Genomic DNA, 57,105 nt, shown 5'->3' on the forward strand with positions numbered 1-57,105 from the left:
GGAGCGGCGGYACCCTCGGTGCGGCGCAGGCCGCGGCGCTGGTGGCTGGCTTCTCGGTCGATCAGGACAGCTGGAACTACAGCAGCAGCGAGAACCTGGACTTCCTGCGCGCCGGCGAAACCATCAGTTTCTCCTACACCGTGGTGGCCACCGATAACAGCGGCGCGGCCAACGCCACCTCGGCGCCGCAGACGGTGACGATCACCCTGACCGGCACCAACGACCRGCCGACGCTGACCATCGACGAYSCGACCGGGGCAATGAACGAAGGCAACGGCGCGGCCACGCTGAGCGACAGCGGGGCGCTGAGCTTCGCCGATCTGGACAGCCACGACGTCGTGACGGTCAGCCAGACCGCCAATAACGACCTCGTCTGGAGCGGCGGTACCCTCGGTGCGGCGCAGGCCGCGGCGCTGGTGGCCGGCTTCTCGGTCGATCAGGMCRGCTGGAACTACAGCAGCARCSAGAACCTGGACTTCCTGCGGGCCGGTGAAACCATCAGCTTCTCCTACACCGTGGTGGCCACCGACAACAGCGGCGCGGCCAACGCGGCCTCGGCGGCGCAGACGGTGACGATCACCCTGACCGGCACCAACGACCAGCCGACGCTGACCATCGACGAYSCGACCGGGGCAATGAACGAAGGCAACGGCGCGGCCACGCTGAGCGACAGCGGGGCGCTGAGCTTCGCCGATCTGGACAGCCACGACGTCGTGACGGTCAGCCAGASCGCCAAYCACGACCTCGTCTGGAGCGGCGGCACCCTCGGTGCGGCGCAGGCCGCGGCGCTGGTGGCTGGCTTCTCGGTCGATCAGGACAGCTGGAACTACAGCAGCAGCGAGAACCTGGACTTCCTGCGCGCCGGCGAAACCATCAGTTTCTCCTACACCGTGGTGGCCACCGACAACAGCGCCGCGGCCAACGCCACCTCGGCAGCGCAGACGGTGACGATCACCCTGACCGGCACCAACGATGATCCGGATATCCATCTGGTCACGAGCGACAGTGCGAGCGCGACGCTGACGGAGACTAATGCGGGGCTCACCGCTAGCGGTACGCTGAGCGTCAATGATGTCGATCTCTCAGATTCGATCAGCACGTCAATCACAGGAGTGGTTGCAACAGGCACTACTACAGGGCTTGGCCTGACGAACGCACAACTGCTGAACATGCTGAGTGCAACACCTACTTCCGGCCTGGCGGCTGACAGTGGCGACGCGCACAACCTGATCTGGAACTTCAATTCCGGCATACAGGCGTTCGACTATCTCAATGTCGGCCAGTCCCTGGTGCTGACTTACACGGTGCGCAGTGCAGACAATAATGCTGCGTCTGACACACAGACAGTGACAGTGACTATCAACGGCACGAACGAAATCCCGACGCTGCCAACGGTAACGGGCGCCAGCTATGGCACTAACGATGGCACGCTCAAGGCAGCTGAGACGGTGACACTGAACCTGACTTTCAGCGACGTCGTACTGGTCACAGGTTTGCCGACGCTCAACCTGAACACCGGCGGGACGGCAAGCTACACGAGCGGCTCGGGCACTAATACGCTGACGTTCACTTACACGGTAGGGGCCGGTCAAAATACAGCCGACCTTACCCTGGCTGCGTCCGCATTCACTCTTGGTGGTGCGACGATCAAAAATGCGACGGGGAACAATGCCATTCTTACAGGAGCCAATGGCGTCAATCCAACCGGCACATTGATAGTCGATACTGCTGCACCCATCGGGGCGGATGGGGAGGGGAACGGATACTACAATCGAGGTAGCAATATTTTCACAATAGGTGTGACTGACACTTCAGGTTCAGGTGTGGTGTCAGTGACCGTTCATGATAACCATCCCACTTCTCCTGTCGCAGACTTCTCTTTAGTGCTGGTTAATGGAACTGCAACCAATGGAAAATGGGCGATAGATGGCAATACCAATTCCGCTTTAGGAACCTCAGACAATATAGATGGACACAATGTCACAGTGACCATGACTGATCTGGCGGGTAACACAAGCACGAGATCAGAAGCTGCTCCAGCGGGGATCGCTGGAGAGGCTATCAACCTTGCACTGACTGATCCGCCGGTGGGCGCAAGTGACTTTATCGATGTGACGATAACAGGGATGCCGTCAGGCTGGACGCTGAACGCCGGAACCAACAACGGCGACGGTAACTGGACAGTGCATACCAACGATCCCGGTTCACTGACTGTGACAACTCCTACTGACTTCGCCGGTGCGCTGGTGCTCGGAGTCAGCATGACCTGGACCAACGCCGATGGCAGCATTGGTAATGCCTTCGTTTCCGACAACATAGAAGCCTACGCCCCAGGTTCACCGATCTTCGCCTTGTCCACCGACGACAATCTGACTGGCTCGTCCGGTGCCGACACCTTCGTGTTCGCCCAGCCGATCGGCAACAACGTTATTCACAGCTTCGATGCAGCGGCGGACACGATCGACTTGATCGGCTTCACGGGCGTCAACGGGTTTGCGGATGTGAGTATCGCCAACGACGCGAACGGCAATGCCGTGCTCAGTATCAGCGCCGACCAGACGATCACCATCAACGGTGTGGATGCTGCGGCGTTGAGCGGGGCCAACCTACTGTTCGATGTGGACCCGGTCACGACTAATACGGGCACCATCACCATTGCCGACGGCGCGATCATGCCGTTCGGTGGCAGCATCGACAACAGTGGCACCATAGCGCTCGGCTCCACCGGCAGCGGGACCGATCTTGAGATTCTGTTCCGTGGCGCGACGTTGACCGGAGGCGGGCAAGTGGTGCTGTCCGACAGCGCGCAGAACGTGATCTTTGGTGGCAGCGCGGACACGGTGCTTACCAATGCCGACAACACAATCTCGGGTGCCGGCCAGTTGGGAGCGGGGCAGATGATGCTGGTCAACTCGGGCCTGATCCTTGCCAGCGGCGTCAATGCGCTGGTGATCGATACCGGTAGTAGTGCCGTGACCAACTCTGGTGTGCTGCAAGCCAGCGGCAGCGGCGGATTGGTGATTGAAAGTGCACTCGTCAACAGCGGCAGCCTGTGGGCAAACGATGGCAATATCATCATCCACGGAGATGCCAGTGGCGCGGGAAGCGCGACTATCAGCGGTTCGGCGATGCTGGAATTCGGTGCTGCCTCCGATCAGCATGTGACGTTCGACAGCGGCGCGGCAGGCACGCTCAAGCTTGATGTGTCAGCGGCGTTCAGTGGCAGCGTCAGCGGTTTTGTCGCGGGTGACAGGCTGGACTTTGGCGATGTAGCGTTCGGCGCCAATACGCAGATCACCTATGCAGCGAATGACACAGGCACCGGCGGCATGCTGAGCGTGAGCGACGGTGCGCATGTGACGCAGGTCGCGCTGAATGGCCAATACGCGGCCGCAGGTTTGCAGGCGAACGCCGAGGGCAGCGGCAGTGAGCTGGCCTACGATGCAGCGGCGGCAAACCACACGATGCTGGGCGGCCAGGCCAACGACATTCTGGTCGGCGGTGCGGGCGACGATCTGTTCTTCGGCGGGCTGGGTAACGACACGCTCAACGGCGGCTTCGGCAACGATACCTTCGTGTTTGCTGCAGCAGGCTTCGGCAACGACTCGATCCAGGGCTTCGATATCAATCCGGCCGGAGGGCAGGACTTGCTCAATATCGCGGGGCTGGGGATCAGCAGCGAGACGTTCGCTGCCAACGTGAGCATTGCGGCTGACGGGGCGGACACGGTGATCGGGATCGGAGTGGACTCTATTCGCCTTGTCGGTGTTAGCAGCTCAGGTATCGATCAGACGGACTTTATCCTGTCGGCATGATGCTGTTGCTGCTGACCGCACGTTGCTACGCGGTTGCAGACCCCATCGCGGATAAATCCGCGATGGGGTCTGTGCGAGGTGTTTGTTCGTCACTCCACCCGGAGCGAGGGGGCGCCCCGGAGTCCATGCAGTCTCCTTTCTCGGGTGTTGCTCTAGCGGGGCGAGTGCGGGGTGGTGCTCGATGCTCCATCAGGAGCCTACCTGAACTGGTCAAAAAATCCCGGACACCAGTTACGGTGTTTATGCCGCATTCTGCTCCATAGCTATTGGCGACAGGTAGTCGTTGTAGCTGTGGAGCCTGGGCTCATTGCTGGCGTCTTTATTTAAATCGTTCGTCCATTCAAGAATCGTTTTTGTAGACAGCTACAAGGCACATTGCCATCATTGTGCTTCTTGTATCTGAACGGGATTTCCTCCATGCGTAAGCTACTTTTTCTGGTCATGCTGGCTGTTGTGGTAACAGGCTGCTCCAGCCGTAAAGACTTCTATGCAACCGGCGGGAGCCGAGCGGACGGCTCGATCGATATGGCTTATGATTTCAAACCCTTTGAGACACCGGTCGTTGACTATAAGCAAGCCGAGTCAATTGCAAACAGCAAATGTGCGGTTTGGGGTTACAACCGCGCCGAACTCTTCGGTGGGAAAACCCAGAACTGCCAGGTCCGCGATGGCTGGGGTAATTGCACCACTGGCCAGATGATCGTCAAATATCAATGCATCGGAAACATCACGCCAGCTAACCAGGCCTCAGCTTCTACGCTCCCGTCGGTTCCGGTTGGAATGCTGACTCCTACTCAGTACAAGGAAGCGCGCGTGAAAGTGTTGATGGATCAAAACCTTCCCTATGCCGAGTACCAGAAGCAGTATCAGGCGATCATGGCGGAGTGATTCGGTTGACGCTGGTTCACGGTACAGCTCAATTTCTCCGAAGCTCCCTGAGAGTCGGCGTGAAACTGAACACCGCCCGGGAGGTTGTGCTGACCGTGACCTTGTCTCACCGAACCAGTTCGACCTCGCTCGGGCGCCACTCTTTCGTGAAGAACGACTCAAGGGGGCTGTAGAGGCGCAGGAGCAGGAACCAGCCCTTGTTGGGCATGGTTTGTATCCAGTTGCCAGCTTTGGCGTCCGCTGGTTTGAAAGGGCCGAAGTAGATGGTCATGGAACCATCCGCGTTTTCGATGGCCGCCGGTGAAGGGTAGGTTTGACTGCCGGCACGCGGATAGCGCTGTGGTGTCTGGAGCATGGAGCGCGTCTGGTTATCGTCAGCTTGTCTTTGATGAGATCAACCGCAGGTTTCGGGTCGTTGTTCCCCATAAAGGCGCGAACGGCGTAGAGCACATGGTTGGTTTTCGAGCGGCCAACAAAGTAACCGCCATCAGGAACAGGACCATCGTAGTCTGGCGGCAGAATCAGGTATTTACCGCCTTCACCCCGATCAGGTCCGGGTGCGCCGATGTCGATGATCCAGCCAAACCACATGTCATTAAGCGTGCCGAGAGCCTTCGGTGGCACTTCAACCACCAACGGTCCTTTCGTCAAGTCGAGCGTTGCCACCGTGTAGATAGTATCGGCGTTGGCCGTGAGAAAGAGCGAGTCGGAGTCCATCAACTCGGAGAAGATGACCACCGAGTTGTCTTCAGCGCCAATGCTGTGGAAGCCCTCGCGAATCGCATAGGCCGATTCGGGTCTCGACACGATCCGGCGTCTTGATTGCGGGTGAAATGTCGGTAGCCGCCTGCGCAGAGGTCAGCACCGGCAGCATCATTGTAAAAAAGGACGTTAGTACGGTGATTGGTTTGAGAATGTGCACAATGGTTTTCTCCCTGGGGGAAGTTTGAAGCAATGACGACTCAAACTGAGGAAGGGCATGGCGCAAAGGATTTTCGAAAGTCAGGGAAACTACTGGCTTGGTTTCAGGATCATCGAAGATGTGCTGAAACTGATACGCCCGGATGACCTTTGACGGATATTGCGCACAGGTGACGGAGCAGCACGGAATGCTCGATCAGTTCTTCCAGCAGACCCAAGCATAGGTGCACATTTGCCATAGAATGCTGTGGCGCAAAGCTGGGTATCGGTGCCGACGCTTTCAGCGACTTCGAGACGATGGTCAGGGCAGAGGTTGGAGGCTGGTTTTGATGGTAGCCACCACACGGTTACGGCCTTCGTGTTTAGCGTGATATAGGCGTTGATCGGCTGTACGCAGAATTGCCTCGATGGTGTCACCGTCGCGGCCAGATTGTGATACACCGATGCTCACTGTGACCACGGTTGACCGCTGCAGGCCATAAAAAGAATTATTTGCAACGGTGCTTCGCAGACGCTCAGCGATTACGTGCGCGCCTTCAAGTGAAGTCTGAGGTAGCAGTATCATGAATTCTTCCCCGCCCACTCGGGCTACGCCGTCATACGGCCGGATCGAATCGAGGCATTTCCCCACGAAACTCTTCAGGATGTCATCGCCAACCTGATGCCCGAAGCGATCGTTGATGGACTTGAAATTATCCAGATCGAGTGCCAGCACGGAGAATGGCGCACCGCCGTGTTTGGTCCGGCCGATTTCGACTTCGACCCGCTCCATGAACCGACGCCGATTATCAGCGCCTGTCAGTGGATCGGTCGCCGCAAGTTGCCCGAGTTCTTGATTGGTGCGCTGGAGTTCCCGCAGGGCGCTCTCGGTATACGCCATCGCTTCGGCAAGACGCACCATCAACTCCTCTTGGCTGTAAATCTTCGAGAACGACCGCGTGGTGAGGAACGCTTGCACTACCCCATAGCTCAACATGAAGAATCCGCCGGCGAAGATCGCATGAGCGAGCCACCACATATGGTTCCACGGACGTGCAAGGATGAAGGCAAGAGATGACAGCGCGAACGCGGTGACCGAGATGACAAAAATCATCATCAGCGGCGAACGGATACGGCGTAGCAGGAGTACTGCCACGGTCAATGTGGAAAGAACGAGGGCACCACCTTCCATCGAGAGGCGCACCGAGAGATTGTCGGCGATCGGCGAATTCGCGACATACGCCACTGCCACGTCAACCAGCAGGAACAGTCCTATCCAGGTCAACCACGGGCGGGCCTTCGTTCGTTGGTCCGCAGCATCAGGTGGGCGGTGGTACGACAGCATTCCGACTAACAGCAGAATCGACATGACCAGTCGAGAGGCAGGTCCATAAAGCAGGAACAGCCAGATATTGTGGTGTGCTAGCCCAGTGAACGCACCATGCAACGCGTAGATCAGTACAAAACCGAGAAAACCAAGCGTCATCCATCGCAGAAGCGGATCTCCCGATGACTGATAGCAGCGCCACGTTACGTAAGTAACAAACAAGCCTGCCAAGGTGGCTGTCGTGATCGCAATTACATGGAACAGGTGATTCTCGAATAGAAGCGTGGGGTCCTGAAAGAAGTATAAGTAGCCAATCAGATAGGCCGGAACAAACGCAAATCCTGCGAGCAGCAAATAGGCGTAAACCTTGACCACGAGGCGAACGGCTTCAGGTGGCTCGTCGGTGGCGATGAGATGGTTCATGGTTCCCTCCAAAGTTAAATCCATATAGCCAACACCGGTCCAGTGTTGGAGCCGCCTACATGCCAACGGTCCCTCGCATCATTACGCAAATATGGGATGGACCGATCTATCGCATTTCAATATTAGACTCCTTACCAATTTCTGCTGCAGAAGCAGGTAAAAATGAATCGCCTCTGGTTTCCTGGACGCCTGCGAAAGACCGCATTTGGCCGATTCTGTTGAAAAAGTCGGCGATGGTTTGCGCATCAGAAAAGTACGCGTCCGAGATTGAAATCTTTACTTTTCGCAGAGGCTTCCGGAGTCGGATTTCACGTAGCAGCGTGCAGAAAAGGCGTTTTCACCAGTCAATGATCAGCACGACCGGACTGGCTTGGGTCGATTTCGGTCATTTGTGGAGGTGGAAACCCGGCCGTGAAACTCTCTTGCTTCTGGACTTGGCTCTGAGTCGGATGCCCATGCGTACCCGCGCTCATGACAATCGGCTATCGACCACTCTCTATGAATCGTGAGAAATAAGCGTCCACCCAACACACCTCGCGTGGCTAATCATCCTGGCACTCCGGCAGCAAGATGACTTGAGTTCGCGCCTAGCCTTCAATGAATCGCTTCATGATCGTCTTGGCCAAGTCAGGATCGACCACCATCGGAGCCGGCAGGTCAGAGCGCTCAAAGGGTCAACTCCATCGCCAGTACAGTGGACAACGCCAGCATCATCAGCAACGTGATAAATATTAGGCTCAACTGAGCAAGCTGCTTATAAAGGGTGTTCGGCCTTTTCGTGATTACAGCAATTGATCTATTAGTGGAAGACATCACCAATTCTCCCTTTTCCACGGAACACGGTTAGCTCCAGAAGGTGTTCATCAGGGTCACCGGCAGGATGAACAGCGCGCCGATCAGGGCGAACACAAACGGCTAGTGCATATGACGTTGGCGCCGGCAGTGTCGGGTCGAGTTTTTCCGTGCCGAATTCTTCGAGCCACAGCAGTTGCTGAGTGTACGGCTGAGCCCTGAACAATTGGCTGGGCTTGCCGTTGGTGGGGATTTTGAATGATGTCTGCAAGTTTGGTGGAAGTACGTTGTCAGCCCGTGGCGTGTTCCGGTCACCGAACACGCCGTTGGGCAGGACAATCGCGCCTGGGTTGGCTGGTGGCAAGGTCAGCACATCCAGCGCGGCCTTGAGGTCGGCCGGCGGATTGTTAAACGCCGAGAGGGTCGTCGGTGGTGGCGAGCCGAAATCATCCAGCGGCACGATGCTGGCGGTGGTCAGGGTATGGAGCATCGTACAGGGCGGGCTTGACCTGAGCAGTAAGGCGATGGAGCTGCATGGTGGTGTCGCGCGCTTCATTTTTCACCCCTCGCGTCATACCGAATCAGGCAAGCCCCGYCGTCTCCATGATGTCCGGGACGACAGCTGTTGCGGGTACCAGGGGGGGAAGCAATGAATGAGCCATTGCAATAGGGCGAAGAAAAAGTTCAAGTTAATTAACAAGCTGTATCTCAGTGTTCCAAGCGAGACTCAAATTAGGTGGTAAACACCCGGTAGGTGGGTGTAATACCCCATTTATGGGGATAGTAGCGGCCCAATTTCACCGACTGCTTTTAGTAGGGGGGGCTTGCCCTAAGGCGACGTGGATTTAACGGGTCGAGAAGGGCCGCTTCTTGGCCGGTTGCTGCCTGTCAGGAAGGGCCACAAACGCCCCGGGCTGCGTGAAAACGTTTTTGAGCATATTTGGCTGGAGGGGCGGGCGAAACTTGGAGCGAACGCTAATCACAKGCCTCAGTTACAGCCTTCTCGGTGCGTTTGATTTCTTGCTTGATATCAGTGGTTATGCGCTGTTTTTTGAGTTGCTGTTCGAGAAAAACCTGATTCCCTTGGTTTTTCAATTCTGCATCGGTKGCAGCGTCTTTCGCCTCTAACTGGGCAGCGTGTGCGTCTATGACAGCTTCAACCTCAGCATCATTGTTTGCGGTATCCAGGGCGCTGACCAATTTGTCCACCTCAGTATTCTCGGCCTCTGCGTAAGCTTCGATAGACAGTCCCGCAGCCATCGCTCGCGCTCGACTTTCCAGGGTTTTCAAATGCTGCTGTGCTGCCTTGCACACCGTATCCTTTCGCTCGTTCTCGATAGATGTCCATTCCATGAACTTATGCGTCGTCACTCCAATCACCGCGATGATGATGGCGGCCCCAATCAATCTGGCTCTCACGTTTCGCAACCTCAACTGAGTTTTGTGAGTGATTCCAGAATCCATTCAAGATATTGAAAGCTTAGCAGGACGGAGGCGCTAAAAATCGCTTCGAGTCTGATGGTCCGGGAGGGTGACTACGAACGCATGGCCGACTTCATGCGCCGCTGCAAGGGTAGGGTGATGGTGATCATCAACGACCACCCGGACATCCGTCGGGTGTTCGAGGGTTTTCACTTCGAAACGCTGGACATCCGCTACACCACGAGCAACCAGCGACAGGGCAAGGCCGAGGTCAGTGGCGAACTGGTGATCATGAATTGGGTGCCGGCAGCGTTGGGAGGACTGTTTTGACTTGCGAGTTTCGACCCAAAGGAGACGCTCGGAAGCGTCTCTCGGCTCTGGATCGATTTACTTATAGTAGGGCTTGTCGCCGATGATGGCGGCGCGCTCCATCTTGCGATGGCAGGGCGGATAATCCATCACTGCATAGTGCTGGGTGCAACGGTTATCCCATATCGCTACGCTGTTTTTCTTCCAGCGCCAGCGGACTTGGTACTCGGGGTTGTAGGCCTGACTAATTAAGTACTTCAGCAAGTCGACACCTCTTTGGTTGTAATCCTGGCCTACACGGACACGTCCCTGGCTGTGGTAATTCACGAAGTGCGTAGCGTAGGCGTTGACGAATAGCACCTTTTCGCCGGTTTCGGGATGGGTACGTACTACCGGATGCTCGGCATCCGGGTATTGCGCCTTCATAGCCAAGCGTTTTTCCTGCGGCATGGCGGCAGCGAAAGAAGAATTGAAACTGTGGCTGGCGATCAAACTGTCGATTTCTTGCTTCACGTCTATTGGCAGCTTGTCATAGGCCAGCACCATGTTGGCCCACATGGTGTCACCACCGGTCGGTGGGCATTCGATGCAACGCAGTACTGCGCCCATCGGAGGCGATTCACGCCAAGTGGCATCGCAGTGCCAGGCATTCTCGTAGCGATCCGCCGGATTTTCCGGGGTCTTGTAGATTTGCACCAGACCAGGGGCTTGCGGGTGACTGGGGAGCATCGGGTGAGTTTCGAGCTGCCCCATGCGCATGGAAAATGCCTCGTGATCGCGACGCGAGAGCTTGTCTAAATCCTGGTCACGCAGGAACAGCACCTTGTGTTTCAGTAGCGCTGCATAAATTTCGTTGAACAGGCAATCATCGCGCACAGCGTCGCCCAGGTTCACATCGAGCAGTTCTGCGCCGATGGCACAGGTCAGTTGTTCGACTCGCATTCCGTCTCCATTTCGATGGTTTATGGCCATGCCGTAGGCGGCGCAGGTGAAACCGTGCCTTTATTTACGGCGGCGCTTGTTATTGTTGATCCAATCTTTTTGGCGAAGCAGGGCGGGATACGTGTATCCGGCGGCTGCTGTTCGCTCTTATTTCAGAGCAGGGACGGGAACGTATAGTAGGTAGCATGAAAGCAACGCTATGGGCATTGCGGGACAATTTCTTCGCGTTTTGGGACGCTGCGAGCGGGTCAATACGCAGTCGTGGTGTCAGAAGTGTCGAGGATGCGACAGTTCAGTCAATGGGGCTGACCAGGTGGTTTCTAAGTCGCCCCCGAACCGGTCTTCTTTGCGATTTAGGCAGGGGGTGTCGTCTTGCTCTCTCGGTAAGAGGTGACCCAATCCGAGGGTGTCTTGCCAAACTGGTTGCGGAACCAGCGTGAAAAGTCACCGGCAGAGGAAAAGCCGAGAAGTTCGGCGACCTCATAAAATCGGCGTTTGCTGTTGGCCAGATACTCTTCGGCTAGTTCAGCGCGTACAGCATTAATGATAGTTGTGACACTCTCTCCCTCGGTCGCCAGATGTCGGTTAAGCGTACGTCGATGCACGCCAAGATGTTGTGCAACCTCATCGACGGAACATAGCCCGCTTGGCAGCAGCATCTTGACGACCTGACGTACCCGATGCGCAGGCTCATCGCGAAGGTTAGCCAACTGCATGTCCAGCGATCGCTTCACCTCGCGATGCAACGCGGGGTCAGCCGCAGGAATTGGCATATCCAAATCGCGCCCGCGACAAACGATGGCATTGAGTTCCTGTGAAAATTCGATAGCTGTTCCTAACACGCGGTGGTGCACTTCCAAGCTGGCAGGGCGTTCGTGGGTGAAGCAGACCCTTACCGGCCGGAAGGTATAGCCGCTCAGAATGCTCAACGTGCGCAGCACAATACCGGTCGACTGTTCAATTGCCTGGCGCCAGACGCGATGATGGCCCTGCATATTCACGCCCACATGCAAAAGAATCAGGTCGCCTACATCCTCAAGCCGCAATTGCACACCGGCGTTATGCAGTCGCATATATCGGAAGCAAGATTGCAATGCTGCCCGAAGTGTTGGTTCCTCGCGGATTAGCAACGCCAACATGCCAAAGTTGGAAAGGTGCCTCTTTTCCGCTAGCAGCAGCCCGACGGCCTCTTGGCCGGACAGTCGGGCTGATTCCTCCAGCAGCCATCCCACCGAATCGCTACTGATCATGATATTCGGATCGTCGAGGACACTGGCCGGCAACTTGGCCAACCGCAGCATACGAAATGGATCGAGCCCCACTGAACGGGCAACCTGCTCATAGTCGGTAAGGCTGGCACTTCGCGTCAGGGTGTACATAAGTCCTCGTGTCCCAATTTCACAAGATTGTGTCCCGAGGAGCTTAGTGCAGGACACCCTGTCGCGGCTACCTTCATGCCAACTACTACAAAAAGATAGAGGTAGATAATGGACACGCGTACTGCAATGCGCATCGGTCAGCCGCTCGCCGCAAAGGCTCAAGTGGATGCCGACGACCCTGATGCATTCAACCACTGCTTTGCCGAACTCAACGGCATCCGCATGCATTACATTGATGAGGGGCAGGGCCCGCTCATCATTCTGCTGCACGGTTTTCCCTACCTTTGGTACATGTGGCGACGCCAGATCGTGGCGTTGACCGAGGCCGGTTATCGAGTTGTCGTGCCCGATCAAAGAGGGTTCGGGCAATCGGACCGACCCGACTCCATCGAAGCCTATGACATGAGCCAGGCCGTCGGTGACATGGTGGGGTTGATGGCGGCCTTGGGCGAAACGTCCGCGATCATCATTGGACATGACCTGGGCGCCTGGGTGGCCCAGGCGGCGGCCATGTTGCGACCGGATCTGTTTCATGGCCTGGTGATGCTCAATACACCGGTGCCGCCGCGCGGCAAGGTCAAACCGACCGTAGGTTTGCAGGCAATGGCCAAAGGCAGGGTCTATCACCACCTGTATTTCCAGCAGCTCGATAAGCCGGATCGTGAGTTGGCCAGTGATCCGCGCAAGACCTTGCGCAGCGTCTTCTATTCGATCTCCGGCAGTGCTGTCGGAGCTGAACGCTGGCGCCTGTTCGTCGAGGCAGGTGAGCCCATTCTCAACGCCTTCACTGAGCCGAAGGGGGAGTTCCCGTCATGGTTGAGCGCGCGGTCGCTCGACTACTACGTCGCTGAATACACGCGCACAGGGTTTACCGGTGCTCTGAACTACTACCGCTGTCGCGACCGGAACTGGGAAATCACCGCGTTTCTCGACGGTGCGGTGGTAAGCCAGCCGAGCATGTTCATCGGTGGTGCTGCCGACCCGTCACTTGAGCCGATCGAAATCCGCGCGCTCTACGATCAGCTCGACACCTATCTACCCGGACTGCAGAAGAAGGTACTGCTAGCCGGCGTGGGCCATAGCGCCGCGGAAGAGAGTGCCGCTCAGGTCAACGAATTGCTTCTGGAGTTTCTCGAGCAACTGAAGTTCAGCGACAGGGTGTGTGAGCAAGAGGCACGCTTAGCCCCTTGATATCGTCGGTGCAATGGCAGGGCGAACGGTATCGGCATCTGCCGCAACGTCAGCCCTGCCATTGCACATGGACAGGGCTGGATTGTTTCCCTGCTACGCTCAGCCGACAGCCTTGACCAGCAGATGATCGCCGAACTGCTCGCGCAAACGGTTCTTCAGGACCTTGCCCGTAGCGCCCAGTGGAATCGTGTCGACGAAGACCACATCATCCGGTGTCCACCACTTGGCAATCTTGCCTTCATAAAAGGCCAGCAGTTCTTCCCGCGTCAGTGCTGCTTGCGCTTTCCTGACTACGATCAGTAAGGGGCGTTCGTCCCACTTCAAGTGTTTCGCAGCGATGCATGCAGCCTGAGAGACTGACGGATGGGTCATCGCAATGTTCTCCAGGTCGATGGAACCGATCCACTCTCCACCCGACTTGATCACATCCTTGCTGCGGTCGGTAATCTGCATGAAGCCATCCACATCGATGGTCGCCACATCGCCGGTCGGGAACCATGTCTGACCTGCGTGCTCGAGCAGCGGCGAACAGTCACCTTCGTTTCTGAAATAGTCGCGTACCACCCAGGGGCCACGCACTATCAGGTCACCCGACGTCGCGCCGTCCCAAGGCAGTTCCAGGCCATCCGCACCGATGATCTTCATGTCGACGCCAAACACTGCCCGGCCTTGTTTGGATTGCACGGCATTACGCTCTGCCGGGGACATATCAAGGTGCCTGGCCTTCAGGGTGCCAATGGTTCCGATCGGGCTCAACTCAGTCATCCCCCAGACGTGCAACACCGCAACGCCGTAGATCTCCTGAAACTTGTGCAGCATTGCCGTGGGACAGGCTGCGCCCCCAATGATGGTGCGTTTCATGCTGGAGAATTGCTGGCCTGTTTCCTCCATATAACCAAGAAGACTTTGCCACACCGTCGGAACGCCGGCAGAGAGCGTCACCCGCTCGGCTTCGAGCAGCTCAAATAGCGATTTTCCGTCCAATGCAGGTCCGGGAAGTACAAGCTTTGCCCCGACCATGCAAGCGATGTAGGGAAGTCCCCAGGCGTTGACATGGAACATTGGCACAACCGGCAGGATGACGTCGCGTGCCGAACAATTCAGGGCATCAGGCAGAGCGGCGGCATAGGTGTGCAGCAGAGATGAACGATGACTGTACAGGACGCCTTTCGGGTGGCCCGTCGTGCCGGAGGTGTAGCAGAGCGTGCTGGCGGCATTCTCGTCGAGCGTCGGCCAGGAATAATCGGAGCATCCCTGGTGAAGCAGATCTTCATAGCACAGCAAGTTGTCGATACCGGCGTCTTTCGGCATGTGGGCCTGATCGGTCATGGCGATGAACGCCTTGACCGTATTGCAGCGGCCAGCGATGGCCTTGATCAGCGGCAAAAAGGTCAAGTCGAAGAAGACGTACTGGTCTTCGGCATGATTGGCGATGTAGGCGACCTGGTCTTCATGCAGGCGAGGGTTGATGGTGTGCACAATGGCACCCATACCGCTAACACCGTAATACAACTCCAGGTGACGATAGCCGTTCCAGGCCAGCGTGCCGATCCGGTCGGCGGGCTGGACACCCAGGCTGGTCAGTGCGCTGGCCATCTGGCGCGCGCGACGGTGGCAGTCACGGAAGGTGTAGCGATGAATATCGCCTTCCACCCTGCGGGACACGATCTGCGTATCGCCATGATGGCGGTCGGCATGCTCTATGAGCGAGGAAATCAACAGCTGCTTGTGCATCATCAAGCCATGCATGGCATCGCTCCGTTCATAAGTCTGTGATCGGGGAGCGGACAGGCGGCCAAGGCCCTCTGTCAGATTCCGCGTCAAGACCGCGAACCGCAACAGCCTGTTTCCCTCCCCTGGATTATTGCGATCAGGTTTACTTTCCCGGCTCCCCTTGATTCGAGGGATGCCGGGAGTTCTCCTGGAACTCAGATCAGTTGAATGCCGTGAGGTCTTTCGGCGCGATGTCATGCTGCTCGCAATAGGCGAGATAACGCTTCAACCCGGACTTCCAGTTTTCGAGCGCAACGATGTTGTCGTTCTCATCCAGAAACGCGAGATCGCCGTTGACCTGAACCAGCGTGAGCACATATCCGTCTCCACTTCCGGTGCTGACGACTTCGGGCGTGTGAGTCGATCCGGCCGTCTCGTACACGATGCTGCCCGGGCCGGCGACCCAGTCATGCTCCTTGTATTTCCACTGGCCTTCGAAGGTGTAGACCATCACCGTACCCGTGTGATGGTGCTTGGGCAGTTGCATGTCGATCGGCGCCTTCATCATGACGATCCATTCGCCGCGGATCGGGTCAAGCTTGAAGTACTTCAGCAGGACGTTATCCGCATAAGGCGTAAACGGGATCCACGGTAGGGATTCGCCATCGATGACTGCGGTGTCGACGTGTTCGTAGAGCATAGGTATCTCCGTTGATTTTTGTTCTGATCGAGAATTTGTCGGTAGCCAGGACCGCCCGACCATCGCTGATGGTCGGGTGCTCTGGCTTCCCTGGCGGACAGTCAGGGTCAGGTAAGCGAGGAGCCCGCGAGGGTGGCGCGCAGCATCTTTCTTGGCGCATTGCCGTAGTCAGCCACCGCGTAGTGCTGCACTTGCAGGTTGTCCCACATGGCAACGGTGTTGGTGCGCCATTTCAGGCGTACCTGGTATTCCGGAATGGCGGCCTGGGAGGTCAGGTAGTTCATCAGATGATGAGCCTCGGGCATGAAGTCCTGGCCGTAGCGGATGTCCTCGAAGTTGAAGAAGTTCGAGAAATGGGTGGTGAACGCCGAGTTGACGAACAGCACCTTTTCACCCGTCTCAGGATGGACAAGCACCACCGGATGTTCAGCGGCGGGGGTCTTCAGGGCCATCGCGAGACGATCTTCACGCGGTAACTGGGCACCAAAGGATTGCTCGGCACCGTGCTTTGCATACAAGCCTTCGATCCGTTGCTTGATGGTGTCGGGCAGATTGTCGTAGGCCATCACCATGTTGGAAAACAGGGTGTCTCCGCCGGTGTCCGGACCCAGTTCGCAGCGCAACACCGCGCCACGGGGCGGAGCCTTTTTGAAAGTGACATCGGCATGCCAGAGGTTTTCGCGGCTGGCCTTTTCCACATAGCTCTTGGGCTTGCCCGGTTCGAGATTGCGGTACAGCGTCAGCAGCTTGTCCGCCTCCGGATGGCTCGGCGCCAAGGGATGGCTTTCCAGTTCCGCGAATTGCAAGGCGAAGTTCTGTTGCTCCATCGGCGTGATGTCCTGATCGCGAAAGAACAGCACTTTGTGCTTGAGCCACAGGGCCCGGATTTGCGCGATCATTTCAGGATCACGGGTAGCGTCAACCAGGCTGATGTTGCTGAGTTCGGCACCGATGGCGGGCGTGCAAAGCTCCACCTTGATCGAATGCTGGCGCACCGACGACCGGATGATGGCGGGTGCCGAGGGGGTGAGTGGTGAAAGAGTGTCTTGGGCTGCGGCGACTGTTGTCATTGTTGTCTCCAATCCGTGCTTGTACGGCGGTGCGCAATTTGGGCATCCGGTATAGGTAACTGCTCCTGCTGATGGGCAGGGGTGCGGTTCTATAGTAGGTATCCCGGGTGCGATGCTATGGGCGTAGCAGGACAGTTTCTTCGCAAGTTGGGACGTAGAGCCGGGTCGATGATTAGAAGGCGAAGCCGGTGGGTTTCGGCCCGTCGTCGAAGTTGTTTTCCGAGGGCGGCTATTTAGCTGTCTAGCCACTTCATCGAGGCGTCCCTAAGCGGGGAATTCGGCTATCCAGTGCCTGGCAATCTCTTCTCGCCGGCAGATCCACGCCGAGCCGTGGCCTTGCACGTAATCGAGAAAGCGAGCCAACGCCATCGCGCGTGCTGGATGGCCGCTGATCCGGCCATGCAGGCCGACGCTCATCATCTTCGGATGTTGCGCGCCCTCCTGCCATAGCAAGTCGAAAGCATCCTTGAGCAGCTGGAAGAAGTCCTCGCCGGAGGAGAAACCGTTCGGCAGCAGATAGCGGGCGTCGTTGTTGACCAGTGTGTACGGGATCACCAGGTGTTTGGGCGAACCTGGAAGCCAATAGGGCAGGTCATCGTTGTAGGCGTCTGAGCTGTAGAGGAGCCCGCCGTCCTCGCGCAACAGGCGGCAGGTGTTCGGACTGACCCGCCCCGTGTACCAACCTGTGGGGCGCTTGCCGCAGATCCGCTCGATCGCGTCGAGGGTAAGGCGGATATGGAGCCGCTCTTCGTCTTCAGGGATGTCGCGATAGTCCAGCCAACGGTAACCATGCCCGGCAACTTCATGCCCGGCAGCGCGGAGCGCGTGGCCGATCTGCGGGTTGAGTTCCAGTGCCCGGCCGACGGCGAAGGCGGTCAGGGGCAGGCCACGGGCGCTGAACAGTTCCAGGATGCGCCACACGCCTGCGCGCGATCCGTATTCATACATTCCCTCGACACTCAAGTCCCGTTTTCCCGTGCGAGGTGGGCGGCCAGGCAGTTCGTGGAGCCAGGCTTCTGACTGGGCATCGCCATTGAGGATGCACGACTCCGCGCCCTCCTCGATGTTGAGCACGAACTGAACCGCGACGCGAGCGTCACCGGGCCATCGCGGGTGGGGTGGACAACCGCCGTAACCGACGAGATCGCGCGCGGACATCAGCCCAGCTCGAAGGTCGTGACGCCGAAGACACGTTCGTGCGCGAGAGCCGGAGGAGGGCCGAGATACATGCGCGCGCAACCGAAGACCTCGTTCATCCCATGTTGGTGCACGAGCGCCATCGCGGCGCGGTTGTTCTCCGGGGTGTCGAGAAACAGCGGGCCACCCGCGGCGAAGCTTGCCAAGTGCGAGTAGAGGGCATTGGCCGCCAAGGCGTCATCGCTGAACAGGGGACCGATCTTGCAGCCTTCCTTGCAGCGCCGCACGACGCCGAATCCGCTCAGCCTTCCTTGGCGCCGGCAACCCAGGGCGAGCGCATCGGGTTGGGCTATCCACCCTCTCAGGAAGGTCGGGCGCGAGGCTGGGAAGCAGGTGCGGTCATAATCGAGAACCTGATCGAACGCAAAGGTAGCCAGTGGGACGATGTCTTCGCCGTCAACAAGCGACGTTGCCGGACGTTCAAGGATTTCGGCACGAAAACGCATATTGCGATGGGAGAAGACGAAGCCACCCTTGGCGTAGTAGTCCTGCATGGCGAAGACACCGTCCATGCCGATGCTCGCACCCGGGCGCAAACGAGCGAGGAGGCGCTCGCGGCGGGCGTGCCAGAGGGTATTGCCGAGACCCTGTCCGCGATATTCGGGCCGAACGATGAAGAAACCCATGAAGCCGAATTCGCCGTTGTAGGAGGTGATGGCACCGCCTCCAATCAACTCGCCATCAAGGTCCGCCGCGATGAAAGCCTCAGGGTCCGTAGCCCAGAACAGCTCGGCATCGTGAAGGCCGGGATTCCAACCCTCGCGTGCAGCCCAGCCGACGAGCTGGTCCAGCTCGGAGCGGGTCATGTTGCGTATCACAAGCTGATTCGACACCGCGATGTTCTCCGCAGTCGATAGTCGAGCGCGCGGTCCATCCCCCGGAGCCGGGGACATCAGAGAGCGTGCATGCTGCGCACTTCGTTGCTATCCGGAACCGCCTTTGCCCATGGGGTTCGAAGAGAGATGCACATCCAGCCTGGCCTGTTGAGCAAGAGCCGGGCGCTGTCTGAGTGATGTCCGCCGATGTCCGATAGTGATCGCCGCCTCAATTCTTCTCTGGCATTGCAGAGGAGTGATGACTAGTAATCAACCACTGCTTTCCGTCCCACTTGTAGGTGTATGTGTAGCGAGCTTTGACTTGAGCACCCGTAGTTTGAAAGGTGAACGTATAGAGTCCAACGTCAACCGCAGAGTTGCAATCAATCTCTATTGTCCTTGAGTCGATCTTGCCTACGGGCTTGTTTTCCAGGAAGTGATGGAAGTAGTCCTCCTTTTCGGTCGGGGTTAGTCTCGGTTTGTTCGACACGGTAGGAAGAAGGACCGAGTGTTCGGCATAGTTGGCGACAACTTGGTGTGGGTCACCGGTTTGCAGCGAGCGATTCCATCGGTCAAACAAGGCCGAGATTTCTTGCTCATTGGTTGCCTTGCAAGTTTCCGTGTGCGTTCCCGATGGGGCTGAGGCACAACCTGCAAGAACGACAGCAAGGGCAGTTGACAGGACAGTTATTTTTCTCATCGGCGATACTCCTGGCGGCGGTCGAAAGCGGTGATGGAATGACATTCCTTGTCATTTTGCAAATCATTGATTTGCCTGAGTGTGGTCACTGCGAGTGCGACATTGTGCGAGGAGAAGCACGCCAATAATGGCAAACCCGAGTTTCTCGATGAGTATAGGAGGAAAATCAAACTACGCTGCTGACATGCCAGCAGACTGTCCACTGTTGGCCGATCTGGAAATATCCTCTGCTTCTTGGCGTCACTTTTGGAATGGGAGTGATGCAATCGGATTGGCTAAATCTTTCAGCGGGCGTTTTGTAATTTAGTGTTTTCAAAATCCCTCTACCTTCGCGCCGGGGTCTTGCGTTACGCCCGCAGGCATCGCCAGTGGCGTCGCGAAATTCAATTTGACCATGTACACCAAACCTCTGCCCGGCTCGGTCAGTTCGGCGTGTGCACAGATGAAGTCGAACACCGCTTCGGCCTGGGCTTCGTCCACCACCACGTTGACCACCCGGGTGAGAACCGCCTCTGGCACTTCGTTGCGGGGTGCTTTGGCGGCCTGCAGTACGGCCACACCGCGGCAGCTAACGCTGTCCGCGCGCGTAATGCCATGCGCCTCTCGCAACAGCAGCAGCAGCCTGCGCTCCGTGCCATCGTCGGGCAACACACAGGTAATGAGTTTTGCAGCGCCGCCCGGTATACCCGCAACCGCCACGCTCACGAGGCTCTCCCTTGTTCCAGCATTTCGCGGGGGATGTAGGTGGCCACTTTTTCCACCGGTGTCGCATAGATCATGCCGGCACCGGGAACATCCAGGTTGGCCGCGTGATAGATGGCCTCGAGTACCGCGTCCTGGTAGTCGGCAGCTACCAGCAGGCTGACCACTTCTTTCTCTGCATCAATGGCGATGCTGAGCAGGCCGAGCCGCTCTCGGGGGCCAAGCCCGTTGGCGTGGTAGACAATGGCGCCTGGCGCGCCCATGCCCTGGGCCGCACGGATCACCAGGTCTGCGCGCCCGACGGGGACAATGCAGGTGATCAGTGCAACGTCAGTAAGGTAGGTAATTCCTTCAGCTTTCATCCCGCTTCTCCCGTACCCATTAATTGATTCGCAGGCTGTTCCGTGGCGGCCTTTGTCTGTCTCCACAATTGGAAACGCGCCCACTGTCCGAGGAGCATGACGCTGATGACCGGGCCGACGGATGCCATACAAAGAATTCCGAAACCCTCGACTGCGTTGGTGGCATTACCCAGTCCCAGCCCCATGGCCAGAACGAGCGGAACGGTTATTGGCCCCGTGGTGACACCCGCGCTATCCCAGGCGACATTGACAAACTCTTCGGTCGAAAAAATCGTGAGTACCACCGCGAACAGGTAGGGCGGCACCACCAGCCAGACCAGTGGCAGGCCGAACACCAACTTGGCCACACCCACGGCAATACCGCAGGCGACACCTATCGATACTGCACGTATAAGGCTGCGCTTGCGGATAAAACCGTTGGTAAGAGTCTCTGCGGTGACGCCGAGCGCATTCAGCGCGGGTTCGGCGACGGTCGCCCCGTACCCGAGCACCCAGGCGAAAGCCAAGGCCAGTACCAACCCCACCTCATACATGTAGAGCGGGGAGTTGTCCGCGCCGGGAGTTTGCATGAAGGCCGCCGGAATCAGCGAACCCGCACTCCCTCCCAGCTTGGACAGACCGTAGGTCAGACCGAGATTGAACACGCACATGCCCACCACGGTCAGGGCGATACCGAGGAAGATCTCGCCGCGTCGCGGCAGGCTTTGGCGCAGCAGCAGTTTCAGTACTATCAACAGGAATATCACCAAAGGCACGATGGCCCGTAGCCCCGAAACAATCTCCAGTCCGGGGCTGACCGTGTGCCAGTCTGCAGTCAGTTGTCCGGCGTTGGTAGCGGCCTGCGCCGCGGCGACGATTTCTGCCGGCGAGGAGATAGCCGCCACGTACAGGCCCAGCAGCATTACTCCGATGACGGGAAACAGCGAGGCCAGGGTGACAATACCGAACCCGGACAGCCCGGAACCGCCCTTGCCTGCAGCAGCGGCGATGCCGATGCCCAACGCCAGCACCAGCGGTACAGTGACCGGCCCGGTGGTGACCGCRCCAGCATCCCAGGCCAGGCCGATAATCTTTGCAAGCTCAGGGTCACTGCTCATATACACCGTCAGCAGCAGAACGGGCGCCAGCGATAAATAGATCAACGGCTTCAGGCTCCAGCCATAGAGGAAGCGGAGCGTGCCGGTTACAGCGGCCAGACCGACGCTGGCCCCCACAACCAGAACCAGTTCGCTGGTCCACTGGTTGAGTATCGCCCAGAGGTAGGGCGCGTGCTGCGCAGAAACGTTTTGCCCAGCGGCGCGTAGCGCGCCAATAGCGGGTTCAGCGAAAGTCACCCCGATGCCCAGCAGAAGGGTAACCAGCAACACCAACGGCAGGGATAACTTGCGCGGAAGGTTGCTGCCGATTATTTCGCCGAATGGCATCAGGCCGAGTTTCAGCCCTTCCATGAACAGCATCAGTCCGACGATTACGGCGAACAGGCCTCCCGTGACAAGCAGCGAGTCCTCAACCAACTGGCGCAGGATGATGATCTGAAACAACACCAGGTACAGGGCCAGCGGCACCACGGCGCGAAGCTGCTCCATCAGCCGGACATTGAGATAGGGCTTGAGGATGGCGGCGATCTCGCCTCCACGCAATTTCGCAGCTTTGTGGGGCGCGGCCTGCCAGCGGCCATCGGCATCGCGAACCGGTGCGGATACCAGCTCGCGCATAGGTATTTCGCGGCGACCGGCTCCGATCATATGCAAGTAGTCGGCGTAACGAATGGGGTCTTTCATAGGGTCATCAGTTGAGGTTGATCTACCGGTGTACGACCAACAGGCGGTCTCGTATTGTCGCGATTCTGGCTAAAAAACTATCTTTTTCTGCCGCGTACAATTTTGCCTGCCTTCGGCAGTCAAGGTATTGACCTCAGTCATGATGTTGATTAATTCGGGTGAGGAATTTGGCCTGTATCACATAAGCGTCAGGATCATCGCCAGCTTGACGACCTGAAGTAACGGTCGTTGATGCGGGGAAAAGCCCGTTTCAGTTTCGGCTGAAACGGGTTTTTTTGTCTTCCGTAAGCTGTCAAAAGTATGATTCGGTACCAGTAGGAGATCCTTCGTTCGCCCAAACACCCGCTTCTAAAGTGCGCTGAACATAGTCGCTAAAGTCTCGTGCAGGTCGACCAAGTGCGCGCTGGACGCCATCGCTCAGTGGCGTGTTACGACCATCGAGCACCGTTGTGAAGAGGTACAACACTAGAGCGATCAAATCGGCTGGAAGTTGTTCCTGTTCCAATGCCTCTCTGTAGGCATCCGGCGGCACAGCGACGAAGCGGATATCGCGGCCGGTCCCTTTAGCGATCTCATCGACCGCATCAGCAAACGTCAGAGCCCGAGGCCCCGTCAATTCATAAAGCTGGCCTGAGTGTCCAGGTTGGGTCAGCGCCTGAACTGCAACCTCGGCAATGTCCTCCACATCGACAAAGGGCTCCGCGACGTTGCCAACGGGGAGCGCCAGTTCACCCTGAAGAATGGGCTGCAGAAAATGCGCCTCACTGAAGTTCTGGAAGAACCAGCTGGAACGAAGGATGGTCCAGTCGATGCCGCTGTTCTGAATAACGAGTTCGGCGTGTTCTGCTTCGGCCTCTCCGCGTCCGGATAGCAGCACCAGTTTGCCGACGCCGCTTTGAACGGCCAGGTCGGTAAACGCCTGAATCGTTTCGACGGCGCCCGGAACGGCGAGGTCCGGTTGGTAGGAAATGTAAACAGCGTGAACGCCATCAAGCGCTGCATCCCAGGTGGACCGATTCTCCCAGTCGAAGGGTGGATTTGCCTGGCGCGAACCGAGGCGCACGGGCAGTTCCGAAGCTGTAAGACGTTGAGTGATCCTGCGCCCTGTTTTACCGGTCGCGCCGAGAATGAGGAAGGTGCCTTGCGTGTTCATCGCGTTCATCTCCATCGGGTTAATGTGAGTGACACTCACGTTAAAAAGATGATAAACGCTCATGTTATGCCGTCAACTGGCGTGACGAAGAAAACCGACGTACGGCTTTGCCCCCTTGGGTGTGTGAATGGGCGGTGCTAATGTGAGTGCATGTCATGTAATTGATCGGGGAAATGCAGTGCCGAAGAAAGCCACCACCGGGCGCGAACAGCCCTTTTCAGAGCCGACCCGACGCAACCCCACGCAACAACGCAGCCGCGAGCGACAAGAGCGAATACTTGCCGTGGCAACGCAGCTAATTGCGACCAAGGGCAGCGATTCGCTAAAGATGAGTGAAATTGCCGAACGCTCGGAGATTTCGATCGGATCGCTGTATCAGTATTTTCCAGACAAGAGTGCAGTAATCCGTACGCTGGCGGAGCGCTTCAACGCCGAGAGTCGCCGATGCATAGAGGCGGCACTGGCAGCTGTTGAGGACGCACAAGGATTGAGCGAGGCCTATTCGGATTTGCTGGAGCAGTATTACGACATCGCTCAGGCAGAGCCGGCGATGCGTGATATCTGGTCGGGGATGCAGGCCGACAAGCAACTGCTGGCATTGGAGCTGGAGGAGAGTCGCGTGGCGGGCAGGTTGCTGGCCGATGCGATGCTTCGGGTGTTTCCAGGCAGTGATGCCCAGCAAGTTGCTGACGCAGCTTTTCTGATCTGGCAGTTGGGTGAGGCAACTATGCGCCTGGCCATATCTTGTGCACCCGAAGAGGGGCGGCGGTTGTTTGAAGCGTTCAAGCGCATGTCGCTCGCTGAAATCATGAAGCACGCGAACATGAATACTGGGCCGAGCAGGGCCGACCCAGTTGTTGAATGAGCCTTCTAAACAAAAGGCTGGCCGGTAAAACCACGAGGCAGTCTTTGCAGCCCGGCCATGGCGACAAGCCGCTCGGTCCAGGCTGAGCGCCAGTCATTGGCGGTGTGAGTGGCTTTGGCCTTGCGTGCGGCACGGCGTGCCGCATTGCGCTGGACCTTGCGCGCTTCCTTGTACGCATCGGTGTTTCGGCAACTTCTGCATTTCACACGGTTCAGTTCTTGGGTGGACGTGAGGTTGCTGCCTTTGTGGCCGCAGGCCAAGTGCCCGCTGACTTTGAAGTGGGTGACCATGGAACGCCTCCTTCGTGACGTGTGATTGTTTGACCCCCCGCAAACGCGAGCGTTCGTTGGCTTCCTGGCGAGCAAACCTTTTTCAGGGCCGCCGGAAACTCGCAAAACGCCACATACCTGTAGGTCGGCGGAGGCCGATAGGTTTTCAGAGGCAAAAAAAAGGCCTGCATGCGGGCAGACCAAGGTAATTCTTCAAAGGAGTAGCTCACTGTAGGACTTGAGTTGTAAATGTGACGTGAAAGAAGTGTCGAAAAAAAGCCCGGCGACAGGCCGGGTTGAGGGTGCAACAGCAGACCTACAGACATGCGCAGACTCGGTGACGATGAGGTCACCGCTCATGGGGCCTGAAACAGGCCCTGTGCTTGCGTCGCGTGTCCGGACCGAATCATCTGAACCGTGGGAGGGGCGGGTCGACAGGTTTTAAAGACGACAGCGTGTTTCGAATCAGCGGTGTGTCTTTTTCGATGTCGTTCAGCCGATCACGAATTCTGAGGGCTGTCGGGTGCCCCCCCTGATGATCGACCCAGTCGGCAATTTCCTTGCACGCGGCGGCAAGTCGCGCCTGCCGGGAGTCGAGCAGGGTGAGGAGGGTGGTGATGGACTCTTTTTCGGACATGGCAAACACCTCCGTAGAAGAAACCTGGCAAGTGGCAACAAAAAGCCCGCGAGGGGCGAGCTTTCTGCTGTTGGGGTTGCTGTTCCTTCAGTAGTTTTCAGTATAGACCCGTGGCAGTCAGGTGACTGTTCATCAACCTGGGCGGGCCATCACTTGCGACGTTGAATTCAGCCGTTGGCCCCCGATGAACCCCTGCGTGCGAGTATCGGCAATGTGATACCAGACAGCGGCGTCAGGTGGTGGGTAGCCGGTTTCTCCCGCTCGGCGGCCATGAATGGTGATCTTGTTGCATCGCTTCGCAACGAAAATGTCTTCCATGGCGTCACCGCAGCTGATTCATGTTCAGATCAACTATAGAAGTTCTTTGTGATCGTGCAAAAAATAGACAGGTCAGTTCGTCGCTTCAGCACTGGCGAGCATTCGGTCAAGGAACACGGTCAGCCCGACTTCCTCTGATTTGAGCCCTTTACGCAATCTTGGTCGAGGCAGCTCTGCCAGGGCGCCGAGCATAAAAGCTTCCAGCACCGCCGGGTGGATGTAGCATTTTCGGCACACCGCCGGCGTGTCGCCCAATTGTCTGGCGACGTTCTTCACCATCTCTACTACCTGTCGCTTTGCATCGGACTCGGGCTCCCGCTGCAATTCGCGCAGCACGGACAACGCCAGAACACTGCCCGCCCAGGTGCGGTAATCCTTTGCCGTGAAATCGGCGCCGGTGAGGGTTTGCAGGTAGACATTGACGTCAGCGGAACTGACGGTATGTCGTTCGCCGTTTTCATCCAGATACTGGAATAGATTTTGTCCGGGGATTTCCTGGGAGCGCTTGCGGACATGGCAAATCATCCTCGGCGACAAATCAGGGGCCAGTACAGCCATTGACCGCACTCGTTTGTCGTTGGTGCCGGCGGATTTAAGCCAGGACCGCCACCGCTTTGATTTGTGCCCAGAGTTGCTGGCCGGGATGCAGGCCCAACTGGTCTCGGGAGTAGCGGGTGATACGTGACAGCAAGGGTGTGCCGGCGGCGTTCAGGCGGATCAGCACATGGGCGGCGTTGTCGGCACCGATTTCACTGATTACCGTCACCGGCAAGCGATTAAGGATGCTGCTTTGCTCGACGCTTCGCAGGCTCAGGCTGACATCGCGCGCGTGTACCTTGCAGCGCAGCGCCTGCCCCAAGGGCATGGGCGCGTGGGCGACGCGAATGCCCAGATCGGTATCGGGTAACTGCAAAGTCAGCAACTGATAGTGGGCGTCATAGGCGCTGACATGCCCTTCGATCACCACTCCGGCGTCGTCGCCCAGCGCCATTGGCAGGTCCAGGCGAGCGAGGGTTTCGCCGATGGGGCCGCTGGCCAGTGCCTTGCCTTCGCTCAGCAAGACGATATGGTCGGCCAGCCGCGCGACCTCATCCTGCGAGTGGCTGACGTACAGCACCGGGATGTCCAGCTCATCGTGCAGGCGTTGCAGGTAAGGCAGGATTTCGTTCTTGCGCTGACTGTCCAGCGCCGCCAGCGGTTCGTCCATCAACAAAAGTTTCGGGCTGGTGAGCAGCGCGCGGGCGATGCCGACCCGTTGCCGTTCGCCGCCGGAAAGATGCTGCGGGTGACGCTCCAACAGGTGCCCGATCCCCAGCAGTTCCGTGGCATGGTCCATGTCGACTCGGCGCTGCTGTTTCGGGATGCGCTTGAGGCCAAACTCCAGATTCGCCAACACCGACAGATGGGGAAACAAACTGGCTTCCTGAAAAACATAACCGAGCGCGCGTTTATGCGGCGGCACGAAAATATTGTTGTCGCTGTCCTGCCAGACCTCATCGTTGATCCGGATAAAACCCTGTTGCGCCCGTTCCAGCCCCGCGATGCAGCGCAGGCAGGTGGTCTTGCCCGAGCCCGAGTGTCCGTAAAGCGCCGTCACGCCACGACCAGGCAATTGCAGGTCCACGTCCAGGGCGAACCCCGAATAGCTCAGTTTCAGACGCATATCGATCATCGATCAGCTCCAGCCTGCTTTGGTTTTACGGCCGGAATAGAGCACCAGCAACACTGCAAAGGAGAACACCAGCATCGCCCCGGCCAGCCAATGGGCCTGGGCGTACTCCATGGCTTCGACGTGATCGTAGATCTGTACTGAAACCACGCGAGTCTTGTCCGGGATGTTGCCACCGATCATCAATACCACGCCGAACTCGCCGACGGTGTGGGCGAAGCCGAGAATCGCAGCGGTGATAAAACCGGGTCGGGCGAGGGGCAGGATTACGCTGAAGAAGGTGTCCCATGGATTCGCGCGCAAGGTCGCGGCGACCTCTAATGGACGAGTGCCAATGGCGGAAAAGGCATTTTGCAGCGGTTGAACCACGAATGGCATCGAATACAGCACCGAGCCAACGACCAGCCCCGCAAAACTGAATGTCAGGGTGCCAAACCCCAGCGATTGGGTGAACTGACCGACAAAGCCGTGAGGCCCCAGCGCCAGCAACAGATAAAAGCCAATCACCGTGGGCGGCAGGACCAAGGGCAGGGCGACTATCGCCCCGACCGGACCGCGCAACCAGGAACGGGTGCGCGATAGCCATAACGCAATCGGAGTGCCGATGACCAGCAGGATGGCAGTCGTCAGGGACGCCAGTTTGAGGGTCAGCCAGATGGCGGAGAAGTCGGCACTCGTCAGCGTCATTTAGAGTTGGTAACCGTAGGATTTGATGACAGCGGCGGCTTTCGGACCTTTAAGGTAGTCAACCAGTGCCTTGGCGGCCGGGTTGTCCTTGCCTTTGTTGAGGATCACCGCATCTTGTTTGATCGGGTCGTGCATGTCGGCTGGAACGATCCACGCCGAACCGCCGGTGACTTTGCCGTCTTTGTAGATCTGCGACAAGGCGACAAAGCCAAGTTCGGCGTTGCCGGTGGAGACGAATTGATAGGCCTGGGTGATGTTCTGGCCCTCAACGATTTTGTCCTTGACCTTGTCGGTCAGCCCCAGCTTGGCCAGTACCTGAGTCGCGGCCAGGCCGTAAGGTGCGGCCTTGGGATTGGCGATGGACAGATGCTGATATTGATTGTCGCTCAGCACTTTGCCCTTGGCATCGACGTAACCGTCCTTGGCCGACCACAAGGCCAGGGTGCCAATGGCGTAGGTGAAGCGCGAACCCTTGACCGCGTCGCCTTCGGCTTCAAGTTTTTGCGGCATGGTGTCGTCTGCCGAGAGGAACACTTCGAACGGCGCGCCATTCTTGATCTGGGTGTAGAACTGGCCGGTTGCACCATAAGCCGCGACCAGTTTGTGCCCGGTGTCTTTTTCGAAATCGGCAGCGATGGCCTGGATGGGCGCAGTGAAGTTGGCCGCGACAGCGACCTGGACTTCGTCCGCATGGGCGGCTCCGAAAGCGAAGACTGCGATCAGGCTGGTGAGGCACGCAGGGGCAAAACGTGAGGCACGAATGGTCATGAAACGGCTCCGTGGTAGGCGAGTGCTGCAAGGGGTAAATCGCTATATAGATGAATATATAGCGAAAAGCCTGTAAACGGAATGTGTTGGTTTCTGAGTGGGGAATCGGTATTAGCCGCGCTCAACCTTGTAGCAGCTGGCGAAGCCTGCGTCCGGTTGCGAAGCAGCCGTAAGATCAGGCAACTCGGTTGTATCAGATACACCGTGGAGGCAGGGTTTACGACGGCTGCGCCGCCGGACGCAGCCTCGCGGGCTCGGCAGCTGTTACAGGGGATCGCTTTATCGACCGAGCAGCTTGGCCAGTCCTGCATCCGCCAAGTGTCGGGTCAATTCTGCAGCCGTCATTTCAACGCCTAACCTGAATGCCTGCCCAGCCCACAGATTACTGAAGTCCGCTTCGTCCTTGGCTCGCAACGGCATCAGCGCACCACCGGCGAGTGGGAAGGTCGGCGCTTTATCGCTGATCGGCCCGAGTTCGCGCATCACCCGATTGAGAATGCCGCGTGCCGGGCGACCTGTGAAAATGTTGGTGACGGCGGTCTCGCTTTCTTTGGCGGTGCGCAACGCTTTGTAGTGCGACCGGCTGACCTTGGCTTCTGGCGTGAACAAGTAAGCCGTGCCCACCTGCACCGCCGAAGCGCCCAACACAAAGGCTGCCGCAACACCCCGCGCATCACTGATTCCACCGGCTGCAATCACCGGCACTTTCACGGCATCGACAACTTGAGGCACCAAAGCAAAGGTCCCGACCTGGCTGCTCAGATCGTCACTGAGAAACATCCCGCGATGACCACCGGCCTCGTAACCCATGGCGATGATTGCGTCACAGCCCTGCTGTTCCAGCCAGACGGCTTCTTCGACCGTGGTGGCCGAGGACAGAATTTTCGCGCCGGTGGCTTTTACCCGATCCAGCAGGGATTTTTCCGGCAAACCGAAGTGAAAACTGACCACTCCAGGGCGAAACTCTTCGACGACCTCACAGGCCGCGGCATCGAATGGTGCTCGATTTGAAACCGGTGTCGGCGCATCGAAATCGACGCCCAGTTCCCGGTAGTAAGGTTCCAGCAAGTTCTTCCAGTCCCGGGCACGTTGCTCATCCGGAGCCGGAGGTTGATGGCAGAAATAGTTGATGTTGAACGGGCGCTGGCTGTGTTGGCGAATCGTCTTCAGCTCTTCGCGCAGTTGCTCGATGCTCAGCATCGCCGCCGGCATCGAGCCCAGACCGCCAGCGTTACTTACCGCGACGACCATGGCCGATCCATTGGCGCCGGCCATGGGGGCCTGGATGATCGGCAGTTCGATACTGAGCAGGTCGAGAATGCGGGTGTCTGGCCATTGGCTCATTTGAATGATGCTCCGACGTCAAAACAGGACAGGGACGGTAGAACCGGTTTTTTACCAGTTATCGCGGGTGAAGGACCAGTCGACTTTTGGCTGGTCAGCGGTTTGGCTTAAAGTCTGGTACGGCGAAATGTTTCTTTGTGGTATTTCAAGGGTTCCACATCCTGATTGATTCCATTGAGAGGCAACGATGTTCAACGGTATTTTGATCGACAAAGACGACAGCGGTTACCGGGTCACACTGCAAGAGATCAATGACGATCAACTGCCCGAGGGTGATGTGACGGTGCGCGTGGCGTACAGCACCCTGAACTTCAAGGATGGATTGGCAATCACCGGCAGCAGCCCGGTGGTGCGAAAATTCCCGATGGTGCCGGGGATTGATCTGGCCGGCACTGTCGAAGTCAGTGAGCACCCGGACTACAAGGTCGGTGATCAAGTCGTACTCAATGGCTGGGGCGTGGGCGAGGGCCATTGGGGTGGATTGGCGCAGAAGGCGCGCCTGAACGGTGACTGGCTGATCCCACTGCCAAAGGAATTTACCAGCGCTCAGGCCATGGCGATTGGCACTGCGGGCTATACGGCAATGCTGTGCATCCTGGCGTTGGAGCATAACGGCGTGACGCCGGAGCAAGGCGAAGTGCTGGTGACCGGTGCCAATGGCGGGGTAGGCAGTTTCGCCATCGCGCTGCTGAGCAAGCTGGGTTATCGCGTCGTGGCATCCACCGGGCGAACGTCCGAACACGAGTACCTGAAACGCCTGGGCGCCAGTGAAATCATTGACCGCGCCATGTTGTCCGAACCCGGCAAACCGTTGGCGAAGGAGCGTTGGGCGGCGGTCATTGACTCGGTCGGCAGCCACACCTTGGCCAATGCCTGCGCCAGCACCAAGGCTAACGGCACGGTCGCGGCGTGTGGACTGGCGCAAGGCATGGACTTTCCGGCCTCGGTCGCACCATTCATTTTGCGCGGCGTGACATTGGCCGGGATCAACAGCGTGACCCAGCCCAAGGCCAGACGCGTACTGGCCTGGAATCGGCTGGCCAAGGACCTGGACTTCGCGTTGTTGTCACTGATCAGTCATGAAATCGGTTTGAGCGAAGCCATCGATGCCGCGCCGCGCTTGCTCGCCGGGCAATTGCGCGGGCGGGTGGTGGTCGATGTGAATCGCTGATCAGCGCGTCTCGCGTTCCAGCAAAACGCGTTTGCGCTCAACCCCCCAGCGGTAGCCCGACAGGTTGCCGTCGCTCCGTACCACGCGGTGGCAAGGGATCGCCACTGCCAGACTGTTCGCGCCGCACGCCTGGGCCACGGCGCGAACGGCTTTTGGCGAGCCGATGCGTAGGGCGATCTCGGCATAACTGGCGGTGCTACCGGCGGGAATCTCGCGCAAGGCTTGCCAGACGCGCTCCTGAAACGCCGTGCCGCGCACGTCCAGCGGCAAGTCCAGGCCAAGGGCCGGAGCTTCGATAAATCCTACAACCTGAGCGATCAGTTGCTCGAATTCATGATCGGCACCGATCAGATGGGCGCGGCGAAACTTATCCTGTAGATCGCAGACCAGTTGGTGTGGATCATCCCCCAGCAGAATCGCGCAAACCCCGCGTTCACTTTGCGCCACCAGAATGGCTCCCAGGGAACACTGTCCGACGGCAAAACGGATGTCGGTATTTTGTCCTGCGGCGCGGTAGTCACCTGGCTTCATGCCCAACAGATGATCCGCTGCTTCATAGAAACGACTGTTGGAATTGAAGCCGGCGTCATATAGGGCATCGGTGACCGTGCCGCCGTCCGCCAGACGTTCACGAACCTTGCGCGAACGATGGGCCGTGGCGTAACCCTTGGGTGTCAGCCCCGTAACGGCTTTGAACACTCGATGGAAGTGGAAACTGCTGAGGCCTGCTGCGTCCGCCAGTTCATTGAGCGCCGGCAGATTTTCGGCGGATTCGATGTGCCGGCAGGCCGCGGCAACAGTGGCCGCGTGTTGGGCGGCGACGTCACTTTGATCTTTTACGGCGCGTTTGCTTGGACGATAACCCGCCGCCTGGGCTTGTTCCGGCGTGTCGAAAAACTCGACATTTTGCGGTTTCGGCAAGCGCGCCAGACTGCTGGGGCGGCAGTAGATGCCGGTGGTTTTTACCGCATAGACAAACTGCCCGTCTGCGGCCGGATCGCGCGCGACGACCGCGGCCCAGCGAGGATCGATCTCGGTTGCTGTTTTAGTCGAATGCGTTGTCATGTCTGTATGTCCATTGACCCGTTTCATGCAGATTAATCAGGCAGAAGGGGCGTCGCACTCCGGGTCTTGCGGTCAAATTCGAGTGCTTCATCCGGCCGTGCGAAAAGTGAAGTTGATCCTTTGTTCGCCCAGTCTCGGATGATGACCATCCTTGATCGGTAGTACGCCGTGATAGCGCAAACGGTCCACGCCACCCCAGACCACGATGTCGCCATGCAGCAACGGAACGCGCTGGCTTTTATCGCTTCGTTCAAAACCGCCAAACAGGAAGGTCGCCGGCAATCCCAGCGACACCGAAACGATCGGGGCTGCGTAGGAGCCTTCGTCTTTGTCCTGGTGCAATGACATCCTGGCCCCAGGGACATAGCGATTGATCAAGCAGGAATCGGGCACAAAATCCGCGAATCCTGCTTCACGCGCCGCTGCTTGTGCCAGTTCGAAAAATACCTCGGGCATCTCGGGCCAGGGTTGCCCGGTCAGTGGGTCATTGCGCGTGTATTTGTAGCCGCTTCGATCAGTGGTCCAGCCCAAGGCGCCGCAACTGCTTAACGCAACCGACATGGTAAAGCCGCCGGGCGTGACCATTTGTCGAAACGGTGCGGCCGCTAAAACCGCGTCCAGTGCGGTCAGTAACGGATTCAGCCGGGGCAGGGCGAAGCCGCGCAAGATGCAGGCTTGTTCGCCGATCTGCTCGCGCCTGGGCGGCTGCTCGGGTTCTACGTTGGCAAACATATCCAGAGTGGTGGGGCTCATGGGTCATAACGCATCGTGAAAGATGATTCCAAGGGTATGCCGTTTTCCGCTATGCACGCGACTCACGCCGTGGCGCATGTTCACTCGGTAATAGCCGCGAACACCTTTGACCGGCCGCTGGCTGACGGCAAAGATCAAGGCATCGCCTTTCTTCAGGTCAATGACCTGAGGGCGTGACTGCATTCGGGGGCGCTGTTCGGTCAGGACGAATTCGCCGCCGGTAAAATCTTCGTTGGGTGCTGACAGAAGAATCGCCACTTGCAACGGGAAGACGTGTTCGCCGTACAGATCCTGATGCAGGCAGTTGTAGTCCTGCGGGCCATATTGCAGCAACAAGGGCGTCGGACGTTCCTGACCGGCGGCATGGCAGCGTTGCAGAAATGCTTCGTGCGTGTCAGGAAAGCGAGTCGGCAGGTCCATCCATTCGTACCAGCGATTGGCAATTGGCACCAGTCCGGGGTAGAGCTCGCTACGCAAGCGGGCGACGGGATCCGGCAGGGGGTACTTGAAGTACTTGTACTCGCCACGACCAAAACCGTGACGAGCCATGATCACCTGTGAACGAAAGAGCTCAGGCTGCCCGTAAAGGGCGCTGATTTCGTCGCAGACCTCGGCACTCAGGAGTGATCGGATAATGGCGCAGCCATCCTGATCGAGTTGTTGCTCCAGCATGATCTGACGCCTTCACCAAAGGTTGAGGTGGTCAGTCTAGGCCGTGGTGACAGGGTGAACACCCCGGTGCTTGCGGTCAAACTTCAGAAGCAGGAGCAGACATTCATGCTGTCGCTCCGGGGGGGCTGTTACAGCGCTTTGCTGACGCTGATCTCGCTGATGACGTCGTCGCTCTGGCTATGAATGACCTCAAGCGCAGCCTTGGCTTCATCTGCGGTGCCGTTTTCAAGCTGGGCAAACTCGAAGCGGCGTTCACCGTTGAGTTTGTATTTGATGACGTACTTGGTCGTTTGGGCCACGGTGATACCTGCTTTACTTCATGTGCGGACGTTAATCAGCTCAGTTTTGTGCTGGAGCGACGGATGATCTTGATCGAGTGCGTCAGGGTCGGTTTGCGGGTCACGCTGATCGGCCGGCGGTTGACCGTGTCGATGGTGATGTTCCAGAAGCCGGTGCTCGGCGCGGTAATCCGGGCCGGGAAGGTGTCGAATGCGCCGCCGTGGTAAGTGTGACGACCGCCATTCTTGAAGCTTCGGAAGTTGGCGTCGTTCATCAAGCGGATGTTGCACGTTTGGGAGCACTGGATGACGACGATGTCGTCTTCATTGAGGTGCTCGCGCTGGTGGATAAATTTCATGAGGCGCCTCCAGAAGGGCTTATTCTACAAAATCAAAACGATAGCTTGGGCGATGGGCGCAGTTTATCAGCCCGTACAGGTTATTATCGGGTCGTCGCGCTCCGTTTTGACAATTAAAACCGGTTTTTCGGCATTCCATGAGCGATAAAAGTGGTCCGCCTCGGAGAAAATCAGCCTTTGTGCTGTCCGAGGGTCTTTATCGGAGGTTTTGTATGAAGTGGGGTGTGTTAGTCCTGCCGTTGGCGTTGGTCGTGAGTGGCTGCGCGAATGTTTCGGAGATCGATGAGACGCTGCCGACCATGAACGTGATCTCAGGCAAGAAGCCCCATGAGTACGCGCAGTGCCTGGTTGAGCATCTGGCCGAGAGTCGTGGCGCCTTGCAGTTGGAACCGCAAAAAGACGGGATGCGTGTGATCGTTCCGGCGAAGTTCTCGTCGGCGCCGGCAGCCGTCTTTGACATTGAAAATCGCTCCGGTGGCAGCAGCATCAAGCTGCATGAGCGGATGTCCAATGTACCGGTGCGTCCCAAGGATGTGCAGAAAGCCGCCAATACCTGTATTTCCGGCTGATAGACTAGCGACAATTTACATCGATGCCGTCAAGGCTACGCTTTGACGGCATTGTCATTTCTGGAGTCAGGCATGAAGCGAGAGCAGGTTCGGGAGCGTCATGCAGAGGGCCACATCTCTGCCACCCATGTGATTCAAAATCCGGCGAACCCGGGGGAATGGATCGTGTTTTTCAAGAAAAGCGCCGGGCGCAGTTATTTTCTGGTGGACGATAACGATGAAGTCGAGTCCTTCAGTCGTCTCGACGACTTGATCGAGGCCGTGCGGGGCCTCGGGATCAAATTCGCTGAAATTCATATGTAACGTCGATACCTTACTTGCAGACCACGACAACGCTGCGGTTCTTGAAATTGCCTACATCGACACCCAGGGTCTTGTCACTTTCTTTGGTTGATGGCGTGCCGTCGGTCCCGACAATTCGGTAGCCGGTGCCAGCGCAAGAGGTATCGGCTTTTTCGTAGCACGTGGCCCAGGAGTTGGCTTCGCCGGAGCAGTCGATGGTCAGCCCCTGCTCACCATTTTTCAGATAAGTCGTTTCCGAGGTGGCGCAGCCGCTCAGGGCCAATACTGCAATCAGAGGCAAAAATTTAGTCATGTCGTTGTCGTCGTCAGGATGATGGGGCTAAGCCTGTGACAGCGCTGGCTTCAAAAGGTTATAGCGAAGGGCCACTTCCTCTCGTTTAATCACAAAAAAGCCCTGCGCGAAGCAGGGCTTGGTCAAAAACCGGTTCAGATCAAGTCTTGTCTTTACTGCGGCGTTTGACGGGCGGGTGTTCCAGCTCCAACACGGATGCCACCTCAATCGCCAGCTTTTCGGTAGGGAATGGCCCGGTGATAGTCTCGGTGCCGCCGAAGTTCTCTATCCACCATTGGCCGTCTTTCTGTTTGATCAGGAACCCGTTGACGCTTTTTGCTTCCGACATCTATCTGCCTCGTTGGCTGGTTCAATTGCGCAATGATAGCGCCAAATGCACTCAGAAAGTGCCGATGGGCGTATGGTGGTGCGATTGCCTGTCTGGTGGAACTGCCAGTGTGGGTTCGAAGTTATCTGCTATCTATTAGAAGCTGCCGCACGATCTGCGGAACTATCCGCGGGAATATTTCTCTATGTTGGCATCGGTTAGCCAGTGCGGGGCATTGTAAGGTGCGCGCCGCCTGATTAGACTGCGCCGAAACTCGTACACACAGCCCTTTCAAGGACTTTTATGATCAAGAAATGCTTGTTCCCAGCAGCCGGTTACGGTACTCGCTTCCTGCCAGCGACTAAAGCCATGCCCAAAGAAATGCTGCCGGTGGTAAACAAGCCACTGATCCAGTACGGCGTCGAAGAAGCACTGGACGCTGGTCTGACCGAAATCTCCATCGTCACCGGTCGTGGCAAGCGCGCCCTCGAAGACCACTTCGACATCAGCTATGAGCTGGAAAACCAGATCAAGGGCACCGACAAGGAAAAATACCTGGTCGGCATCCGCAAGCTGCTGGACGAGTGCTCGTTCTCCTACACCCGTCAGACCGAAATGAAAGGCCTTGGCCACGCGATCCTGACTGGTCGCCCGTTGATCGGTGACGAGCCGTTTGCCGTGGTGCTGGCGGACGACTTGTGCGTCAACCTCGAAGGCGACGGCGTACTGACCCAGATGGTCAAGCTGTACGAACAGTACCGCTGCACCATCGTCGCGATTCAGGAAGTGGATCCGCAGGAAACCAACAAGTACGGCGTGATCGCCGGCGAGTTGATCGCTGATGACCTGTACCGTGTACGCAACATGGTTGAGAAGCCGGCCCCGGAAGACGCTCCGTCGAACCTGGCGATTATCGGTCGTTACATCCTGACTCCTGACATCTTCGAGCTGATCAAGCAAACCGAGCCAGGCAAAGGTGGCGAGATCCAGATTACCGATGCGCTGATGAAGCAGGCGAAAAACGGTTGCGTGATTGCCTACAAGTTCAAGGGCAAGCGTTTTGACTGCGGTGGCGCTGAAGGCTACATCGAGGCGACCAACTTCTGCTTCGAGAACTTCTACAAGACTGGCAAGGCTTACTGATAACGCCTGACCCACTTGTAATGAAAAGCCACCTTCGCAGGTGGCTTTTTCATTTCTGGCCCCCATATCGTTTGCAGTACTTGCCCGGCGGACGTCTGCGGGTATGCTTGTGGACTGCCGAGGAGATTGAAAATGGCCTTTGATTTTGATTTGTATGTGATTGGCGCCGGCTCCGGTGGTGTGCGCGCTGCGCGCTTTGCCGCCGGTTTTGGCGCGAAAGTGGCCGTGGCCGAGAGCCGCTACCTGGGCGGCACTTGTGTGAACGTCGGCTGCGTGCCGAAAAAATTGTTGGTTTACGGCGCGCACTTCGCCGAGGACTTCGAGCAGTCGTCCGGTTTCGGCTGGACACTGGGCGAGGCACAGTTTGACTGGGCCACGCTGATCGCCAACAAGGACCGCGAGATCAATCGCCTGAATGGCATTTACCGCAACTTGCTGGTCAATAGCGGCGTGACCTTGCATGAAGGTCACGCCAAAATCGTTGACCCGAACACGGTCGAGATCAATGGCGAGCGCCACACCGCTAAAAATATTCTGATTGCGACCGGTGGCTGGCCGCAGATCCCGGAAATTCCGGGGCATGAGCATGCAATCAGTTCCAACCAGGCCTTCTTCCTCAAGGAGTTACCGAAGCGTGTTCTGGTAGTGGGCGGCGGTTATATCGCCGTTGAGTTCGCGGGCATCTTCCACGGGCTGGGCGCCCAGACCACGTTGCTGTATCGCGGTGAGCTGTTCCTGCGCGGTTTCGATGGGGCGGTGCGCAAGCATTTGCAGGAAGAGCTGACCAAGCGCGGCATGGACCTGCAGTTCAATAGCGACATCGAACGTATCGACAAGCAACCTGATGGCAGCCTGAAAGTGACGCTCAAGGATGGCCGCGAGCTGGAGGCGGATTGTGTGTTCTACGCGACCGGTCGGCGTCCGATGCTCGATAATCTCGGCCTGGAAAACACCGGCGTCAAACTCGACAAGAAAGGCTTTATCGAGGTCGACGAGCAGTTTCAGACGGCCGAGCCCTCGATCCTGGCGCTCGGCGATGTGATCGGTCGAGTTCAGCTGACGCCGGTCGCCTTGGCCGAAGGCATGGCCGTGGCGCGACGCTTGTTCAGGCCTGAGCAATATCGCCCGGTGGATTACAAGATGATCCCGACCGCCGTGTTCAGCCTGCCGAACATCGGCACCGTTGGCTTGAGCGAGGAAGACGCCCGCGAAGCCGGCCACGAGGTGGTGATCTACGAAAGCCGTTTCCGCCCGATGAAGCTGACCCTGACTGAATGCCAGGAGCGCACGCTGATGAAGCTGGTGGTAGATGCCAAGACCGACAAGGTTCTTGGCTGTCACATGGTCGGGCCGGATGCCGGCGAGATCGTGCAGGGGCTGGCCATTGCCTTGAAGGCTGGGGCGACCAAGCGCGACTTCGACGAAACCATTGGTGTGCACCCGACGGCCGCCGAAGAGTTCGTCACCATGCGCTCGCCCGTCGCAGGTTAATCGTCCTTGGCTGCGTCTGGCGTTGTCGCAACGACGGCCGCCAGGCGCACGCTTTCATCCAGGCTCGCCTGAGTCTTGAGCAGTTCGATTTCCAGCACTTTGTTTATCTGCGACTGCTCGTCGACACGCTGCTTCAGCGACTGACTTTCCAACAGTGCGACGCGCAAGCGTTCCTGGAGGAGGGTGCGCTCGCTGTCGATGCGATGGACCTGTTCCAGCAATTGGTCCTGTCGGCTATTGGTTTGCTTGAGTTGATCCTGCAACAGGCTCAGCTCTCTCTGGGCGCCCCGGTTTTCGGTGAACAAACGCTCATTGTCGCGGTGCAGTTGAGTGATCTCGTCCTGGCGAACCATTGCGCTTTGTTGCGCCTGACGCAACTCCATTTGAATCTGCTGCACCTGGCTTTCGTGGCGGCTTTGTTCCTGCTCGCGCTGCTCCTTGACGGCATTGCGGTAGTGCTCCAAGGCCTCGCGCGCATGCAGGTGCTTTTCTTCCAGAGAGCGGATCTGCTCGTCCTTGTCCTGCAGGCGTAATTCGAAGCCGGCCAACGCCTGACTCAGCCCGGCGTTGCGGGTCTGCTCGGTCTGCAACATCGAGCGGGTTTCTTGAAGTGACTCTGATTCCTGTGTCAGCGCCAGGCTTTGCATCTCGTACTGCTGATGCAATTCGGTGTTGGTTTTCTGTGCGTCTGTCAGTTGGCTTTCCAGCGCTTTGCGCAGCTGATCGAACTGCTCACGAGCCTGGTCGATGGGTTCCTGGGCCTTCTCCTTAAGGCGTTGAGCCAGGTGTGAAACCAGTCCCGCCAGCTCGTCATCGATAGGTTCTGGCGCGGGCTCGGCGCGTTCTCTGCCGTCGTCCAGCTCCTTCAGATAGCGATGGATCGTGGTTTTCGAACCCGTGTTGCCCATTTCGATCCGTACTGCATCGATGCTTGGATTTTCGCCGCGGGCGAGGATCGCCAACCGTGCCGCTTGCACCACTGCTTTATTTACGCCGCCACGAGCCATGAGTTCTCCTACGATTACGTACTGTGGTACATGCCACTAAGGTGCGCAGTGTACCATCGAAAAGATAAAGATAAATGATGTCAGTTTGTCATGCGGGATATACTAGTATTACCCCGTGTGATGAGCTACACGGCGCGATTGCACCCGCCAACGCGGTACGTTTTAGAGAGTTGAGCCGATGACTGAGCTGGATCGTTACCTACAGGCCGCCACGCGCGACAACACCCGCCGCAGCTACCGGGCGGCCATTGAGCATTTCGAAGTCAGTTGGGGCGGGTTTCTGCCTGCGACTGCCGACAGCGTCGCGCGCTATCTGGTGGCATATGCGGGGGAGTTATCGATCAACACGCTGAAGTTGCGCTTGTCGGCGCTGGCGCAGTGGCACAACAGCCAAGGGTTTCCCGATCCAACCAAGGCGCCGGTGGTACGCAAGGTCTTCAAAGGCATTCGCGCGTTGCACCCGGCCCAGGAGAAACAGGCTGAACCTTTGCAGCTCCAGCATCTGGAGCAGGTGGTTGCCTGGCTGGAACAGGAAGCGACAGTGGCCAAGGCGCAGCAGGATCAACCCGCACTCCTGCGGGCTCGGCGCGACATGGCGCTGATCCTCTTGGGATTCTGGCGCGGGTTTCGTAGTGATGAGTTGTGCCGTGTTCAAATCGAACACGTTCAGGCGATCGCCAGTTCCGGTATCACGCTCTATTTGCCGCGAACCAAGAGTGACCGCGAGAATCTTGGCAAGACCTACCAGACCCCGGCCTTGCAGCGCCTTTGCCCGGTGAATGCCTACATTCAGTGGATCACCGAAGCTGCACTGGTTCGCGGGCCGGTTTTTCGAGGCATCGACCGCTGGGGCCACTTGAGCGAGGAGGGCTTGCACGCCAACAGCGTCATCCCGCTACTGCGCCAGGCGCTGGAGCGTGCCGGCATTCCCGCCGAGCACTACACCAGTCACTCCTTGCGACGCGGGTTTGCCAGTTGGGCTCATCAAAGCGGTTGGGACTTGAAGTCGTTGATGAGTTACGTGGGCTGGAAGGATATGAAGTCCGCCATGCGCTATGTTGAAGCCAGCCCGTTTCTCGGCATGGCCCGACTCGCCGAAAAGCCGTTGGCGCTGTAGATCACGTTTTCTTCTATTAATACCGTCGGTTAATAGCGAAAACAAATCAGCAGCATGAGGTTTGCCAATGAGTCTTTCAGGGATCGAGTCGGTAGGATTCACCCCATCAACTTGTTAACCAAACTTTTCAACCCTGACGGAGAGTCACCGATGCCTATCATCAACAGCCAAGTTAAACCGTTCAAAGCTACCGCTTACAAAAATGGCGACTTCGTACACGTGTCGGACGCTGATCTGAAAGGCAAGTGGTCTGTCGTTTTCTTCTACCCGGCTGACTTCACCTTCGTTTGCCCGACTGAACTGGAAGACCTGGCTGACAACTACGACGCGTTCCAGAAACTGGGCGTCGAGATCTACAGCGTTTCCACCGATACCCACTTTGCCCACGCTGCCTGGCACAACACTTCGCCAGCCATTGGCAAAATCCAGTACACCATGATCGGCGACCCGACTCACGCTATCTCCCGCAACTTCGACGTGCTGATCGAAGAAGCAGGTCTGGCTGACCGTGGCACCTTCGTGATCAACCCTGAAGGCCAGATCAAAATCGTTGAACTGAACGATGGCGGCGTTGGTCGTGACGCTTCCGAACTGCTGCGCAAAATCAAGGCTGCCCAGTACGTCGCTGCTCACCCAGGCCAGGTTTGCCCAGCCAAGTGGAAAGAAGGCGAGGCCACTCTGGCTCCGTCCCTGGACCTGGTCGGCAAGATCTAAGTCTGTGGATCGCATCATCAGGACGGGTTTCCGCACCTAAGTAAGCTGCAACCGCCCTCAAAAACGCCCGGGCGAGATTCGCTCGGGCGTTTTTTTATGTCTGCTTTTTAAGAAACCCGAAACAGAAGAAAGGAAATCGCTCGTATGTTGGACGCCAATCTTAAAGCCCAGTTGAAGTCGTACCTGGAACGGGTCACCCAACCGATAGAGATCGTTGCCTCCCTCGACGACGGTGCGAAATCCCAGGAAATGCTTGAACTGTTGAAAGACGTTTCCAGTCTTTCCACGCAAATTACCTTGCTCGATAACGGTGACGATGCACGCAAGCCATCGTTTTCGATCAATCGCCCGGGAGCCGACATCAGCCTGCGTTTCGCCGGCATCCCGATGGGCCACGAATTCACTTCGTTAGTGTTGGCTCTGCTGCAAGTCGGTGGACATCCTTCGAAGGCCAGTGCTGAAGTGATCGAACAGATTCGCTCACTTAAAGGCGAGTTCAGCTTCGAGACGTACTTCTCGCTGTCCTGCCAGAACTGCCCGGACGTCGTCCAGGCACTGAACTTGATGGCCGTATTGAACCCGAACATCCGCCACGTCGCTATCGACGGTGCGCTGTTCCAGGCTGAAGTCGATGAACGCCAGGTCATGGCGGTGCCAAGCATCTACCTGAATGGTGTGAATTTCGGTCAGGGGCGCATGGGCCTGGAAGAAATCCTCGCCAAGCTCGACACCGGTGGCATCGAGCGTCAAGCCGAGAAGCTCAGCGCCAAGGACGCCTTTGACGTGCTGGTCGTCGGTGGTGGCCCGGCCGGTGCTGCGGCGGCCATCTATGCGGCACGTAAAGGTATTCGCACTGGCGTGGCCGCGGAACGTTTTGGAGGGCAGGTACTTGACACCATGGCCATCGAAAACTTCATCTCCGTGCAGGAAACCGAAGGGCCGAAACTGGCCAGTGCCCTCGAAGAACACGTCAAGCAATACGACGTCGATATCATGAACCTGCAACGGGCCACCGCGCTGATTCCAGCGAAGAATCCGGGCGAGTTGCATGAGGTTCGGTTCGAAAGCGGCGCCACGCTGAAAACCAAGGCGCTGATTCTTGCCACTGGTGCGCGCTGGCGTGAAATGGGTGTGCCGGGCGAACAGCAATACAAAGCCAAGGGCGTATGTTTCTGTCCACACTGCGACGGTCCGCTGTTCAAGGGCAAGCGTGTGGCGGTGATCGGCGGCGGTAACTCCGGCGTTGAAGCGGCGATCGATCTGGCCGGTATCGTCAGCCACGTCACGTTGCTGGAATTCGACAGCAAGCTGCGCGCCGATGCCGTATTGCAACGCAAGTTGTTCAGCCTGCCTAACGTCAGCGTCATCACCAGCGCATTGACCAGTGAAGTGAAAGGTGATGGCCAGAAGGTGACAGGTCTGGTCTACAAAGACCGTGATTCAGGTGAGTTCAACACGATCAACCTCGAAGGCATCTTCGTGCAGATCGGTTTGCTGCCCAACACCGATTGGCTCAAGGGCACCATCGAGCTGTCGCCTCGTGGCGAGATCATTGTTGATACTCGCGGTGAAACCTCGATACCGGGCGTGTTCGCTGCCGGCGACGTGACCACCGTGCCGTACAAGCAGATCGTGATCGCCGTGGGCGAGGGTGCGAAGGCTTCCCTGAGCGCGTTCGATCACCTGATCCGGACCTCGGCCCCGGCGTAAACACCGACGCTGAAAACACAAAACCCCATGAGTGATCATGGGGTTTTTTTCTGCCTCACAAATCCCAGTGTGGGAGCGAGCCTGCTCGCGAAAGCGACGTGTCATTCAACAAAGATGTTGGCTGATACACCGCATTCGCGAGCAGGCTCGCTCCCACAGGGGGGTATATACCAGGGGTTAAAGCGGCGCGGGCTGGATGATCTCAACCCAGTACGCATCCGGGTCCTTGATGAAGGCCAGGCTCTTCATGCGCCCGTCATTCAAGCGCTTCTGGAAATCACACCCCAGTGCTTCAAAACGCTCGCACGCCGCGCGGATGTCCGGCACGGAAATGCAGATATGACCGAAGCCGCGCGGGTCGGTATTGCCGTTATGGTAGACGAAGTCCGGATCGTTCTCGGTGCCATGGTTGTGGGTCAGTTCGAGAATGCCGGGGATCGACTTCATCCACTCGGTGCGAGCAGCAGCGTCGGCCGGGATCTGGTTTTTGTCGACCAGGGCCAGGAAATACAGGCTGAATTCCGCTTCAGGGAAATCGCGTTTTTCCACCAGGGTGAAACCGAGGATGCGTGTGTAGAAATCCAGGGACTTGGTGATGTCCTTGACCCGAAGCATGGTGTGGTTGAAGACGAACTTCTGGGTCGCGGTATCAGGTTGGGCGGTGACACCTGGGAAAGTGTTCAATTCGTGCAGGCTCATGGGCCCTCCGGAAAATAAGTGGGGCTAACGAATGCGGACAATGATACGCAAGGCCTCAGACATCACCAAACCCAAACCGTCAGCTATTGCCTGACAGGCGGGCGAGGCTCAGACTTTACGGTTCAATTCGTGAGTGCTTATTGCAATGGTTCGATTCTGTAAATCGATGTTCGTCATGCTTGGCATCATGTTAGCGGTTGCCAGCGCTCATGCAGAGGCGCCACAGGTGACATGGCCAAGTGGCTGGGAAGTCGAAGCCCTCGCGCAGGAAGATGCTGGCGCTAAAGTGTCCCGCCAGCGCGCGGTCAAAAACGATCAAAGCGGCACGCCGGTGATGGTCATGGAATTGACCATGACTCAGGTGGAGAGCGGTCACCAGGTGGATGTGCAGGGCGTGCTGCTGGAAATGCGCAAAGCGGTGCAAAAGGACTTCTTTAAAAGCGGCTATCAAAGTGTCTGTAACAAGATTCATCCAGCGACACTGAGCCGCCTGTCGGCCCTGGAAACTACCTGCACCATTACCCAGAACGGACGACATGTGCTGTCGCAAACATTGGTTGCGGCGGTGGATGCCGATAACGCCTATGTTCTTTCGTACGCGGGGCAGGCCGAGGCTTATAAGGAAAGTCAGGTAGAAATTGAAGCGGTCCGTAACAGCTTGAAACTTTAGTGCCGGGATTTTACGTGGCGGCGGATTTGGCCGGGTTCCGACATTTTTAGATACCCAAAGGCACTAAACACTAAGTTAATCGGCAAGTTGCGAGTTGATCCTCCTCCAATCGTTGCATTTAGAGGGTATCCATAAAAAAAGCCCTGCATTGGCAGGGCTTTTTTATAACCGCTAGCTGTTAGCTGCGCAGCCAGGAATCAACAGTGGATGCACCGTATTGTTCCTTCCAGGCTTTCAGGCCGCGGTGGTTGCCACCCTTGGTTTCAATCAGTTCACCCGTGTGCGGGTTCTGATAGACCTTGACCACGCGAGCACGGCGGGTTTTAGGCGTTTTTGCTTGTTGCAGACCGGATTTTGCCGGGTTCGGATCGAGAATGGCGATGATGTCACGCAGGCTCTTGCCGTAGGTTTTCATCAGCCCCTGGAGCTTTTCTTCGAATTCGATTTCTTTCTTGAGCCCGGCATCATTCTTCAGCGATTCCAGCTGCTTGAGCTGTTCCTGAAGGGCCTTTTCAGCTGCACGAAATTCAGCGAGTCTGGACAATATCTTTACTCCAATAGTGTGTTTGGCTGATACCAACCGCAAACAAAGCTATAAGCCAAGAGCCTTGAAGCGACTCGGTGATAGTGGCTCACCTGCCAATTTTGCTCAGGCATGAAAAATTGTAGTAGTTAATTGGCCAAGAGTAAATCCTGACTTTTTCTTCATGTAACAACAGAAGTCTTTGGTTTCAATTTGGTGCGGGTTGTCGATGTCCCGTCGCTTAAAGTCACTAGTTAATGGTGGGTTAATGCGTTAACGAATTCTGCGCCGGGCATCGGTCGACCGTACAGATAACCTTGCAGGAAGTTCACGCCGTGGGCGCTCAGATAGTCACTTTGTTCTTGGGTTTCCACACCTTCGGCGACGATCCCCAGATCGAGCTTGGCTGAGAGCTCGATGATCGTGTCCAGAATGTGCCGCGAAAGGGCGTCGATGCCGATCATGGCAACAAAGCTCTGGTCGATTTTCAGGAAGTCAACATTGAACTGACGCAGATAACCCAGACTGGAGTGCCCGGTACCAAAGTCGTCAATCGCGATCATCACGCCAAGCGCATGAAGCTGTTCAAACAACTGAAGCGTAACGTCGCTCGGCTTGATCAGTTCGCGCTCGGTGAGTTCCAGTACCAGGTTGATGGAGCCGGGTGCGAAGGCGCTGAGAAACTCACGACAGTCTTTCACCAGTTTGAGGTCGTTGCAGTGATTGGCGGTGATGTTGATGCCGATGTGAAAGGGTTCACTGAACGAGGAAGAAACAGGGCCCAGCCATTGCGCGGCCTGTCGCATCAGTGAACGGGTCATGGGTACGATCAGTCCGGAATCTTCGGCAAACGGGATGAACATTTCAGGGCGTACCAGGCCTTCCTTCGGGTGTTTCCAGCGCATCAACACTTCGGTGCCAATCCACTTCTTTGTATCGCCATGCACGACCGGCTGAAAATATGGGACAAACTCTTGCGCAGCCAGGGCGCGCTGCATTTCGCGAGTAGGCGACCATGAGCGTTCTTGCAGGAAGTGCCCAATGGCGCCCGACACCACACCAAAAAAAATCAGCAGGCTGAACAGCGGCGGGTATTCGCTGGCCATGTAGCGCCAGGTTTCGCCCTCGGGGAAGCCGGCGGCGACGGTAAAGGCATAGCGCGAGGAAGAACGTTCCCTTTCGGCCACGGGCAAGGCGGGCAGGGCGCCTCCATGGACTTTGCCGTCGGCGGACAACCAGTTCGGGCCAACTCGCAGTAGCAGCAATGTGTTGCGACCAATCAGGCGCAGCACGGTACTTAAGTGGTAACCGTCCAGGATCGTCAGCGCGCCCTGTTTGCCCTCGCTCAGGCGGTACACCAGCACCGCCGTATCGGGGGTGACCGGGTTGCCACTCATGAGCAGCAGCCTGCCTTGTGCATAGTCGCCGGCAGTGATCTTCTCCTGGACCTCGCCGAACAAAGAGTTGCAATAAATGGTGTCGTCCCATACCAGACTGGCGGAGCGCACAAACGGGCGGCGCGTGACCTGTTCGCGCAGGGCCAGCTTGACGTCGTTGCAATTTTGGCCGGCCAGCGGCAGCAATTCGCGTGCGGACTGGGCCGTATTGTCGAGCATCAGTTCGAATTGGCGCAGGGCTTCGTCTGCGGTCAGCCGGTTGCTTTGCTTGAGAGCCCGTCCAGCCTGCATATAGAGAATGACGCAGCCCAATATCACCGGGAGTAGCCCACACAGAAGAGTCACAATAATACGGGTGTGCATCGGGCGACGGCTTTTGGCAGTCAACGGCATTCGCGAAACCTCTCACGAAAAAACACGGCTCTCAAATGCTGGCAGGACGACAACACGCCTCCCAAAAAGAGTTCAGGTAGTGGCCATGATAGTCGGCCCTGGGCACTTATGCCGCTCAACGGGCGTTCAAGCCGGTGGCCAATTTAACGAAGGCTAACGTGGCGGGTGACGACTGGCGCTGGTCAAGCACCGCCAGCCCGACCTGGCGAATGACGGCGGGCGACAGTGGTTTTTTCACATATCGGCGATTGTCGTCGTCAGGCAGCGAGCTTTCTGCGACGACAGTCAGCGCATCACCGCGGCCCACTGTGTCCAGCGTGCTGATCAATTGTGAGCAGCGATAACGGATGTTCGGTGTCAGACGGGCGGCGCTGAACAGGCGTGAGACCAGCTCCGAAGACCCGGCTTCGGTCAGCACGAACGGGTCGCTGCACAAGTCACTCAAGCTCAGACTGTCACGCCCCGCGAGCGCGTGATCAGCGGGAAGCAATGCAACCATCTGGTCTTCAATCAATGCAAAGGTGTCGAAGCGCTCTTCGGGCAGCACCACAAAGCCGATATCGATTCGCCGCTCTTGCAGCCATTGAATCACCTGGCGGTCCGGGCCTTCGTCAATGTGGACTTCAATGCCGGGGTGGGCCGCGCGGTAGTGTTGCAGGATCAGCGGTAACAGCCTGATCGACGAAGTCGGGCCAAACGAGCCGATGCGCAGCGTGCCGCGTTTCATCCCGCGCGCATCGGTGGCTTCCTGGCGCAAGGTGTTGGCGAGGCCGATCATTGCCCGGGCGCGCAATAACAACTGCTGACCGATGTCGCTCAGTTCGACTTGGGACTGATGCCGGCGCAGCAGTTCGACGCCGAGTTCCTGTTCCAGCGACTTGAGCGCGTGAGAAACCGCTGATTGGGAAATCCCCAAGCGATTGGCGGCCGCTGTGAAGCCGCGCAGTTCAGCGACCAGCGAGAAAATCTCGAGTTGTGTCAGGGTCATGAGTATTTACTCATTTTACGATGATCGTTCATTAGTCGAATGATACGTCATCTGCCTCAGCCGGTTTTGCGCTCCTATGACGATATTTGTCCAACCAACAACATCGGATACCCCGGTGTATCTGAAACTCGCCGCCGTCACCATGATCTGGGGCGGGACGTTTGTCGCCGGGCGGTTTCTGGCCGACAGCCTCAGCCCGTTGTTCGCTGCCAGTCTCAGGTTCTTGCTGGCCAGCGCGGCGCTGTTGCTGTTTCTGCTGCTGGCGCGAGTCCCTTTGTCCCGGCCCAACCTGCGGCAATGGCTGCAACTGGCGCTGCTGGGGTTCTTCGGGATTTTCTTTTACAACCTGTGCTTCTTTTATGGGCTGCATTACATCAATGCTTCGCGAGCGTCGTTGATCGTTGCGCTGAACCCGGCCGTGATCGGCCTCGCCTCGTGGTGGCTGTTCAAGGAGCGCTTGAGCCGGGCGAAGGTCTTCGGTATCGCGATCTGTATTGCCGGGGCGAGTGTGGTGATTGTCAGTCGTAATCCCCAGTCGTTGGTCGGAAATGTCGATGCCTGGATCGGTGACCTGCTGATTTTCGGCTGCGTGCTTGGCTGGGGGATTTACTCGCTGTTTTCCAAAGAGCTGAATCAGTCGTTGGGACCCGTGCAGACGGTGACGTATTCGATTCTGCTGGGCACAGTGATGCTCTGGGTGACCAGTGCCGTGCGCGGCGAACTGAGTGTCAGCGCGCTGATCAGCCTCGGTCCGCAACAATGGTTGAGCCTGCTGTACCTCGGGGTATTGGGCTCGGCGCTGGCCTACATTGGTTATTACGATGGCATCCGCCAGATCGGTGCGACGCGTTCAGGCGTGTTCATTGCCTTGAATCCGCTGACCGCCGTCATCCTCGGCGCACTGTTGCTGGGTGAGTCGTTGACGCCGGCGATGTGCCTTGGTGGTGTGCTGATTCTGTCGGGGATTTTCCTCTGCAACAAACCCCTTGCACGAGTAGGGAAAAAGGGGATTTGATACAGAAGGCGGACAAACCGTTTTACGCTGTGTAGAATCGGGTTACGCATACAATAATAAACGTCTTCTGGCAGCAGAAGCCTCGCCCGCAAGAGCCTTGGGTCGACAATGAAGAGTTTTGGGTTTCAATTGATCTACGGTGACTTCCTCGCCCGCAGCGTGCGGGGCATCTCCTGTGCGCCACCCGCCGGTCTCAGCATTGCTAGCAACTAACATTGGCTAATTTCAGCCGTTAATTCTAAAAGCATGATGAGGCGCCAAAATGGCAGATTTATACGAAAATCCAATGGGCTTGATGGGCTTTGAATTCATCGAATTCGCATCGCCGACCCCGAACACCCTGGAGCCGATCTTCCAGATCATGGGCTTCACCAAGGTCGCGACCCACCGCTCCAAAGACGTGCACCTGTATCGCCAGGGCGCGATCAACCTGATCCTCAACAACGAACCCAACAGCGTCGCTTCGTACTTCGCGGCCGAACATGGCCCGTCGGTGTGCGGCATGGCGTTCCGCGTCAAGGATTCGCAGCTCGCCTACAAGCGCGCGCTGGAGCTCGGCGCCCAGCCGATCCACATCGAAACCGGCCCGATGGAACTGCACCTGCCGGCGATCAAAGGCATTGGCGGCGCGCCGCTGTACCTGATCGACCGTTTTGGTGAAGGCAGCTCGATCTATGACATCGACTTCGTGTTCATCGAAGGCGTGGACCGTAACCCGGTCGGCGCCGGTCTGAAAATCATCGACCACCTGACCCACAACGTGTATCGCGGGCGCATGGCCTACTGGGCCAACTTCTACGAGAAGCTGTTCAACTTCCGCGAAATTCGCTACTTCGACATCAAGGGCGAATACACCGGCCTGACCTCCAAGGCCATGACCGCGCCGGACGGCATGATCCGCATCCCGCTGAACGAAGAATCGTCCAAGGGCGCCGGGCAGATCGAAGAGTTCCTGATGCAGTTCAACGGTGAAGGCATCCAGCACGTGGCCTTCCTCAGCGAAGACTTGATCAAGACCTGGGACCACCTGAAAAGCATCGGCATGCGCTTCATGACCGCGCCACCGGAAACCTATTACGAAATGCTCGAAGGCCGTTTGCCGAACCACGGCGAGCCGGTTGATCAACTGCAAGCACGCGGGATTCTGCTGGACGGTTCGTCCGAGTCGGGTGACAAGCGTCTGCTGCTGCAGATCTTCTCGGAAACCCTGATGGGGCCAGTGTTCTTCGAATTCATCCAGCGTAAAGGCGACGATGGCTTCGGCGAAGGCAACTTCAAGGCACTGTTTGAGTCGATCGAACGTGACCAGGTTCGTCGTGGCGTACTCGCCACCGATTAATCCGCTTCACCGCCAATAACTGTGGGAGCGAGCCTGCTCGCGATGGCGTCTTCAAATTCAACATCAATGTTGACTGACAGATAGCTATCGCGAGCAGGCTCACTCCCACATTTGTTTTGTGTTTGGCTTAAGGTCGGCGGTGCCGCATCAGGTGTTTGAAGCCTTCAAACACCAATACCACCACCGCCAACCAGATCGGAATATAAGTCAACCATTCCCCAGGCTTGATGCTTTCCCCCAGCAGCAATGCCACGCCCAGCAACAACACCGGCTCGACATAACTCAACAACCCGAAAAGGCTGAATGGCAACAACCGGCTGGCGATGATGTAGATCACCAACGCCGAAGCGCTGAGCACCCCGAGAATCGGGATCAACAGCGACAGCCACGGGTGTTGATCGAACACGCCGAACCCCTGCACACCACTCTGAACGAACCAGAAGGCCAGCGGCAGCGTCAATGCCATGTCCAGCCATAGCCCGCCAAGATTGTCCGTGGCAAGCCGTTTGCGCAGCACGAAATAGGTGGGGTAGCCGATGCACACCAGCAAGGTCGCCCAGGAAAAGCCACCGACCTGATACACCTCATTGGCCACGCCGAGGCAGGCGAAAAGCACAGCGATTTTTTGCAGATAGGACAGACGCTCGCCATAGGCGATTCGCCCGGTCAGCACCATCGTCAGCGGCAGCAGGAAATACCCGAGCGACACGTCCAGGCTGTAGCCGTTGAGCGGCGCCCACATGAACAGCCAGAGTTGCACACCGAGCAGGGCCGAAGAGGCGATCAGGGCGGCGATCAGTTTCGGATGCGCGGTGGCGCGCCGAACAATGTCGATCACCCGCGTCCATTCCCCGGACACCACCATGAACACGGTCATGCAGGGCACGGTCAACAACATCCGCCAGCCGAAAATTTCCACGCCGCTCAGGGGTGTGAGCAACGACGTGTAGTAATACATGACGGCAAACAGCACCGAGGCCGAAACCGATAAAGCGATACCTTTAGACAAACTGCCCTCGCGAGGTTGAACGTGAAACGGGGCGCAGAGGATACGTGGTTTTCGTATCAAATATTGTCCGATCGATAAACACCGATCGAATGTAGGAGCATGGCTTGCCCGCGATGGCATCTACTCGGTCTATCTGATGCACCGGGGTGCCTGCATCGCGGGCAAGCCATGCTCCCACAGTGGATTGTGTTTCTTCAGGTATTGCGCGGTTTACGACCTGACACAAAATGGCTCACATCATTAAACCCCGGTGTCGACGAATGCCCAGGCACCACCAGCGAATCAATAAACGCCTCGTCCTCAGCCGTAATCTTCACCGCTTGCGCCTTGGTATAGGCGTCCCACTGTTCCTCGGTACGCGGCCCGACAATGGCTGAAGTGACGGCGCTGTTGTTCAACACCCAGGCAATCGCAAACTCGACAATCCCCACGCCACGCTCCTGGGTGTACTGCTGGATTTGCTGGGCAATGCGCAACGATTCAACCCGCCATTCGGTTTCCAGAATGCGTTTGTCTGCACGCCCGGCACGGCTGTTGGCGTCCGGCTTCACGTCCGGCGCGTATTTACCGCTGAGCACACCCCGCGCCAACGGGCTGTAAGGCACCACGCCCAGCCCGTAATTTTGCGCCGCTGTCATCTGCTCGGTTTCCGCCTGACGGTTGACGATGTTGTACAGCGGCTGACTGATCACCGGCCGGTCTACGCCCAGTTGATCGGCCACCCGAATCACCTCGGCGATGCGCCAGCCACGGTAGTTCGACAAGCCCCAATAACGAACCTTGCCCTGACGAATCAAATCGCCCATCGCCGACACGGTCACTTCCAGCGGCGTGTTGTGATCTTCGCGGTGCAGGTAATAGATGTCGAGGTAGTCGGTGCCCAAACGCGTCAGGCTGGCCTCGATGCCATTAAAGATGTGCTTGCGGCTCAGGCCGCTACGATTCGGCACCCCGTCCACCGGACCGAAGCCCACTTTGGTTGCCAGCACCCATTCGTGGCGATTGCGGGCAATCGCCTCGCCGACGATTTCTTCTGAACGACCGCCGGTATAAACGTCGGCGGTGTCTATGAAATTGATGCCCTGGTCCCAGGCCTTGTCGATGATCCGCAGGGAATCTTCGGTGCTGGTCTGTTCGCCGAACATCATGGTGCCCAGGGTCAGGGTAGAGACCTGTAAACCCGAATGACCCAGTGTGCGATAGCTCATGAGGAAATCCTTTTACGAGTGGGAAAGGCTCAATCAAATACCAGAACCCCTGCGCGGGGCAATCCGATTTGTTAGCGGGCAGCTTGCGATGTTGCGCCGAGCGACCGCGGGCGGCAGCGTCTAACCGCTTGTCGCTACTGTCAGATATGACAGTAGGCGCAGGGTGGTTAATCAGATTTGATGCAACCCAATGGTTTGGAAAAGGCCGCCATTGTCATTCGTAGCCGGAGAATTGTGATGAGCACAGAACAACTTGATGAAGGGGGCCCCGAGAATGCTGTATTAGTGCTGTTTCCACCGGATCTAGTGGACAGCAACAAGTCAGTTGCGGGTGCGGATTGTGGTTTGGCCATCAATTTTTATGAGCTGACACCCATGGGGGCGAAAGTGAGAGTTGATCCTTACTTGAATCAAGCGCCGCTGGATAAAGTTTTCATCCATTTGAACGGCGAACTGAACATTGCCAGCGCACAAACGCAGTCCACAGATGATGCCGTCACGCTGTATATCCCGAAAAACAAATTGAAGGCCGATCCCCCTGGCTTCATCAACACACTGACCTATAGCGTAATCCGAGGCAGCGACAATGAGGGCACTTCAGAACCACCGCTCGGGATCTTGTACAACGATATCCGTCCCGGCATTGAGGACCGTATCCACGGTGACGACGGACACTCCGAACTAAAGCTGATCTTGCCTCAAGATGTGCTGGAGGACGGTATAGACGCAGACCGTGCGGCGCAGGGCGTGCATGTTTGTTTTGCTTATCCTTATTGCCGGCCCTACGACAGAATTCGGTTGAACTGCAATGGTCAAGACGTTTACCGCGATGTGACAGCCAATGAAGCACCCTCCGCTCCTACCACGGAACCGACCAGAATTTGCCTCACGCTCGACAAGGCCGTTTTCGAACGTGCCGGCGATCATCCACAGTTCGTTTTTAACTTTACGGTTTACGATCAGATAGGAAACGGCGCAGACCCGGATGCGCCATGGTCGGCATCAACGTTGGTAGAGGTTGATCTGAACGGCATACGTTTAGTCGCGCCCGATGTCGCCGAAGACCCGGATGACCCCAACGACGTGCCGGACACCATCGACCTCAACAAACTGGGTAGCAAAGACCTGACCGTGCAGGTACACGCGTTCTCACCGGTATGGAGCGTCGAGGACACCATTCGCGTGAAATACATCGCGACCCCTTACGCAGGGGGAACAGCGGTAGAGCACAGCGTCGAAACGACAGTTAGCCGGATTCCCTTCACCTACAAGTTGATGATCCCCAACGCCAAGGTCATTGCGGATAGCCAAGTGAAGGTGACGTATGAACAAATTCGAGGCGGGGCGGTTATTGCAAAATCCAAAGCCGCCAGGGCGCGAGTTATTTTGGCACCGGTGATTACGTCGGTAAAAAATTCGGCGGGTGGTGAACTAGAAAATGGCGGAGATGTTTCTGACAATAAAGTCATGTTGATGGGCTCTGCGCTTGCAGGCGCTACCTTGCGGATTTTCGATGGTGAGACGTTCATACAGGAAGTTTCAACGGGCACGAACTATAAATGGCAGAGCACGTTAATCCCCATTGCTGTGGGGCCGCATAGTTTCACCGCGCGCGAAAAAAACGGTGAGCTGCTTGTCTCTGAGCCTTGGGCCGTTGAGCGGCTGGCTTTCTCTATCGACCGTACTCAAATGAACTTGAACGGGTTCTCGGTCAAGATTCCGCAATGGCCGAAGACTGGAGAGGACTCGGTGGGTAACACCGCCACCCGTATCCCTGTCGGAGGAGTTCCACGTTACGAGTATGCGTCGTCTGATCCGTCCACTGCTCCTGTGACCGCGACAGGAAAAGTCACCGGCCTTAAAAACGGGGTGACTACTATTTATGTAACAGACCAGGAAGGCACAACGCTTACTTATTTGGTGGCAGTCACCAATGTTTATCGATTAGAGATTAGTGATGAATTGTTGGATTCTATTGAGGCCGAAAGCTGGAAGTATTCTCTGCAGGGATTCACAGCGTTCAATTACTCATTTTTACAAGATATTTTTTGGTATACGTTGTTCCTCCGCGCTCAGATCGTGTCTGGACGTGTCATTACAATGAAGGATTTTCGGTTCTCCTAGGTCCAGATAATGTATTTGGCGCATCAGTGGCGGGGCATATCAAACGTGAGTCATGGTGCCTTTTAGACTTTTGAGCCAATAGGCGGAAAGTATTAGTCGAGATTCAAAGATGCATAAAGTGTGATCTGTTAATTAAGACTTAAGGGGGGGATCTATTTATTCGTTGGGGTAGCAATCGGCATATCAGCTCAATGGGGGAGCCTGTGTAGGAGTGAGCCTGCTCGCGATGGCGGTGGGTCATTCACAGTGATGTTGACTGACACGACCTCAACGCGAGCAGGCTCACTCCTACAGTGGATCGGTGGTAATAAACGGCAATGTTTAAGTGCTCAGGTTGGGTGGGGTTGGAGGCTACATAACCTTGCGCCATTGCCTACGACTGCGCCAGAATCCGCCGGCTTGTGCGCCTTGGGCCTGGGCTCTATCGTTTGCTCGTCGCTGAAAAACAGCGATCGGGTTTGGTAGCCCGGTTACCTGTCGCTACATGCACATAATGCAGAGATTCATTTCGTCCTCTGTATTTATGGCGGTCATGCGCAGGGCATCCTCGGATGCGCCGGGTCTTGCACCAGGTAACCGGTCTACCAACCTGCGTATGGCCGCCACCCATCGTTTGGTAGCGAGGGTGATGGCTCCTTAATGTCTTACCTGGAGCATCATCTATGTTCAAAATTACACCCAACCCACCAGAACCCGACGACGTTTCCCCTTACGAATCCACCGATCCCAAAAAACTCAACAACGCCGCCGACCGCGCCCTCGATTACTACCTCAAACCGGTCATCCCCAAAGACACTCCCCGCAAACCCAGCACCATCTACTTCGTCGGCCCCGACACCGACAACGAAACCCTGCTGGTCAACGCCTGTGAGTCGTTGGCGTCAGCGAGTGTGATGTTGAGTGATTTCGCGGGGCAACTGAACGGTACACAGCGCCACACCCTGCTGGGCATTCAACATTCCGTCATGCTGGGTGAATTGGCGGTGAACCGGATGCTGGATAACGTCGACCCGCACGGCTAAACCGGCCTCAAAGTGATCGTTCCCCCGCTCCGCGTGGGAATGCCTCAAGGGACGCTCTGCGTCCCAGCTTTGAAGAGGGACGCGGAGCGTCCGGGGCTGCATTCCCACGCGGAGCGGGGGAACGATCAGGGGCAGCGGCTAAATTACACCCGTAACGTCCGCGTCATGCGCAACGCCAGCAAGCTGCCACACACAATCACGCCCGCCAGCAAATACAACGCCGCATCGGTCGAACCGGTGCTGTCCTTGACCCAACCCACAAGGTAAGGGCTAAGGAAACCCGCCATCTGCCCCATGGAGTTGATCAACGCCAAACCACCCGCCGCCGCACCCGCGCTCAGCAGCGCCGTCGGCACCGGCCAGAACATTGGCAAACCGGTAAGGGCGCCCATGGTGGCGATGGTCAGGCCGAGAATCGCAATGGCCGGCGTCGTCGCAAAGTTCACCGCGATCAGCAGACCCACCGCGCCCATCAGCATCGGCACCACCAAATGCCAGCGGCGTTCTTTGCGCAGGTCTGCCGAGCGGCCGACCATCAACATGAACACCGCCGCCAGCAAGTACGGGATCGCACTCAACCAACCGATCACCAGGTTATCACTGAAGCCCAGGTTCTTGATGATCGACGGCAGCCAGAAGTTGATCGCGTACACACCGCTCTGGATGCAGAAGTAGATCAGGCCGAACGCCCAGATCGCCGGGTTCTTGAACACCGCCAACAGCGAGTCGGTGGTGGTTTTCGGCTTGTTGGCCAGGTCTTCAGCGTGATCCTCTTCCAGCACCGAGCGCTCAAACGGGGTCAGCCATTTGGCGTTGGCATAGCTATCGCTCAGCAGGAAATAGGCGAGGGCACCAAGGATGACGGTCGGAATGCCTTGCAACAAAAACATCCATTGCCAACCCGCCAGACCCGCCTGGCCTGCGCCAAAGTGATTGAGGATCCAGCCGGAAAACGGGCTGCCGAGCAGGCCGGACACCGGAATCGCCGACATGAACAGCGCCATGATGCGGCCACGGCGGAAGGTCGGGAACCACTGCGAGAGATACAGCACCACGCCCGGGAAGAACCCGGCTTCCGCCGCACCGGTGAACAGGCGCAAGGTGTAGAACTCGGTCGGGGTGGTGACGAACAACAGGCAGGTCGAGAGAGAACCCCAGACGATCATCATCAACGCGATCCAGCGTCGCGGGCCGAACTTGGTCAGAGCCAGGTTGCTCGGCACGCCGCACAGCACGTAGCCGATAAAGAAGATCCCGGCACCGAGGCCGTACACGGTTTCGCTGAATTTCAGTGCGTCGAGCATCTGCAGCTTGGCAAATCCAACGTTCACCCGGTCGAGGTAGTTGAACAGGTAGCAGATGAAGATGAAGGGGATCAAACGCAGGGTAATGCGCTTGTAGACGGCGTTTTTCTCGTCAACGATGGCCTGGGTAGCGGCGGCGCTCTGTGACATGGCGGCTCTCTCTTTATTATGATTTTTTGCGATGCAAGGGTAACGTTGATCGCCCAGAGAGTCTCAGCCACGCTCCTGCTTGTTGTCTTTGTGCCTGAGCACAGGGTTTTAGACCCAGGCCTGTGCGGGTGAACAACCCGTCCCACCTCGTTTTCAAGGACCCCCGTAATGTTCG

General features: G+C 57.4%; 54 protein-coding genes and 4 pseudogenes (1 of these 58 only partly in view). 19 read left to right on the forward strand and 39 right to left on the reverse strand.

The window, feature by feature from the left end; all coding sequences use genetic code 11:
* Positions 1-41: 41 nt before the first annotated feature.
* Together AC1DWM_RS03035 and yecR are read left to right on the forward strand one after the other, a co-directional pair.
* Positions 42-3,815 (forward strand): annotated as a pseudogene (locus tag AC1DWM_RS03035) (beta strand repeat-containing protein); the annotation flags it as partial.
* Positions 3,816-4,232: 417 nt separating this feature from the next.
* Positions 4,233-4,703, forward strand: coding sequence for a YecR family lipoprotein (gene yecR / locus AC1DWM_RS03040; protein WP_477794596.1), 471 nt, complete (start codon positions 4,233-4,235; stop codon positions 4,701-4,703).
* A 106-nt stretch (positions 4,704-4,809) separates the two neighbouring features.
* Here the strand turns inward: yecR and AC1DWM_RS03045 are convergent, their stop codons facing one another.
* The 5 genes and pseudogenes from AC1DWM_RS03045 to AC1DWM_RS03065 all read right to left on the reverse strand — a co-directional run bounded on the left by AC1DWM_RS03045 (position 4,810) and on the right by AC1DWM_RS03065 (position 9,564).
* Entirely contained in the window at positions 4,810-5,058 is a 249-nt protein-coding gene (locus AC1DWM_RS03045; protein ID WP_223517515.1) for a DUF1214 domain-containing protein, read from the reverse strand.
* Positions 4,971-5,510 (reverse strand): DUF1254 domain-containing protein, encoded by a 540-nt coding sequence (locus AC1DWM_RS03050; RefSeq protein WP_477794597.1) that lies wholly within the window; start codon positions 5,508-5,510, stop codon positions 4,971-4,973. Before AC1DWM_RS03050 ends, AC1DWM_RS03045 begins: the two co-directional genes overlap by 88 nt.
* 415 nt (positions 5,511-5,925) lie before the next feature.
* Positions 5,926-7,353, reverse strand: coding sequence for a GGDEF domain-containing protein (locus tag AC1DWM_RS03055; RefSeq protein WP_477794598.1), 1,428 nt, complete (start codon positions 7,351-7,353; stop codon positions 5,926-5,928).
* A gap of 928 nt (positions 7,354-8,281) precedes the next feature.
* A pseudogene (locus AC1DWM_RS03060) lies at positions 8,282-8,635 on the reverse strand (copper oxidase); the annotation flags it as partial.
* Positions 8,636-9,120: 485 nt separating this feature from the next.
* Positions 9,121-9,564, reverse strand: a complete 444-nt coding sequence (locus AC1DWM_RS03065) for a hypothetical protein (RefSeq protein ID WP_223513368.1) — start codon at positions 9,562-9,564, stop codon at positions 9,121-9,123.
* A 114-nt stretch (positions 9,565-9,678) separates the two neighbouring features.
* Between AC1DWM_RS03065 and AC1DWM_RS03070 the strand changes: the two are divergent.
* A pseudogene (locus tag AC1DWM_RS03070) lies at positions 9,679-9,897 on the forward strand (DNA adenine methylase); the annotation flags it as partial.
* A gap of 57 nt (positions 9,898-9,954) precedes the next feature.
* On the opposite strand, the gene AC1DWM_RS03075 reads toward AC1DWM_RS03070, so the two are convergent.
* Entirely contained in the window at positions 9,955-10,818 is an 864-nt protein-coding gene (locus AC1DWM_RS03075) for a TauD/TfdA dioxygenase family protein (RefSeq protein WP_223513370.1), read from the reverse strand.
* Between the two features lie 353 nt (positions 10,819-11,171).
* Positions 11,172-12,197: an AraC family transcriptional regulator gene (locus AC1DWM_RS03080; protein ID WP_223513374.1), complete on the reverse strand. Its 1,026-nt coding sequence runs from the start codon at positions 12,195-12,197 to the stop codon at positions 11,172-11,174.
* A 108-nt stretch (positions 12,198-12,305) separates the two neighbouring features.
* Here AC1DWM_RS03080 and AC1DWM_RS03085 point away from each other — a divergent pair, with 108 nt between their 5' ends.
* On the forward strand, positions 12,306-13,388 hold the full coding sequence (locus tag AC1DWM_RS03085) for an alpha/beta hydrolase (protein ID WP_223513376.1): 1,083 nt from the start codon (positions 12,306-12,308) through the stop codon (positions 13,386-13,388).
* Positions 13,389-13,487: 99 nt separating this feature from the next.
* Here AC1DWM_RS03085 and AC1DWM_RS03090 read toward each other — a convergent pair whose 3' ends face one another.
* The 10 genes from AC1DWM_RS03090 to AC1DWM_RS03135 form a co-directional block, all read right to left on the reverse strand.
* The gene (locus tag AC1DWM_RS03090; protein WP_477794599.1) at positions 13,488-15,137 is read right to left on the reverse strand and encodes a 3-(methylthio)propionyl-CoA ligase; all 1,650 of its coding nucleotides are present in this window, start codon (positions 15,135-15,137) and stop codon (positions 13,488-13,490) included.
* Between the two features lie 184 nt (positions 15,138-15,321).
* A complete protein-coding gene (locus AC1DWM_RS03095; RefSeq protein WP_477794600.1) occupies positions 15,322-15,801 on the reverse strand; it encodes a 2,4'-dihydroxyacetophenone dioxygenase family protein in 480 nt (159 codons plus the stop codon).
* A 107-nt stretch (positions 15,802-15,908) separates the two neighbouring features.
* Positions 15,909-16,781, reverse strand: a complete 873-nt coding sequence (locus AC1DWM_RS03100) for a TauD/TfdA dioxygenase family protein (protein WP_477794650.1) — start codon at positions 16,779-16,781, stop codon at positions 15,909-15,911.
* A 354-nt stretch (positions 16,782-17,135) separates the two neighbouring features.
* On the reverse strand, positions 17,136-18,029 hold the full coding sequence (locus AC1DWM_RS03105; RefSeq protein WP_477794601.1) for a polysaccharide deacetylase family protein: 894 nt from the start codon (positions 18,027-18,029) through the stop codon (positions 17,136-17,138).
* Complete coding sequence (locus AC1DWM_RS03110) at positions 18,029-18,901, reverse strand: GNAT family N-acetyltransferase (RefSeq protein WP_317849356.1); 873 nt, start codon at positions 18,899-18,901, stop codon at positions 18,029-18,031. The genes AC1DWM_RS03105 and AC1DWM_RS03110 overlap by 1 nt, the downstream gene beginning before the upstream one ends.
* 211 nt (positions 18,902-19,112) lie before the next feature.
* Entirely contained in the window at positions 19,113-19,583 is a 471-nt protein-coding gene (locus tag AC1DWM_RS03115; protein ID WP_223513406.1) for an SgcJ/EcaC family oxidoreductase, read from the reverse strand.
* Positions 19,584-19,895: 312 nt separating this feature from the next.
* Positions 19,896-20,288 (reverse strand): hypothetical protein, encoded by a 393-nt coding sequence (locus AC1DWM_RS03120; protein ID WP_223513409.1) that lies wholly within the window; start codon positions 20,286-20,288, stop codon positions 19,896-19,898.
* On the reverse strand, positions 20,285-20,647 hold the full coding sequence (locus AC1DWM_RS03125; protein WP_452626734.1) for a P-II family nitrogen regulator: 363 nt from the start codon (positions 20,645-20,647) through the stop codon (positions 20,285-20,287). Before AC1DWM_RS03125 ends, AC1DWM_RS03120 begins: the two co-directional genes overlap by 4 nt.
* Entirely contained in the window at positions 20,644-22,428 is a 1,785-nt protein-coding gene (locus AC1DWM_RS03130; protein WP_223513415.1) for a DUF1538 domain-containing protein, read from the reverse strand. Before AC1DWM_RS03130 ends, AC1DWM_RS03125 begins: the two co-directional genes overlap by 4 nt.
* Before the next feature lie 292 nt (positions 22,429-22,720).
* Positions 22,721-23,581 (reverse strand): NAD(P)H-binding protein, encoded by an 861-nt coding sequence (locus AC1DWM_RS03135; RefSeq protein WP_477794651.1) that lies wholly within the window; start codon positions 23,579-23,581, stop codon positions 22,721-22,723.
* Between the two features lie 178 nt (positions 23,582-23,759).
* On the opposite strand from AC1DWM_RS03135, the gene AC1DWM_RS03140 reads away from it, so the two are divergent.
* The gene (locus AC1DWM_RS03140) at positions 23,760-24,446 is read left to right on the forward strand and encodes a TetR/AcrR family transcriptional regulator (RefSeq protein WP_477794602.1); all 687 of its coding nucleotides are present in this window, start codon (positions 23,760-23,762) and stop codon (positions 24,444-24,446) included.
* Positions 24,447-24,451: 5 nt separating this feature from the next.
* Here the strand turns inward: AC1DWM_RS03140 and AC1DWM_RS03145 are convergent, their stop codons facing one another.
* From AC1DWM_RS03145 to AC1DWM_RS03175, 7 genes and pseudogenes are all read right to left on the reverse strand, one after another.
* Positions 24,452-24,736, reverse strand: coding sequence for a hypothetical protein (locus AC1DWM_RS03145; RefSeq protein WP_477794603.1), 285 nt, complete (start codon positions 24,734-24,736; stop codon positions 24,452-24,454).
* 385 nt (positions 24,737-25,121) lie between these two features.
* Complete coding sequence (locus AC1DWM_RS03150; protein WP_007946177.1) at positions 25,122-25,352, reverse strand: hypothetical protein; 231 nt, start codon at positions 25,350-25,352, stop codon at positions 25,122-25,124.
* A 390-nt stretch (positions 25,353-25,742) separates the two neighbouring features.
* Positions 25,743-26,177: pseudogene (locus AC1DWM_RS03155) on the reverse strand (DNA topoisomerase IB); the annotation flags it as partial.
* Between the two features lie 85 nt (positions 26,178-26,262).
* A complete protein-coding gene (modC, locus tag AC1DWM_RS03160) occupies positions 26,263-27,342 on the reverse strand; it encodes a molybdenum ABC transporter ATP-binding protein (RefSeq protein ID WP_477794604.1) in 1,080 nt (359 codons plus the stop codon).
* Between the two features lie 3 nt (positions 27,343-27,345).
* Positions 27,346-28,026: a molybdate ABC transporter permease subunit gene (modB, locus tag AC1DWM_RS03165; protein WP_223513432.1), complete on the reverse strand. Its 681-nt coding sequence runs from the start codon at positions 28,024-28,026 to the stop codon at positions 27,346-27,348.
* Positions 28,027-28,794, reverse strand: a complete 768-nt coding sequence (modA, locus tag AC1DWM_RS03170) for a molybdate ABC transporter substrate-binding protein (protein WP_477794605.1) — start codon at positions 28,792-28,794, stop codon at positions 28,027-28,029.
* A gap of 279 nt (positions 28,795-29,073) precedes the next feature.
* Entirely contained in the window at positions 29,074-30,138 is a 1,065-nt protein-coding gene (locus AC1DWM_RS03175; RefSeq protein ID WP_477794606.1) for an NAD(P)H-dependent flavin oxidoreductase, read from the reverse strand.
* 187 nt (positions 30,139-30,325) lie between these two features.
* Here AC1DWM_RS03175 and acuI point away from each other — a divergent pair, with 187 nt between their 5' ends.
* A complete protein-coding gene (gene acuI, locus AC1DWM_RS03180) occupies positions 30,326-31,309 on the forward strand; it encodes an acrylyl-CoA reductase (NADPH) (RefSeq protein WP_477794607.1) in 984 nt (327 codons plus the stop codon).
* Here the strand turns inward: acuI and ada are convergent, their stop codons facing one another.
* From ada to AC1DWM_RS03205, 5 genes are all read right to left on the reverse strand, one after another.
* Positions 31,310-32,374, reverse strand: coding sequence for a bifunctional DNA-binding transcriptional regulator/O6-methylguanine-DNA methyltransferase Ada (ada, locus tag AC1DWM_RS03185; RefSeq protein WP_223513443.1), 1,065 nt, complete (start codon positions 32,372-32,374; stop codon positions 31,310-31,312).
* 87 nt (positions 32,375-32,461) lie between these two features.
* The gene (gene alkB, locus AC1DWM_RS03190) at positions 32,462-33,127 is read right to left on the reverse strand and encodes a DNA oxidative demethylase AlkB (protein WP_223513445.1); all 666 of its coding nucleotides are present in this window, start codon (positions 33,125-33,127) and stop codon (positions 32,462-32,464) included.
* Positions 33,128-33,130: 3 nt separating this feature from the next.
* A complete protein-coding gene (locus AC1DWM_RS03195) occupies positions 33,131-33,799 on the reverse strand; it encodes a 2OG-Fe(II) oxygenase (RefSeq protein WP_223513447.1) in 669 nt (222 codons plus the stop codon).
* A gap of 128 nt (positions 33,800-33,927) precedes the next feature.
* Complete coding sequence (locus AC1DWM_RS03200; RefSeq protein WP_223513448.1) at positions 33,928-34,098, reverse strand: hypothetical protein; 171 nt, start codon at positions 34,096-34,098, stop codon at positions 33,928-33,930.
* A 35-nt stretch (positions 34,099-34,133) separates the two neighbouring features.
* On the reverse strand, positions 34,134-34,436 hold the full coding sequence (locus AC1DWM_RS03205) for a DUF1883 domain-containing protein (RefSeq protein WP_007946189.1): 303 nt from the start codon (positions 34,434-34,436) through the stop codon (positions 34,134-34,136).
* 212 nt (positions 34,437-34,648) lie between these two features.
* On the opposite strand from AC1DWM_RS03205, the gene AC1DWM_RS03210 reads away from it, so the two are divergent.
* Positions 34,649-35,005, forward strand: coding sequence for a hypothetical protein (locus AC1DWM_RS03210; RefSeq protein ID WP_223513450.1), 357 nt, complete (start codon positions 34,649-34,651; stop codon positions 35,003-35,005).
* A gap of 72 nt (positions 35,006-35,077) precedes the next feature.
* Positions 35,078-35,308, forward strand: coding sequence for a hypothetical protein (locus tag AC1DWM_RS03215; protein WP_223513452.1), 231 nt, complete (start codon positions 35,078-35,080; stop codon positions 35,306-35,308).
* 10 nt (positions 35,309-35,318) lie between these two features.
* Here AC1DWM_RS03215 and AC1DWM_RS03220 read toward each other — a convergent pair whose 3' ends face one another.
* Together AC1DWM_RS03220 and AC1DWM_RS03225 are read right to left on the reverse strand one after the other, a co-directional pair.
* Positions 35,319-35,600: a hypothetical protein gene (locus AC1DWM_RS03220; protein WP_223513455.1), complete on the reverse strand. Its 282-nt coding sequence runs from the start codon at positions 35,598-35,600 to the stop codon at positions 35,319-35,321.
* Positions 35,601-35,739: 139 nt separating this feature from the next.
* Complete coding sequence (locus AC1DWM_RS03225) at positions 35,740-35,928, reverse strand: SH3 domain-containing protein (RefSeq protein ID WP_223513458.1); 189 nt, start codon at positions 35,926-35,928, stop codon at positions 35,740-35,742.
* Between the two features lie 282 nt (positions 35,929-36,210).
* Between AC1DWM_RS03225 and galU the strand changes: the two genes are divergently transcribed.
* Positions 36,211-37,050 carry a UTP--glucose-1-phosphate uridylyltransferase GalU gene (galU, locus tag AC1DWM_RS03230; protein WP_008155104.1) on the forward strand — a complete coding sequence of 280 codons (840 nt, stop codon included), beginning with the start codon at positions 36,211-36,213 and terminating at the stop codon, positions 37,048-37,050.
* Between the two features lie 132 nt (positions 37,051-37,182).
* Positions 37,183-38,541 (forward strand): glutathione-disulfide reductase, encoded by a 1,359-nt coding sequence (gene gorA / locus AC1DWM_RS03235; protein ID WP_477794608.1) that lies wholly within the window; start codon positions 37,183-37,185, stop codon positions 38,539-38,541.
* Here the strand turns inward: gorA and AC1DWM_RS03240 are convergent.
* On the reverse strand, positions 38,538-39,548 hold the full coding sequence (locus AC1DWM_RS03240; RefSeq protein WP_477794609.1) for a DNA-binding protein: 1,011 nt from the start codon (positions 39,546-39,548) through the stop codon (positions 38,538-38,540). The two genes, gorA and AC1DWM_RS03240, sit on opposite strands and share 4 nt — an antisense overlap.
* A gap of 178 nt (positions 39,549-39,726) precedes the next feature.
* Between AC1DWM_RS03240 and AC1DWM_RS03245 the strand changes: the two genes are divergently transcribed.
* The 3 genes from AC1DWM_RS03245 to ahpF all read left to right on the forward strand — a co-directional run bounded on the left by AC1DWM_RS03245 (position 39,727) and on the right by ahpF (position 43,089).
* Entirely contained in the window at positions 39,727-40,665 is a 939-nt protein-coding gene (locus tag AC1DWM_RS03245) for a site-specific integrase (RefSeq protein ID WP_223513468.1), read from the forward strand.
* 150 nt (positions 40,666-40,815) lie between these two features.
* The gene (ahpC, locus tag AC1DWM_RS03250) at positions 40,816-41,379 is read left to right on the forward strand and encodes an alkyl hydroperoxide reductase subunit C (RefSeq protein ID WP_223513471.1); all 564 of its coding nucleotides are present in this window, start codon (positions 40,816-40,818) and stop codon (positions 41,377-41,379) included.
* Between the two features lie 144 nt (positions 41,380-41,523).
* Positions 41,524-43,089, forward strand: a complete 1,566-nt coding sequence (gene ahpF, locus AC1DWM_RS03255; RefSeq protein WP_223513474.1) for an alkyl hydroperoxide reductase subunit F — start codon at positions 41,524-41,526, stop codon at positions 43,087-43,089.
* Positions 43,090-43,266: 177 nt separating this feature from the next.
* Here the strand turns inward: ahpF and gloA are convergent, their stop codons facing one another.
* On the reverse strand, positions 43,267-43,788 hold the full coding sequence (gene gloA / locus AC1DWM_RS03260) for a lactoylglutathione lyase (protein WP_223513477.1): 522 nt from the start codon (positions 43,786-43,788) through the stop codon (positions 43,267-43,269).
* Positions 43,789-43,933: 145 nt separating this feature from the next.
* Here gloA and AC1DWM_RS03265 point away from each other — a divergent pair, with 145 nt between their 5' ends.
* Positions 43,934-44,458 (forward strand): DUF4946 domain-containing protein, encoded by a 525-nt coding sequence (locus AC1DWM_RS03265; RefSeq protein WP_223513890.1) that lies wholly within the window; start codon positions 43,934-43,936, stop codon positions 44,456-44,458.
* A gap of 178 nt (positions 44,459-44,636) precedes the next feature.
* Here the strand turns inward: AC1DWM_RS03265 and AC1DWM_RS03270 are convergent, their stop codons facing one another.
* The 3 genes from AC1DWM_RS03270 to AC1DWM_RS03280 all read right to left on the reverse strand — a co-directional run bounded on the left by AC1DWM_RS03270 (position 44,637) and on the right by AC1DWM_RS03280 (position 47,759).
* The gene (locus AC1DWM_RS03270; RefSeq protein ID WP_223513479.1) at positions 44,637-45,002 is read right to left on the reverse strand and encodes a histone-like nucleoid-structuring protein, MvaT/MvaU family; all 366 of its coding nucleotides are present in this window, start codon (positions 45,000-45,002) and stop codon (positions 44,637-44,639) included.
* Positions 45,003-45,235: 233 nt separating this feature from the next.
* A complete protein-coding gene (locus AC1DWM_RS03275; protein WP_223513481.1) occupies positions 45,236-46,771 on the reverse strand; it encodes an EAL domain-containing protein in 1,536 nt (511 codons plus the stop codon).
* A 115-nt stretch (positions 46,772-46,886) separates the two neighbouring features.
* Entirely contained in the window at positions 46,887-47,759 is an 873-nt protein-coding gene (locus tag AC1DWM_RS03280) for a LysR family transcriptional regulator (protein WP_477794610.1), read from the reverse strand.
* 76 nt (positions 47,760-47,835) lie between these two features.
* Between AC1DWM_RS03280 and AC1DWM_RS03285 the strand changes: the two genes are divergently transcribed.
* Together AC1DWM_RS03285 and hppD are read left to right on the forward strand one after the other, a co-directional pair.
* Positions 47,836-48,774 carry a DMT family transporter gene (locus tag AC1DWM_RS03285; protein ID WP_477794611.1) on the forward strand — a complete coding sequence of 313 codons (939 nt, stop codon included), beginning with the start codon at positions 47,836-47,838 and terminating at the stop codon, positions 48,772-48,774.
* A 262-nt stretch (positions 48,775-49,036) separates the two neighbouring features.
* A complete protein-coding gene (gene hppD, locus AC1DWM_RS03290; protein WP_223513488.1) occupies positions 49,037-50,113 on the forward strand; it encodes a 4-hydroxyphenylpyruvate dioxygenase in 1,077 nt (358 codons plus the stop codon).
* Between the two features lie 127 nt (positions 50,114-50,240).
* Here hppD and rarD read toward each other — a convergent pair whose 3' ends face one another.
* Both rarD and AC1DWM_RS03300 read right to left on the reverse strand, forming a co-directional pair.
* On the reverse strand, positions 50,241-51,122 hold the full coding sequence (gene rarD / locus AC1DWM_RS03295) for an EamA family transporter RarD (RefSeq protein WP_223513491.1): 882 nt from the start codon (positions 51,120-51,122) through the stop codon (positions 50,241-50,243).
* A gap of 194 nt (positions 51,123-51,316) precedes the next feature.
* Positions 51,317-52,330: an aldo/keto reductase gene (locus AC1DWM_RS03300; protein ID WP_477794612.1), complete on the reverse strand. Its 1,014-nt coding sequence runs from the start codon at positions 52,328-52,330 to the stop codon at positions 51,317-51,319.
* A gap of 237 nt (positions 52,331-52,567) precedes the next feature.
* On the opposite strand from AC1DWM_RS03300, the gene AC1DWM_RS03305 reads away from it, so the two are divergent.
* Together AC1DWM_RS03305 and AC1DWM_RS03310 are read left to right on the forward strand one after the other, a co-directional pair.
* Entirely contained in the window at positions 52,568-54,454 is a 1,887-nt protein-coding gene (locus tag AC1DWM_RS03305; protein ID WP_477794613.1) for an Ig-like domain-containing protein, read from the forward strand.
* 662 nt (positions 54,455-55,116) lie between these two features.
* Positions 55,117-55,476, forward strand: coding sequence for a DUF6124 family protein (locus tag AC1DWM_RS03310; protein WP_223513499.1), 360 nt, complete (start codon positions 55,117-55,119; stop codon positions 55,474-55,476).
* A 143-nt stretch (positions 55,477-55,619) separates the two neighbouring features.
* Here AC1DWM_RS03310 and AC1DWM_RS03315 read toward each other — a convergent pair whose 3' ends face one another.
* Positions 55,620-56,930 (reverse strand): MFS transporter, encoded by a 1,311-nt coding sequence (locus AC1DWM_RS03315; RefSeq protein ID WP_223513503.1) that lies wholly within the window; start codon positions 56,928-56,930, stop codon positions 55,620-55,622.
* A gap of 168 nt (positions 56,931-57,098) precedes the next feature.
* Between AC1DWM_RS03315 and AC1DWM_RS03320 the strand changes: the two genes are divergently transcribed.
* Positions 57,099-57,105, forward strand: the 5' portion of a protein-coding gene (locus AC1DWM_RS03320) for a sugar diacid recognition domain-containing protein (RefSeq protein ID WP_223513506.1). The gene runs 1,106 nt beyond the window's last position; only the first 7 of its 1,113 coding nucleotides appear in the window; the start codon lies at positions 57,099-57,101; its stop codon lies beyond the right edge, outside the window.

Source organism: Pseudomonas sp. P4_C8 (assembly GCF_056401975.1).

Coding starts and splice junctions, on each gene's coding strand:
- modA (WP_477794605.1), bottom strand. CDS start 28,794: ATGACCATTCGTGCCTCACGTTTTGCCCCTGCGTGCCTCACCAGCCTG.
- ahpC (WP_223513471.1), top strand. CDS start 40,816: ATGCCTATCATCAACAGCCAAGTTAAACCGTTCAAAGCTACCGCTTAC.
- AC1DWM_RS03305 (WP_477794613.1), top strand. CDS start 52,568: ATGAGCACAGAACAACTTGATGAAGGGGGCCCCGAGAATGCTGTATTA.
- AC1DWM_RS03075 (WP_223513370.1), bottom strand. CDS start 10,818: ATGCGAGTCGAACAACTGACCTGTGCCATCGGCGCAGAACTGCTCGAT.
- AC1DWM_RS03145 (WP_477794603.1), bottom strand. CDS start 24,736: ATGGTCACCCACTTCAAAGTCAGCGGGCACTTGGCCTGCGGCCACAAA.
- AC1DWM_RS03195 (WP_223513447.1), bottom strand. CDS start 33,799: ATGCTGGAGCAACAACTCGATCAGGATGGCTGCGCCATTATCCGATCA.
- AC1DWM_RS03150 (WP_007946177.1), bottom strand. CDS start 25,352: ATGTCCGAAAAAGAGTCCATCACCACCCTCCTCACCCTGCTCGACTCC.
- AC1DWM_RS03090 (WP_477794599.1), bottom strand. CDS start 15,137: ATGCATGGCTTGATGATGCACAAGCAGCTGTTGATTTCCTCGCTCATA.
- AC1DWM_RS03085 (WP_223513376.1), top strand. CDS start 12,306: ATGGACACGCGTACTGCAATGCGCATCGGTCAGCCGCTCGCCGCAAAG.
- AC1DWM_RS03215 (WP_223513452.1), top strand. CDS start 35,078: ATGAAGCGAGAGCAGGTTCGGGAGCGTCATGCAGAGGGCCACATCTCT.
- alkB (WP_223513445.1), bottom strand. CDS start 33,127: ATGAGCCCCACCACTCTGGATATGTTTGCCAACGTAGAACCCGAGCAG.
- AC1DWM_RS03175 (WP_477794606.1), bottom strand. CDS start 30,138: ATGAGCCAATGGCCAGACACCCGCATTCTCGACCTGCTCAGTATCGAA.
- acuI (WP_477794607.1), top strand. CDS start 30,326: ATGTTCAACGGTATTTTGATCGACAAAGACGACAGCGGTTACCGGGTC.
- AC1DWM_RS03210 (WP_223513450.1), top strand. CDS start 34,649: ATGAAGTGGGGTGTGTTAGTCCTGCCGTTGGCGTTGGTCGTGAGTGGC.
- AC1DWM_RS03310 (WP_223513499.1), top strand. CDS start 55,117: ATGTTCAAAATTACACCCAACCCACCAGAACCCGACGACGTTTCCCCT.
- modB (WP_223513432.1), bottom strand. CDS start 28,026: ATGACGCTGACGAGTGCCGACTTCTCCGCCATCTGGCTGACCCTCAAA.
- AC1DWM_RS03300 (WP_477794612.1), bottom strand. CDS start 52,330: ATGAGCTATCGCACACTGGGTCATTCGGGTTTACAGGTCTCTACCCTG.
- yecR (WP_477794596.1), top strand. CDS start 4,233: ATGCGTAAGCTACTTTTTCTGGTCATGCTGGCTGTTGTGGTAACAGGC.
- AC1DWM_RS03280 (WP_477794610.1), bottom strand. CDS start 47,759: ATGACCCTGACACAACTCGAGATTTTCTCGCTGGTCGCTGAACTGCGC.
- ahpF (WP_223513474.1), top strand. CDS start 41,524: ATGTTGGACGCCAATCTTAAAGCCCAGTTGAAGTCGTACCTGGAACGG.
- AC1DWM_RS03245 (WP_223513468.1), top strand. CDS start 39,727: ATGACTGAGCTGGATCGTTACCTACAGGCCGCCACGCGCGACAACACC.
- AC1DWM_RS03275 (WP_223513481.1), bottom strand. CDS start 46,771: ATGCCGTTGACTGCCAAAAGCCGTCGCCCGATGCACACCCGTATTATT.
- AC1DWM_RS03135 (WP_477794651.1), bottom strand. CDS start 23,581: ATGAACACGCAAGGCACCTTCCTCATTCTCGGCGCGACCGGTAAAACA.
- AC1DWM_RS03240 (WP_477794609.1), bottom strand. CDS start 39,548: ATGGCTCGTGGCGGCGTAAATAAAGCAGTGGTGCAAGCGGCACGGTTG.
- AC1DWM_RS03125 (WP_452626734.1), bottom strand. CDS start 20,647: ATGAAAGCTGAAGGAATTACCTACCTTACTGACGTTGCACTGATCACC.
- AC1DWM_RS03055 (WP_477794598.1), bottom strand. CDS start 7,353: ATGAACCATCTCATCGCCACCGACGAGCCACCTGAAGCCGTTCGCCTC.
- gorA (WP_477794608.1), top strand. CDS start 37,183: ATGGCCTTTGATTTTGATTTGTATGTGATTGGCGCCGGCTCCGGTGGT.
- AC1DWM_RS03045 (WP_223517515.1), bottom strand. CDS start 5,058: ATGCTCCAGACACCACAGCGCTATCCGCGTGCCGGCAGTCAAACCTAC.
- AC1DWM_RS03225 (WP_223513458.1), bottom strand. CDS start 35,928: ATGTCGGAAGCAAAAAGCGTCAACGGGTTCCTGATCAAACAGAAAGAC.
- AC1DWM_RS03285 (WP_477794611.1), top strand. CDS start 47,836: ATGACGATATTTGTCCAACCAACAACATCGGATACCCCGGTGTATCTG.
- gloA (WP_223513477.1), bottom strand. CDS start 43,788: ATGAGCCTGCACGAATTGAACACTTTCCCAGGTGTCACCGCCCAACCT.
- AC1DWM_RS03095 (WP_477794600.1), bottom strand. CDS start 15,801: ATGCTCTACGAACACGTCGACACCGCAGTCATCGATGGCGAATCCCTA.
- AC1DWM_RS03115 (WP_223513406.1), bottom strand. CDS start 19,583: ATGAGAAAAATAACTGTCCTGTCAACTGCCCTTGCTGTCGTTCTTGCA.
- modC (WP_477794604.1), bottom strand. CDS start 27,342: ATGATCGATATGCGTCTGAAACTGAGCTATTCGGGGTTCGCCCTGGAC.
- AC1DWM_RS03220 (WP_223513455.1), bottom strand. CDS start 35,600: ATGACTAAATTTTTGCCTCTGATTGCAGTATTGGCCCTGAGCGGCTGC.
- AC1DWM_RS03265 (WP_223513890.1), top strand. CDS start 43,934: ATGGTTCGATTCTGTAAATCGATGTTCGTCATGCTTGGCATCATGTTA.
- AC1DWM_RS03105 (WP_477794601.1), bottom strand. CDS start 18,029: ATGTCCGCGCGCGATCTCGTCGGTTACGGCGGTTGTCCACCCCACCCG.
- hppD (WP_223513488.1), top strand. CDS start 49,037: ATGGCAGATTTATACGAAAATCCAATGGGCTTGATGGGCTTTGAATTC.
- AC1DWM_RS03080 (WP_223513374.1), bottom strand. CDS start 12,197: ATGTACACCCTGACGCGAAGTGCCAGCCTTACCGACTATGAGCAGGTT.
- AC1DWM_RS03315 (WP_223513503.1), bottom strand. CDS start 56,930: ATGTCACAGAGCGCCGCCGCTACCCAGGCCATCGTTGACGAGAAAAAC.
- AC1DWM_RS03205 (WP_007946189.1), bottom strand. CDS start 34,436: ATGAAATTTATCCACCAGCGCGAGCACCTCAATGAAGACGACATCGTC.
- ada (WP_223513443.1), bottom strand. CDS start 32,374: ATGACAACGCATTCGACTAAAACAGCAACCGAGATCGATCCTCGCTGG.
- galU (WP_008155104.1), top strand. CDS start 36,211: ATGATCAAGAAATGCTTGTTCCCAGCAGCCGGTTACGGTACTCGCTTC.